The sequence below is a fragment of the Domibacillus sp. 8LH genome, from assembly GCF_038806185.1.
Lineage (GTDB): Bacteria > Bacillota > Bacilli > Bacillales > Domibacillaceae > Domibacillus > Domibacillus indicus_A.
The window spans coordinates 1-57,671 of the sequence record NZ_JAVJNG010000013.1 but is presented as its reverse complement, the minus strand read 5'-3'; the positions used below and the strand labels follow the sequence as shown (position 1 = coordinate 57,671).

Below are 57,671 nucleotides of genomic sequence, written 5' to 3'. Positions count from 1 at the left end.
GTACAGCGAGGGTATTTACTCATTCCGGAAAGATATCCTGACTGCCATGCGCGAGAAGCTCGAATTCAAAGGGATTTACGAGAAAAAGCGCTTTGACCAGAAAGGGCAGTACATTGAAGATGATGATTTTGTAGAAGGAGAGCGCGGCGAGTTTCCAATGCTGATCAAAGAAAATGGCATGAATTTTTGTGTGGATTTAAATGACGGTGCCATGACCGGGATTTTTCTTGATCAGCGTGAAGTAAGAAATGCGATCCGCACAAGATATGCCAAAGATGCGGAAATGCTTAATATGTTTTCCTATACAGGCGCATTTTCTGTTTCTTCTGTGCTTGGAGGCGCTGTAAAAACAACAAGTGTGGATGTCGCCAACCGAAGCAGGCCAAAGACGATCCAGCAATTCGAAGCGAACGGAATCGATGTCTCGGAGCAGGAAATCGTCGTGGACGATGTGTTTCAATATTTTAAATACGCTGCCCGAAAAAAGCGGACCTTTGATCTTGTTGTTGTCGACCCGCCCAGTTTTGCGAAAACAAAAAAACGGACCTTCAGCGCAGCAAAAGATTATACAAAGCTGCTTGAAGAAACGATTCAGTTAACGAAGCATAAAGGTATCATTGTCGCCTCTACAAACAGCAGCGCTGTGGATGTAAAAACATTTAAGAAGTTTATTAAAGAAGCCTGCAAGGAGCAGGGAGCGGCTTATGAGATTGTCGAGCAATACGGGCTGCCAGAAGATTTTCGAACTATAGAGGCTTTTCCTGAAGGCCATTATTTAAAAGTGATGTTTGTAAAAATTAAAAAGAAATAAAAAAACGGCTTCCGGACAAGGAAGCCGTTTTTTATGAGGAAAACCCATTTAACATAGAGAGAGCCCCAGCATTGGATAGCTCAAAACTGGCGCTTCTTCTTTCATTTAACATAAGATAAAGAGGATGATATAAAAAGGAGAGATCAGCATGAACCAAAAGCCGGTCATTTTTGCCCATCGCGGTGCAAGCGGAACATGCCCCGAAAATACAATGGCCGCTTTCCGGGCAGCTGCTCAAAAAGGGGCAGACGGCATTGAACTCGATGTACAAATGACAAGGGATGGAGAGCTTGTCATTATTCATGATGAAACCGTTAATCGGACAACAAACGGCAGAGGAGCCATTGGGCGAATGACGCTGGATGAATTGGCACAGCTTGATGCAGGAAGCTGGTTCAGTCCGTCCTTCGCAGGCGAAAAAATTCCAACACTCGATGAATTTTTTAAGTGGGCGGCAGGCAATAAGCTGCAGATCAATATTGAACTCAAAACCAATAAAGTACCTTACCACGGAATCGAAAAACAAGTGCTGGATTTGATTGGCGCTTACCAGATGCGGGAGAGAATCATTATTTCTTCGTTTAACTTTGACAGCATTAAGCGGGTGGTTGAGATGGACCCGTACATAGCAGTTGCGGGACTTATTTGGAAAATACGCCGTGATGCACTGGCAAGAGCGAAAGAGCTTGGTTTAAGGGCCCTTCATACACAGTCATCCTATGCACTTAGCGGCTATGGAAGGGAAGCCGTTGAAAGCGGCATGCTTCTTCGTCTCTATACAATTAACCATCCGAAAGAGTGGGAGCGGATTCGGAGCAGCGGTGTGCCGGTAGAAGCGCTTATTACCGATTTTCCTGAACGGTTTCGTTAACGCTTTGAGCGGCTGATCGTTGTAAGTTTAATACCGCATCCGCATAAAGTACTGTGCTTTAGCTTTTTCATAGCCATTTGGCAGTCAGGACAAATTTGGGCTTTTTTCAACGAATGTTCACTCCTTTTCAAAGTAAAAGAGGTATCCGCAAACGGGCGGAATACCTCTTTTTTTATTTACTGAGCTGGAACGGCAAGGCCAAGCCCTTCTGCAATGCGTGTGCCGTATTCCGGATCTGCTTTATAGAAATGGGCGATCTGGCGAAGCTTAATGTCTTCACGCTCTACCGGTTTCATCGCACCAACGATGTTGTTAACAAGGCGTGTGCGCTCATCTTCAGACAATAAACGGTACAAGTCGCCTGCTTGTGTGTAATGGTCATCATGGCTGTAGCTATGCTGACCTGCAAAGCCTTGTACCTGAAATGGTGTCAGCTTCGCTTCCGGTGTTTCAGCCGAGCCGCCAAAGCTGTTTGGCTCATAATAAACCGACTTGCCGCCATTGCCGTCGAAGCGCATTTGGCCGTCGCGCTGATAGTTGTGGTACGGGCATTTTGGCGAGTTGATTGGCAGTGTATTATGGTTAGCGCCAACACGGTAGCGGTGTGCATCTGCATAAGCGAACAAGCGGCCTTGAAGCATTTTGTCTGGTGACGGCTCAATACCTGGAACAAGAGTACCTGGTGAGAATGTAGCCTGCTCAACTTCTGCAAAATAGTTTTCTGGATTGCGGTCCAGTGTCATTTTACCAACTTCGATTAATGGATAGTCTTTTTGTGACCATACTTTTGTGACATCGAATGGATCCCATTTGTACGTATTGGCATCTTCGTGTGGCATAATTTGCACATACAATGTCCATGATGGGAAATCACCATTTTCAATAGCGTTAAATAAGTCTTCTGTATGATAATCCGGATTTTCACCAGCTAGTTTTGCGGCAACATCTACATCCAGATTTTTTACACCTTGGTCTGTTTTAAAGTGGTATTTCACCCAGACAGCTTGTCCTTCAGCGTTTACCCATTTAAAGGTGTGGCTGCCGAATCCGTGCATATGACGGAGCGTTGCCGGGATACCACGGTCAGACATTAAAATCGTAACCTGATGAAGTGATTCGGGTGATAAAGACCAGAAATCCCAAACGGCTGTAGGGTTTTTCAAGTGCGTTTGCGGATGGCGTTTTTGTGTATGGATAAAGTCAGGGAATTTAATCGCGTCGCGAATGAAAAACACAGGTGTGTTGTTTCCGACAATATCATAGTTGCCTTCTTCTGTATAAAACTTAACTGCAAAGCCGCGCGGATCACGAACCGTATCCGCTGATCCAAGCTCACCAGCAACAGTTGAGAAGCGGATAAACATCGGCGTACGTTTGCCTGCTTCGGATAAAAAGTCTGCTTTTGTATATTTTGAGATTTCATCATTTGTTACTTCAAAGTAGCCATGTGCACCAGCGCCTTTTGCGTGAACAACGCGCTCAGGTACACGTTCGCGGTTGAAGTGAGCTAGTTTTTCAAGCAAATGAACATCTTGAATTAAAGTAGGACCGCGATCTCCCGCTGTTTGTGAGTTTTGATTATCCCCAACAGGAGCACCCCAGCTGGTTGTTAAACGATTGCTTTTTTCGATCAAAGAAATCACCTCATCAGTTATTGTTTACTATAAGTAAATGATAACACTTCTCAAACGAAAGTCAATATTTATTTATAATAATTATTAATAAAAATCTTATCTAATATGATAATGTATGAAATCAAGATCCTCTATAGAATTGTTTTTTAAAATCATAAAGGTGTGATATCCTTTTTTATCAAAAATCTATCATTGAAAGCGCTGTCTGAAACGGTGTATACTTTTAGCAAATGAAGAAAGAGGGGAATTGAATGACAACCATTCATATTTTTGACCCGGCCATGTGCTGTTCTGGCACATGCGGTCCACGCGTAGACCCTGAGCTCGCCCGTGTGGCCGCTTCAGTTCATATGTGGCAGGAAAAAGGAGCCCATATTAAACGCTTTAACTTAGCGGACCATTCAGAGGCTTTTTTGGAAAATGAAACGGTGCATACACTTATGCAAGAAAAAGGACCGGGAATTTTGCCGATTATTTTTCTGAACGGAGAAGTAGTGAAAGAACGCATGTATCCTACGGATGCTGAATTTGCAGAATGGCTGGGCGCAGAAGCGGGCAGTTTACAGAAGTAAAACGGATAAGCTGAAAAAGGAGACAGCTGAATACTGTCTCCTTTTCTGTGCCTATTTTTCAGGACAGCCGTTATGAAGAAGTCCATTCGCCTCCGTTAACATGAATAGTCTGCCCGGTCATATACCGTGAATCGTCGGAAGCAAGATATACGTAAGCAGGGGCCAGTTCAAACGGCTGCCCTTGGCGGTCCATCAGGTTATTAACGAGAGGAACCTGGTCTGCTGAAAAGCTTGCCGGAATAAGAGGGGTCCATACGCGGCCGGGTGCCACGGCGTTTACGCGGATTCCCTGGCCGATCAGGCTATGGGCTAAAGCCCTTGTAAAGCCGATATTTGCTGCTTTGGTGGACGTATAATCAATCAATTCCTTATGACCCCGATAAGCCGTGACGGAGGAAGTGTTAATAATAGAACTTCCTGCTTTCAAATGGGGAAGAGCGGCCCGCGTTGTATAAAAATGAGAATAAATATTAATTTTAAAGGTGAGATCAAACTGTTCGTCTGTAATGTCGAGCAGGCTGAGCTGCTGAAATTGAATGCCAACGTGATTGCACAGCACATCAAGACCGCCAAGTGTTTTTACGGTGTTTTCCACAATGGCAGCACATTGCTCTTTTTTTCCGAGATCACCCGGCAGCAGTAAGCAAGACTGTCCGAGTTCCTGGATTCTGTTTTTGGTCCGTTCGGCATCTTCGTGCTCATCCAAATAAGCAATCGCCACATTGGCTCCTTCTTTGGCAAAAGCAATGGCCACGGCTGCTCCGATGCCACTGTCTCCTCCTGTGATCAGGGCCGTTTTTCCTTTCAGCTTCCCGCTTCCTTTTTCATTCGGATTTTCTACAATTGGGCGGGGCACCATCCACTTTTCCAACCCAGGCTGCCGCAGCTGCCGCTGTTCTGGAACTGTAAGAGAAACATCTTCATATTGTGTTATTTTTCCGTAATTAGGGTAAAGAGGATACGAATGTGGAGACCCGTTTTGGTTCTTATCTGTTTTATCATTCAAAATGGAAAGACCCCCCTCATTTGAAAATGACCTATCACACTGTATGTAAGATAGGCGTTTGTGGTGAATGTTTCAAAACGAAGAAGTCGGAGTCCATTTAAATGAAAGCTGAATAAAGTAAGGAGAAACGAAACAGAAGGGAGGAAGCTGCACGTGCAGGCTTATGAAGTACATGGCCAGGTCAGGCTGCTGCTTGTTCAACAGTCTAATGAAAAAGAACGAATTATGTACACGGCAGATGGTGGTGTGAGCATTCAAGTACCAAAAATAGGCGCAAGACCCCCATATTACTGCAATCCGCGTTATGGATGGGTATATCCGGTGATTTAAAAGGCTGCTTCTATTTTTTATAGTTTGCTTTGGCAGAGGAATACTAACGGGCGTACCATTTACAGCAAAAAAGGAGGATGGCAGATGGAACAGCAGATGACATATGGCAGTGATTACAAATTTATTCCCGCCACTTCAGTGAAAAGCGGCGAGTCCGTTGAAGTCGTGCCGGGTATTGTCTGCCACACGGTTCAAATCGTCAATATTTGCCTGATTGGAGATCCAAACACCGGAGACTTCGTTTTAGTAGATGCAGGAATGCCCGGCTCTGCCGAAGCCATTATTTCCGTATCAGAAAAGTATTTTGGTGCTGACAGCCGTCCGAAAGCAATCATTTTAACACACGGCCATTTTGATCACGTGGGAGCTGTCATTGAATTGGTAAAGCATTGGCAGGTGCCGGTTTATGCACACGAACTGGAGCTGCCGCATTTAACGGGCCAAGAGCCATACCCGAAGCCGGATGCGACGGTAGAAGGAGGCATGGTAGCGAAGATGTCGCCGCTGTTTCCGCGTGAGCCGATTAACCTGGGGGGGAATGTAGAAAAACTTCCACCTGATGGGAAAGTCCCACATCTGCCGGATTTTCGCTGGATTCATACGCCGGGGCATTCACCGGGCCACATATCGCTGTTCCGCGACAAGGATCGCCTTTTACTGGCGGGTGATGCGTTTGTAACCGTTAAGCAGGATTCTTTTTACAAAGTGGTGACACAAAAGGAAGAGTTAAACGGTCCTCCTCGGTACTTGACGACCGACTGGGAAGCTGCAAAAAATTCTGTAGCAGCGTTGGAGAAACTAAAGCCGGCTGTCACGATAACGGGCCATGGGCGTCCGATAAGCGGCACCGAATTATCGGATGGATTAGCTGTGCTCGTTCAAGAATTCGAGAGAGTGGCAGTTCCCGATTATGGAAAATACGTAGATGAAGAAAAATAACTGTACGTAAAAAATGGTCTCTTTTGGAAAGAGACCATTTTTTTATAGAAAAGCGTCCAAAAGTATGCCGCCCAGTGCGCCGATTATGACGACCATCCAGGCAGGGAGCTTCCAATGTGCCAGCAGGCTGAATAATACGGCAGCTAAAACAAAATCAAGGGGACGATTGATGCTGCTCGTCCAAATGGGCATGTAAAATGCAGCAATCAATAAACCGATAACCGCAGCATTTACACCCATCAGTGCACCTTGAACAGCCGGCTTGCGGCGAAGTTCATCCCAAAAAGGGAGGATACCGAAAACGAGCAAAAATGCCGGCAGGAAGATGGCAGCTGTAGCGAGCAGCCCGCCTTTCCAGCCATCGATCACGGCACCAATATAAGCAGCGAATGTAAAAAGCGGCCCTGGTACAGCTTGAGCAGCTCCATAGCCAGCTAAAAACTGTTCTGCTGTCAGCCAGCCCGCTGGAACAAATTCTCGTTCCAAAAGAGGCAGAACAACATGCCCGCCGCCGAACACAAGTGCACCACTACGGTAAAAGCTGTCAAACAGTGCCAGCCAGTCCAGCCCTGTCGCCTGGCGAAGCAAAGGAAGACAGAAGAGCAGAGCGAAGAAAAGCACGAGACAAGCGATACCAAATGCCCGGGAAATAGGAAAAATAAAAGGACGGGCCGTATTTGAATCATGTTTTGGATAAAGAAAAAAGCCGATTAAAGCAGCCGCTGCAATGATGAGTACCTGGACAAACACAGCCTGCCAGAGCAAAACGACTGCGAGTGCAGCGAGCACAATGGCTTTCCGCTTAAGATCCGGGGCTAATTTTTCCGCCATTCCTAAAATGGCATGAGCCACAACCGCTACAGCCACAAGCTTCAATCCGTGAATCCAGCCGGCTTCTGCTATGTTTCCTCCTTGCAAAAGAAGGGCAAACAAAATGAGGGCTATAACAGAAGGAAGCGTAAAGCCGAGAAAAGCCAGCAAGCCGCCGATCACACCGCCTCGTGCGGCACCAATGCCGATGCCGACCTGGCTGCTTGCTGGACCGGGAATAAATTGACAGAGAGCGACCAAGTCAGCATAGCTCTGTTCATCTATCCATTTTCGTCTGCGTACATATTCTTCGTGAAAATATCCTAAGTGGGCTGTGGGGCCGCCGAAAGAAGTCAGCCCAAGCCGGGTTGATACAACTAAAATTTCCCATAGCGTCTTAGCATTTCTTTTCTTCATTATTTACTCCTTTAATTTCAAAAAAACGTTTTATTTAAGGTAGCACGGCTGTTTCATTCCTTCAAGAAGCAAGAGGAAACCTTTACAAAATATTAAAGATCAGCCGTTTTGCCGGAAAGAAAAACAGGGAAAGAAAGGATAAAAGTAAGAATTTTTCCATTCAATTAAATTTTCAAAAAATTTTTTATTATTGTATTGCAACAAGTTTATTACTCTAATATAATAAATTTTCAGAAAGCGAGGAAAAAAGTATGAATCAATCACTATTTCGAAAAAAGAATATTAGGGATCTGCTTGATGGTCAGCCAAAAAGTGCGCTCAAAAAAGAATTGGGTTCCTTTGATTTAACGATGCTGGGTATTGGTGCCATCATCGGGACGGGAATTTTTGTTCTGACTGGGACAGGTGCCTTAACCGCTGGACCGGGATTAATTATATCCTTTGTGATCGCTGGTCTTGCTTGTTTGTTTGCTGCTCTGTCTTATGCGGAATTTGCGTCAACGGTACCAATCGCAGGTTCTGTTTACACATACACGTATACGACACTTGGTGAATTTATTGCTTTCATCATTGGATGGGATTTGGTTCTTGAGTATTTGTTGGCTGTAAGTGCCGTGTCAGTCGGATGGTCTGGTTATTTTCAATCATTGCTTGCTGGGTTCGGCCTTCATATTCCTACTGCTTTAACAGCAGCTCCGGGCACCATTGAAGGAACGACAACGTATTTTAATCTTCCGGCCTTTTTAATTGTTATGCTTATTACGTTTTTACTTTCAATTGGTGTGAGAGAATCAAAGCGCGTGAACAATATCATGGTTATCATCAAGGTAGCAGTTGTTCTTTTGTTTATCGTAGTAGCTGCCGGGTATGTAAAGCCGGCTAACTGGGATCCGTTTATGCCATTTGGTTTTGATGGTGTGTTTGCCGCTGCGGCACTTGTATTCTTTGCTTTTATCGGATTTGATGCGATCTCATCTGCGGCTGAAGAAACGAAAAATCCGAAAAGAGACCTGCCAATCGGAATTCTTTCATCGCTGTTTATTTGTACAGTGCTTTATGTAGTCGTTTCTGCAATTATGACAGGCGTTGTGCCATTTGCTCAATTCGAAGGAGTGGCGCATCCAATTTCACTGCCGCTTCAAGTCGCTGGACAAAACTGGGTAGCTGGTGTAATTGACCTTGGTGCAATTCTAGGAATGACAACGGTTATGCTCGTTATGTTGTATGGCCAGACACGTGTTATGTTTTCCATGTCACGGGACGGTTTAATGCCGCCTGTTTTGTCAAAAGTCCATAAGAAATACCAAACCCCTTTTGCAGCAACATGGATTTTCGGATTGATTGCCGGCTTGATGGGTGCGCTTATTTCGCTAGATGAACTGGCAAAGCTTGTTAACATCGGTACGTTGTCAGCATTTGTCCTCGTATCGATTGCTGTTATCGTACTTCGATACAAGCAGCCGGACCTGCCGCGTGCATTCCGCTGCCCGGCTGTTCCATTGATTCCGATTTTAGCCATCCTATTCTGCGGATTCTTGATTCTGCAGCTTGGTTCAGCTACATGGATTCGTTTTATTATCTGGCTGCTGATCGGTGTCGTGATTTATTTCGTTTATTCACGGAAGCATTCAAAATTAAATCAATAACAATAAAAAAACCGTCCCGAATTCGGGACGGTTTTTTCTTACTCTGTATAACGAAGAGATTTATTTAATAAGACGTGAGCGACGCAGAATAGGGTAGATGACAATACCTAGAAGGAACAGTCCAATTCCAAGAGTAAAGGTTAACCAGTCCGCTGTTCCTGATTTAATAACCCAAAGAGAGTACACAAGCGCAATTGCAGCAATGATCCCGTGACGGATGCGCGCTTTGTCGCCTGCTTCGTACGTTTCGCCTTTTAAAGTAAGCTTTAACAGATACAGAGATGAAACCAGGTACGGAATCAAGTAAGCAAGCGTAGCGGACGTTGTTAAAAACGTGAATGCTTCGCTGATTGTTCCGGAAATCGTCGAGAAAATAAAAATCTGTGACATCGCATTTGTGATGGCCAATGAGCGAGACGGGCTGCCTTTTTTATTCACTTTCGCAAAGAAAGCCGGGAAGTTGCCTTCTTTCGCTGCAATGTATGGTACCTCAGAGGCGAGCAGAATCCAGCCAATTGTGGAACCGAACAACGAGATCACTGCAAGCAGGGCCATCACGGTTGCTCCTGTATCTCCGATCAAAACAGAAAGAGCATCGACAAATGGCTTATCAGATGATCTTAATACATCCTGCGGCAATACACCCATCGTAATCAGGGTAAGCGCTACATAAATGGCAAGGGCAATGAGCAGGCCAAGAACCGTTGCCCGTCCAACATCACGCTGGGATTTCGCCCGGCCGGACAAGATAACAGCTGACTCGATTCCAACAAATGCCCAAAGCGTAGAAATAGCCGCCATGTTTACTTGACTGAACAAGCCGTGCGTCTGGCCTTCACTGTCTGTAATCGGTGTATACATCTCGCCAAAATTCGATACTTGGAAAGCGAACAGAGCAGCTGTGATAAATAGCAGAAATCCGATCACTTTTGAAGCAGTAGCGACAAAATTTAACTTACCGGCAGTTTGCATGCTTGTGATCAAAATAAAATGTGTTCCCCAAAGCAGTAAGCTGCAAATGATAAATGTAATCGTCTGCCCTACAGAAACTTGCTGAGAGCCAATTGTGAAAAGAAGATGCTCACTTCTCATAACTGGGAAAAACGTTGATAAGTAGCCTGCAAAACTTGTAATGATCGCGACATTGCTGATCCAGTTGGCGACCCAATAGCCCCATACCATCGAAAAGCCGGCAGTGTTTCCATACTTTGGTGATTTAAACAACGACCGCGCGTAGCTTTGCGGGCCGCCTGTTAAGTCAGGCTTGCGAATTGACAATGTGCCAAAAACGAGAGCAATCATTAAAACACCGAAACCAGTCAGAAGCCAGGCAATCGTTACACCAAGCGGGCTCGCGATCTGGGCCAGCGTGCTCGGCAGCATAAAAATACCGGAACCGACCATGTTTCCGACGACAATAGCCGTCAGAAGCCATAATCCCCATTTTTTATCCATTCCATGTTCCTCCTAAATAAAAAACACAAATGCATGGGACATTTGTGTTTTATCGTTATAACCCTCATTTTCTATCTCTTTATAGTTCTCCACAGAATCAATCCGTGACAGTTTTGCACCTATTCGATACAAACCCAGCCTGACGCATAAAATGGATGCGTCAAACTTCGGCGATCATTCCTTTCACATATCTTCACCAGCCCCATTAGACTTCTGATATGCTACTTTTAATAATCGCAACCTCTACCTCATTGAGACAGCCATGAGGATTTTATATTTAATTTTTACAAACTAGAGGATAACAAATAATATTTAGCTATGTCAATATAATATAAAAATTATCTGCTTCACGTTAAAATATTTTTCACATTATTGCTATAATAAAAGGAACAGAACGTACGGAAGGTGCAGAAAACATGACAAACAAAAAACCAACACAATCGAAGCATTTAGCCAGTGCATCACTTGCTGTGATGGGCGGTGGTTTTATTGCAACTATTCCTTTTCAAGAAACAGCCTGGAGTGCTATTTTACATGGCGGATTTGAAGCAGGCCTTGTTGGCGGTCTTGCTGACTGGTTTGCCGTAACGGCGCTGTTTCGTCATCCAATGGGCATTCCTATTCCGCATACAGCTCTTCTGCCAAAAAACCGCAAAAAAATTGTAGCGGCGCTCGTAAATACACTGGAAAACGACTGGCTTTCTAAAGAAAGCATTCAAAGTAAGCTGCAAAATGTGCATGTTATTCAAAAAATGATACCGGTTATCCAAAAAGAAGTCTCGTCAGAAGCGGTAAAAAAAGAAATCAATGGGCTCCTTGATCAAATGGTCCGCTCCATCGATGTGGCAAAAATAGCGCCTCTGATCGAAAAAGAACTGAAAAAGGCATTGCATTCTATTGATACCGGGCACGTGATCGAAATGGCCGTAGAGAAGCTGATTCATCATCAATATGATGAAAAAGCGCTTGATTATATGCTTGATCGCATGGAGCAGTGGCTCAATAAAAATGAAACGAGCCGACAGCTCGGCCGAACAGCTTTAAGAGCCATCGAAGGCTTAGAGCTGGATGGATTTATGCAGTTTGCCCTGAAATCGTTCCAGCAGATGTTAAGCGAAGAAAAGCTGGGAAGCCTTCTGCAAAACCTGCTGCGGAATGCACTCATTAATATAAAGAAGCCGGAGGATATGAACCGGCAGACGCTTTTGTTAAAGGTGAAGGAAGAAATGCAGGGAATTACAGAACGGAAAGAATGGATGGAGGTTATAGAGGCTCGGAAAGAAGCAGCGATTCATGACTGGGAGCTTTCCGGGAAAATCGAGGAGATCTTAGCGTCCATTCAGCAAAAAGCTTCTGCTTTTATCGAAAGCGGTGAATGCATGGAGGACTATATTCTTCCTTTTATAAACCGGACGATTCGAAGCGTGCAGGATAATCCGGATAAAATAAACCAGCTGGAAGCGTGGGCTCAGCATCAAATAGGTGTGCTTGTTGAAGAAAACCATTCAAAAATCGGTAAGCTGGTCGAAGAAAATTTAAACAAGCTTGATAATGAAACACTTGTCCAGATGATGGAAAACCATATTGGCAAAGATCTGCAATGGATTCGAGTGAATGGGGCTGTCTGCGGCTTTTTTATCGGTCTTGTGCTGGCCGGTATTCAGACTCTTGTGTAATCTTTAATTTCTTCTTTACAGATGTTTACGATTCAACGTATGATGAAAAACGGTTGATTTTGACAAATGGGAGGAAGAGGCAGTGGCAGGACAGAAAAAAAAGCTTGAAGCCGAGCTGGGTGAAGCACTTATTAAGCTGCAGCGCGAATTGATTGGGCGGGGACCGCAGGAAACGAAAATCTATATCGTTCAGGATATGGTGATCGCCCGTTTCAAAGGCGTGATGACGGTAGAAGAAAAGCACTTGGCCGGCCACCAGGATGGACGGAAGCTCGTTAAGGAAATGCGCCAGGTGCTGCGGGAAATGTACAGCAGTCAATTCGAGGAAATCGTCGAAAAGCATACAGGCTGTAAAGTGCTCTCAAGCCATAGTGATATGAGTACCAAAACAGGGGAACGCATTGAAATATTTGTGATCGACCGCAATTTGGAAAAAGAAGTGACTGCTGACTAAAATTCTATTGACTTTAAAAAGTGAGCGCAGTAGAATGATGTCATCAACAAGCGCATAATCGGCCTAATCCCCCAGAGGGGAACGGAGGACCCAATTTTTTCGGGGCTAATTCCACGGTTTTTGTGGAAGGGATGAGAGTACTCTTTCGCCATCCTGCCCGTCAGCTAACTTCGTCGGCTAAAGCGAGGGAGGTCTAAAGACCACCTTTATTCAGGGGGCTTTTTTTTGTGGCGTATACTGCTGCGAAAGAGAGCAGCTTGATCAAAAAAGCAGGTCTTTTTATTATGCCTATTTTTAAAAAAACAGCTTGGAAGACAGAACGCAAAGAGGGCAGAAGTGCTTGCTGGGCGTTACGTAGACCAATGATGTTTTTTTCAATTGCAAATCAGGAAAATTCTTTTCTTGTTTTCGCGTGGAAAAAATGTCATTGGTTTTTTTCTGCGTAAAAACAGCAAGAAAGAAGAGAAAATACACACTTCAAAACTGGATGGTGAACAACATGGTGTCTTCTGTAAAACGGTTTTTGATCGGGCGGCCGTTAAAATCAACTGAGCTTGGAGAACAAAAATTAAACAAAACAAAAGCACTTGCCATTTTGTCCTCAGATGCCCTTTCGTCTGTTGCGTATGGCCCGGAACAAATACTGCTTGTTTTAATAACTGTTAGTGCAGCTGCTTTTTGGTATTCGGTTCCAATCGCGTTCGGTGTGCTCATTTTATTAACAGCATTGATCCTGTCTTATCGGCAGATTATTTATGCTTATCCGCAAGGCGGCGGCGCCTATGTGGTGTCGAAAACAAACCTGGGAACCAATCCAGGGCTGATAGCCGGGGGATCACTGCTGGTTGATTATATTTTAACGGTTGCTGTTAGTGTTTCGGCTGGTACGGACGCGATTACGTCCGCTTTTCCAGCTCTGCATGAATACAATGTAATGATCGCTGTTGTATTCGTTGTGCTGTTAACGCTTCTTAATTTGCGGGGGGTAACAGAATCTGCCTCCGTGCTGGCGTATCCGGTTTATTTGTTTGTCCTTGCTTTGTTTATTTTAATTGGTGTGGGGCTGTTTCGAATCGCAACTGGAGAGGTGCCGCCTGATCTGCATACTTCGGCCGGAACCCCGGTTGCAGGCATCAGCTTGTTTATTTTGCTGCGGGCGTTTGCATCGGGAAGTTCTGCTTTAACGGGAGTTGAAGCGATTTCCAATGCGATTCCGAACTTTAAAAGCCCGGCTCCGGTCAATGCAGCCAGAACGCTGACAGCGATGGGGCTTCTGCTGGCTCTATTGTTTTGGGGCATCGTGTATTTGGCTTATTATTATGGCGTCTCGCCGCTGGCGGAAGTAACGGTCGTTTCTCAAATTGCAGAAGAAACATTTGGCCGCACTTTTATGTATTTCTTTATTCAAGGAACGACGGCTTTAATTTTAATTCTCGCCGCGAATACAGGATATTCGGCATTCCCTTTGCTGGCGGTAAATTTGGCACAGGATAAATTTATTCCGAGAATGTTTACCCTTAGAGGAGATCGGCTTGGCTACTCGAATGGCATTATGATCCTGGGTGCTGCTTCTATCCTTTTAATTATTTTATTTGGCGGGCACACGGAAAACTTGATTCCACTTTATGCGGTCGGTGTGTTTATTCCGTTCACACTTTCACAGACGGGAATGATGGTAAAATGGCTTCGTGAAAAGCCGAAAGGATGGGCCGCGAAATTTGTGATTAATACAACCGGAGCTTTGATCAGCTTTGTTGTCACGATCGTGTTCTTCTTAACAAAGTTTGCGCAGGTTTGGCCGGTACTTGTGTTTCTGCCTATTATTATTTACCTCTTTCATCGGATTAAAATGCATTATGAAGCGGTCGGTGACCAGCTGCGTATTACCACATGTGAGCCTGCTGTGCCGATTGAAGGAAATATTATTATTGTGCCGGTTTCTGGTATTACGCATGTAGTTGAAAACTCTTTAAACTATGCGAAGTCTCTTTCGCCTGAGCGGATTATTGCCGTTTACGTTGCGTTTGAAAGAGAAGAAGAGAAGAAATTTGAAGAAAAATGGAATACATGGCAGCCGGATGTACGGCTGGTTACCCTGCATTCGCATTATCGGAGTATTATTCAGCCGCTGACAAAATTTGTGGATACAGTAGAGCATAAGGCGCGCGAGTCGAATTACCAGGTGACGGTTCTTATTCCGCAGTTTATTACGAAAAAAGGATGGCATAACTTTCTTCACAATCAATCCAGCTTGCTTATCCGGGCTTTTCTGCTTTACCGCAGAAATGTCGTTGTCACAACAGTGCCGTATCATTTGAAAAAGTAAAAAACGCCGCACAGAGCTGTGCGGCGTTTTTTTAAAGAAGTCTCTCACCAAGCAGGGAAGCAATAAGCGCCACCGCTGCATCGCCTGTTTTATTTTTCTCATCTAAAATAGGGTTGACCTCTACAAATTCTGCTGATGTAATGATGTCCGCTTCTTCAAGCATTTCCATCGCCAGGTGGCTTTCACGGTAGCTGAGCCCGCCTGCTACAGGCGTTCCCACTCCCGGTGCTTCTGTCGGATCAAGCCCATCAAGATCCAATGAAAGATGAACATAATCGGTGCGTTCACGCAAATACTCAATGGTTTCTTTCATAACGGCTGTCATGCCAAGACGGTCTATTTCGTGCATGGTGTACACTTTAATTCCTTTTTCTTTAATCAGTTCGCGCTCACCATGATCCAAATCCCGTGCCCCAATAATCACCACATTCTCCGGCTTTACTTTCGGGGAATAGCCGCCAATATGGGTGAGGGAGCGGTGCCCGATGCCGAGGCTCGCGGCAAGCGGCATTCCGTGAATGTTGCCGGATGGAGAGGTTTCCGATGTGTTTAAATCGCCGTGCGCATCATACCAGATCAAGCCGAGGTTTTGGTGTTTTTTTGCGATGCCTGCAAGCGTTCCGATTGCCACGCTGTGATCACCGCCGAGTACAAGCGGAAAGCGGCCTTGGCTGACCGTTTCTTCCACTTTTTTTGCCAGCGCTTCACTAGCCTCTGCAACCGCTGTTAAATTTTTTAAGTTGGCTGTTTCTTTTGGAATGGCCCGTTCCTGAATTTCCACTTTAATATCGCCTTCATCGTGGACTGTATATCCAAGCATGCGGATCCGCTCTATCAGTCCCGCATAGCGGATGGCGCTTGGACCCATGTCGACACCCCGGCGTGTTTGCCCTAAATCCATTGGTACCCCTATGATTGACACTTGTTTCTTTTGCATGTAAATGTCCCCTTTGCATCGTAAATGCCCTGCTGTTTTAATAAACATACAAAAAATAAAATGGCTCAAGCACGCATCTTTTGGAGTATTTATACTTGTTTATTCATTTTTTGAAGAGAGGCCGACTTTCTTTAAACGGTATTGAAGGCTTTGCCTGCTTAGGCCCAGCTGTTTAGCGGTCCTGGAAATACTCCATTGGTTCTTATGCAGGAAATGCTCAATGTAGTATTTTTCAAAGGCATCCAGCTGATCTTTCAAATGAGTGGTTCCTTCTTCGTCGCCATTAAGGAATGAGGCAAGCTTTGATACGGGTGCAGACTGGTCGCTTGTCATTGATTTATGGCGGAAGTGATAAGGGAGATGATCATATTCGATCCATTCCTCGTCTAAAAGCAAATTCATGGATGCTTCGATCACATGCTCAAGCTCCCGCACGTTTCCAGGCCAATGATACGCATTGAGAGCATCCAGCACTTCCGGCTTTACACCGAGTACTTTCATATCAAACAGTGCATTGTATTTCGTGATAAATTGTTCGATTAACAGTGGAATGTCATCCAGGCGCTCGCGAAGCGGAGGAATAAAAATGGTCACTACTCCAAGCCGGTAATATAAGTCTTTGCGCAAGTGATCGTTTGCGATTGCATCGATAGGGTCTTCATTGATCGTGGCGATAATCCGGACGTTAATTGGAATATCTTTCGTGCCGCCGATCCGTCTGACCCTTTTTTCCTGAAGAACACGCAGCAGCTTCGCCTGCAGGTGAATATTCATCGAGTTGATCTCATCAAGAAGAAGCGTGCCGCCTTCTGCCTGCTCGAACAAGCCGGCGCTGTCAATGGCTCCGGTAAAAGCCCCTTTTGTAGTACCAAATAGCAGCCCTTCAATTAAGTTGTCTGGCAGCGCCGCGCAGTTTTGTGAGATAAACGGTGCTGAAGCCCGGGCACTCCCGTTATGGATGCTTTGTGCAAACAGTTCTTTTCCTGTGCCGGTTTCGCCAACGACAAGCACATAGGAAGAAGTACGGGTAGCCCGCTTGGACAGTTCGATCACTTCCTGTATGACATCGCTCTTGCCGATAATGCTGTCAAATGTAAAGCGAGTATCCTCCTTTCGGGTACTGCTGCGCATGAGGCGTTCAATTTTCGTAACATCCTTAGCCATTTCAACGGCACCGCGGATTTCATCCTTTTCCCGGAACGGAAATGTATGATTAATAGTTGTAATTTCCGTTCCTTTATTGTTAAAGTATGTTTGTTTTACATTGACGGTTTCTTCTCCCTGCTGCAGTGCCCGGACGAGCGTACTGTTTTGGTTTTCGGGAAACATAAATACGTCCAGTACATTTTTGTGCAGCACATCCTGCGTGTCCATTGCTTCGATTTCACGCATTTTTCGGTTATAAATAATGGTTTTCCCTTCTTCGTCAATCGCATGAATCCCCACGTCGACTTGATCCATAATATATTCATATAAGGCATTCATAAAATGCAGCTGATCTTCTTTCATCCCGGAGTCCTCCGTTTCAGGTGTGTTGCTCTCATTCACTATAGAGCAAAAAAAATAGACTGAAAAGGCAAATTTTTTCGTCGCATGCAAAATAATTTTGCGTATTGAAAGAGCTTCAAGGAAACAAAAGCTGATCTTCCGCTCGTTAAAAAAATGGCATGCTTCTTGCATAGTATAAAGCGAGACAGTTATTTTTCTGGAGGGATCATCATGGTAATCGCATACAAGCACGAACCATTTACTGATTTTAGTGTGGAAGAAAACAAGCAGGCGTTTCAAGAGGCGCTTGAGTTTGTAAATACAAAGCTCAATGAAGAATACCCGCTTGTCATTAATGGAAAGCGTATACAGACAGAAACGAAAACAACATCCATCAACCCGGCACGCAAGGAAGAAGTGATCGGAACGGTTTCAATGGCAGGAAAACAGGAAGCCGAGCAGGCGATGCAGGCAGCGCTCACTGCTTTCCAAACGTGGCAGTATACAGATCCGTCAGCACGCGCTCAGATTTTATTCCGCGCAGCTGCGATTATCCGGCGCAGAAAGCATGAATTTTCGGCATGGCTTGTAAAAGAAGCAGGAAAACCGTGGAAAGAAGCAGATGCAGATACAGCGGAAGCGATTGATTTTCTGGAGTACTATGCACGCCAAATGAACGAGCTGAAAAAGGGATCACCCGTTCAAAGCCGGCCGAGTGAGCACAATGAGTTCGGTTACATTCCACTTGGGGTCGGCATTGTAATTTCACCGTTTAATTTTCCGCTGGCCATCATGGCCGGCACAACAGTTGCAGCGATTGTAACGGGCAACACTGTTCTGTTAAAACCGGCAGAAACCACACCGGTTATTGCGGCAAAATTTGTAGAGGTGATGGAGGAAGCAGGTCTTCCGCCGGGCGTTCTTAATTATATCCCGGGCAGCGGTGCCGAAATTGGTGACTTTTTAACGGAGCATCCGAAAACACGCTTCGTTTCGTTTACCGGCTCTCGTGCCGTTGGCTGCCGTATTTACGAACGGGCATCAAAAGTGCAGGAAGGACAAATTTGGCTGAAGCGGGTCATTGCAGAAATGGGCGGCAAAGATACGATGCTTGTTGACAGCAGTGCCGATTTGGATCTTGCTGCAACATCTATTGTTTATTCAGCTTTTGGATTTTCCGGCCAAAAGTGTTCCGCTGGATCGCGCGCGGTCATCCACGAAGATGTATATGATGAAGTGCTCGGAAAAGCAGCGGCCTTAACGAAAACCTTAACGCTGGGCAGCCCGGAATCTGCTGATACGTATATGGGCCCGGTGATTGACGAACGGGCATTCCAAAAAATTATGAACTACATTGAAATTGGTAAAGGAGAAGGCCGGCTTGTAACCGGAGGAAACGGAAATGACGAAACTGGCTACTTTATTGAGCCGACGATTATTGCCGATGTAGGGGAACGGGACCGCCTCATGCAGGAAGAAATTTTTGGCCCGGTCGTCGCATTTTGCAAGGCAAGAGATTTCGATCACATGCTGGAGATTGCAAATAACACAGATTACGGCTTAACCGGAGCACTTATCTCTAACAATCGTAAACATATTAGCAGAGCCCGCAAAGAATTCCACGTCGGAAACCTTTACTTTAACCGCGGCTGCACAGGTGCTATTGTCGGCTACCAGCCATTTGGCGGCTTTAACATGTCAGGAACCGATTCAAAAGCAGGAAGCCCGGATTACTTGATTCTTCACATGCAGGGAAAAACGATTTCAGAATTTTTTTAAACTCAAAAAGGGGGAGAAGAAAATGACATCTGCAACAAACTCATCGAAAAAAATCATTGAACAAACGGAGCAATTTGGGGCGCATAACTATCATCCGCTGCCAATCGTCGTGTCGGAAGCAGAAGGGGTATGGGTAAAAGATCCGGAAGGCAACCGTTACATGGATATGCTGAGCGCTTATTCCGCTGTTAACCAGGGGCATCGTCATCCGAAAATTATTCAGGCACTAAAAGACCAGGCAGACCGGGTTACACTTACTTCACGTGCTTTTCACAATGACCAGCTTGGTCCGTGGTATGAAAAAATTTGTGAATTAACGGGTAAAAATATGGCCCTGCCAATGAATACTGGAGCGGAAGCGGTAGAAACAGCAGTGAAAGCAGCACGCCGCTGGGCATATGACGTAAAAGGTGTGGCAGAAAACCAGGCTGAAATCATCGCCTGTGTCGGCAACTTTCACGGGCGGACAATGACGGCTGTATCGCTTTCTTCAGAAGCAGAATATAAACGCGGTTTTGGACCGATGCTGCCCGGAATCAAGCTGATCCCATATGGCGATATTGACGCGCTTGAAGCAGCCATTACACCGAACACAGCCGCCTTTTTAATTGAACCGATTCAAGGTGAAGCTGGGATTGTCATTCCACCGGAAGGCTTCTTAAAAGCAGCTTCAACGCTTTGTAAAGAACAAAACGTGCTGTTTATTGCGGATGAAATTCAAGCCGGCCTTGCCCGCAGCGGTAAATTGTTTGCCTGCCAGTGGGAAGATGTTGTTCCAGACATGCTGATTCTTGGAAAAGCATTGGGCGGCGGAGTATTCCCGATTTCCTGCGTTGTGGCAGACAAAGACGTATTAGGGGTGTTTAACCCTGGATCGCATGGTTCTACGTTTGGAGGCAACCCGCTTGCGTGTGCGGTGTCGCTCGCTTCACTCCAAGTGATTGAGGAAGAAAAGCTTGTAGAGCGTTCATTGGAACTTGGTACGTACTTTAAGGAAAAGCTATCAGCGATTACACATCCGGCAATTAAAGAAGTGCGCGGACGCGGATTGTTTATCGGCGTTGAGCTGACAGAGCCAGCTCGTCCATACTGCGAGCGTTTAAAACAGGAAGGTCTTTTATGCAAGGAAACACATGAAACGGTGATCCGTTTTGCTCCGCCGTTGATTATCTCTAAAGAAGATCTCGATTGGGCTATCGAAAAAATTCAAAAGATTTTTGCTTAAAAAGAAGCCGGCGGATTCATCCGCCGGCTTCTTTTTTTCTTCCGGACAATAAATTTTTCTGCCATGCGCAAAATTTATTGTCTATTTTTATTTTTCCGAAGTCCGATCCCTTTGGAATAGCGGCCGCTGCTTTTGGCATAATCCTTGCATTCTTTTTCATAAGATCAAACAGAAAGGTGGCCGCGATGCCCATGCTGAAAAACGAAATAAAAGGAAAGCCGCTTGTTCAAAAATCAGCAGCGATTCCAAATGAAGAAAAGCAAAAACAAGTAAGCAGCTTGTTTCAATCTACCCAAACGATTATAAAAAAAGCACTCGATACACTTGGATACCCTGAAAGTGTCTTCGGATTATTAAAGGAGCCTATGCGGATGCTGACAGTTCGGATTCCAGTCCGAATGGATGATGGGCATGTAAAGGTGTTTACCGGCTTTCGCTCCCAGCATAGTGACGCAGTCGGCCCGACCAAAGGCGGCGTTCGGTTTCACCCAAACGTGACGGAAGAAGAAGTAAAAGCGCTGTCGATTTGGATGACACTTAAATGCGGGATTGCCAGTCTTCCTTACGGCGGTGGAAAAGGCGGCATTATTTGCGATCCGCAGCGAATGTCAGCTGGTGAGCTTGAACGGCTCAGCCGCGGCTATGTACGCGCAATCAGCCAGATTGTCGGGCCGACCAAAGATATCCCGGCTCCAGATGTGTATACAAACGCGCAAATTATGGCCTGGATGATGGATGAGTACAGCCATATACGGGAATTTGATTCTCCTGGCTTTATTACCGGAAAACCAATTGTACTTGGCGGATCTCACGGCCGGGAAACGGCAACTGCACAGGGAGTCGTCATGTGCTTAAGAGAAGCGGTCAGAAAAAAAGGAATGAAAATTGAAGGCGCCCGTATTGTCATTCAAGGATTCGGTAATGCCGGCAGCTTCCTGGCCAAGTTTTTGCATGATGAAGGCGCTCGTATTATCGGTATCTCGGATGTGCTTGGCGGTATTCATGATCCAAATGGGCTTGATATTCCGTACTTGCTGGACCGCCGCGACAGCTTCGGCATGGTGACAAACCTGTTCGAAGACACGATCTCGAACCAGGAACTGCTGGAGCTTGACTGTGACATTTTAATTCCAGCTGCAATTTCCAACCAAATCACGGAAGAAAATGCAGAGCGCATCAAGGCAGGAATTATTGTAGAAGCAGCGAACGGCCCGACAACGATTGGAGCAACGAAACAATTAACCGAGCGCGGCGTTTTGCTTGTTCCGGACATTTTGGCAAGCTCAGGCGGCGTAACGGTTTCGTATTTTGAATGGGTGCAAAATAATGGAGGCTATTACTGGTCAGAAGAAGAGGTTATGCAAAAATTGCAAAAGAGAATGGTCAATTCGTTTAACCTCATTTATGAAACGGCGCAAATACATGGGGTTGATATGCGGCTTGCTGCTTACATTGTCGGCATTAAACGTGCGGCGGAAGCGGCGACATTCAGAGGATGGGTGTAAATAAAGAGTCTGGCAGTCTTTCTTCCATGAGAATTGAAAAAAGTAAAAGAATGTCCCAAAATGAAGGGACATTCTTTTATTTGGAAAGGGATTGATCGGTATGAAAAAGCGTCTATGGGATTCACCAGAAAAACTTCGTGCCCTGCTGGATGAGCTTGTCAGCTGGAAAAGCATCACCCTGTCTGAGGATGAGCGGCAGTTTCCAATGAAGCTGCAATCGAAGCTGCTCGGACTCCATTATTTTCAGCAGCATCCTGAGCACCTGTCCCTTCATCCAGCCGATTTGCGGCGAAAGTTTTTAACGGCGCTTTACAAACACCCAAAAGCTGTGCGCACCATTTGTTTGATCAGCCATTTTGATACTGTCAGTACAGAAGAATATGGCGAGCTGGAGCCGCTGGCGACGCAGCCGGAAGAATTGACCGCCTACTGGCTGGAGCGGCCGAATGATCTGCCGCCGGACGTGCTGGCTGATTTGCAATCAGGTGAGTATTTATTCGGACGCGGGACGATGGATATGAAAATGGGGCTGGCTTTGCATATGCAGCTTATTGAGAAAGCAAGTGTGGAACAATGGCCCGTCAATCTGCTGCTGTTAACCGTGCCGGATGAAGAAGTAAACTCAGCTGGAATGCGCGCCGCTGTGCCGAAGCTGTTGGAACTTCAAGAGGAATTTGATCTTGAATATGAACTATTTTTAAATAGCGAGCCTGTTTTTTCTCAGGAACCGGGTGATAGGGCGCGTAAGGTCTATACGGGTACGATTGGCAAAATTATGCCGGGTGCCCTTTTTTATGGACGTGAAACACATGCGGGCGAGCCATTTAATGGATTAACGTCCCCTTACATCGCGTCATTTTTAACACGAAAAATGGAATGGAACCCCCTGTTTCAAGAAACGGAGCTTGGTGAAACAACACCGCTTCCCGTCACCCTGCAGCAAAAAGATCTTCGTCTTGAATATTCAACGCAGACGCCATACCGTTCATCTGCTCTTTACAACGTATTTTTAATGAAGCAGACAGCACAACATATAATAGAAGGATTTGAACAAATTGCTAAAGAAGCAGCCGGAGAATGTAATGCTGCCTATGAACAAATCTGCCAAATGCACGGTGTGAAGCCGGTAGGGAAGGTCCGTGTCATCCGCTTCGAAGAGCTGCTGCGCTACTCAATTGATAAGCTTGGAGAAGAAGCAATAGAAGAAATCAAAGCGGATGTGTACACTCGGGAAGAATGGGACGATCGGGAAAAGTCATTTCGGATCGCGGATAAACTGATTATCCAGTCACAGGAGCTGGCACCGGCAATTATTCTGCTGTTCGCGCCTCCTTTTTATCCCGCTGTTCATTCTTCCGGTGAGGCGCTTGTAGAAGAAGCCGTCGAGTTTCTAACAACATTGGCCCAAAAAGAGTTTGGGCTGCCGATTGAACGGGTCCATTACTTTAACGGCATTTGTGATTTAAGTTATGTGAATGGAAACGGTGAGGGAGAAGGCTGGCAGGCGTTTGAAAAAAATACACCTGTATGGCAGGACGGCTATTCCATTCCATTTGCCGATATGGCTAAGCTCAAAGCGCCGGTTTTAAACATCGGGCCGTTCGGCAAAGATGCCCACAAACGGACAGAACGGCTTCATATGAAACATGCTTTTGAGCAGCTTCCGGTTCTTTTAGAAAAATGGATTAAACACTGAAAGCCTTGAACCTATTCAAGGCTTTTTTCTTCGAAAGTCTGGACAGGGCAGGCAATTTTATGATAACTTTTAATTGAAACTGATTATCAATTGCAACCGTCCGATATAGATGATAAAGGAAAAACGTAAACGAGGTGGAGGAAATGAGCAAGCTGCGTGCGGAACGAGTAAACATTGGCTATGGGGCTGCGACAATCGTCGAGGATTTAACCGTCGATATTCCAGCGGGAAAAGTAACAACGATTATTGGGCCAAACGGCTGCGGGAAATCCACATTGCTCAAAACAATGGCACGTCTTTTAAATCAAAACAGCGGTTCGGTGTATTTAAATGGTGCGGACATTCACCGTCTGTCCACAAAAGAAATCGCCAAACAAATGGCTATTTTGCCGCAAACGCCGGAAGCCCCAGCTGGACTGACTGTCTATGAGCTGATTTCATACGGCCGCTTCCCGCATCAAAAAGGCTTTGGCACACTAAACGCACACGATAAAGAAGTGATCCAGTGGGCGATGGATGTAACCGGTACGGCGGACTTCCGCGACCGGGAAATTGACGCGCTTTCAGGCGGACAGCGCCAGCGTGTCTGGATCGCGATGGCGCTGGCACAGGAAACAGATTTGATTTTACTCGATGAACCAACGACTTACTTAGACTTGGCCCACCAGCTGGAAGTGCTGGAGCTTTTACAGGAATTAAATGAACGGGAAGGCCGGACCATTGTGATGGTGCTCCATGATTTAAACCACGCGGCACGATTCGCCGATTACCTCGTCGCGATGAGAAAAGGCAGTATCATATGCGAGGGAGCGCCAGAAACGGTTATGACAAAAGAAAATCTGCGTTCTGTTTTTCAAATCGATGCAGAAATTGTCCGCGATCCACGTTCCGGCAAGCCGGTTTGTTTAACCTATGACTTGGTAAAAGCACCAGAACTTGCGCTGGCAGGAAGCCGATAAAGGAATCCAATAAAGCAGGTGACTGTGTGATTAAGTATTTTTTTTCGTATTACCGCCCATATAAAAAACTGTTTTTCTTAGACTTTTTTTGTGCGGTATTTGCGGGTCTGTTAGAGCTCGCATTTCCGCTCGTTGTGAATTATTTTATTGATACACTTCTGCCTGGAGGGAACTGGAATTTAATTGTAGCCGCAAGTATTGGCTTGCTGCTTATTTATATTGTAAATGCCGGTCTTCATTACGTGGTTACATACTGGGGGCATATGCTCGGCATTAATATTGAAACAGATATGCGCAGCAAACTGTTTGTCCATGTGCAAAAGCTGTCATTCCGTTTTTTTGATAACACAAAAACAGGCCATCTTATTTCACGGATGACAAGTGATTTAATGGAGATTGGTGAAATGGCGCATCATGGGCCGGAGGATTTGTTTATTGCACTGATGACGCTGACCGGGGCGTTTGGCATTATGCTGACAATCAACTGGAAGCTGGCTGTGTTAACATTTATTATCGTGCCGGCTGTGCTGTGGCTCGCTGTTTTCTTCAATAAAAAAATGACCAGGGCTTTTCACCAGCTCTTTGGTGATATTGCTGATTTCAATGCCCGTATTGAAGACAGCATGGGCGGCATTCGTGTCGTGCAGGCTTTTGCGAACGAAACACATGAAAAGAAGCAATTTGAAGAAAACAATGGAAGATTCCGGATGACAAAGCTCGTTTCCTATAAAATTATGGCGCAGAATATGTCGATCAGCTACATGCTTATGCGCATAATTACACTGTTTGTACTTATTTGCGGAACGTATTTTGTGATGCAGGGTGAGCTTACCTACGGTGAATTTGTCGGATTTATTCTCCTATCTAATATTTTCTTCCGTCCGATTGAAAAAATTAATGCCATTATTGAAAGCTATCCGAAAGGAATTGCTGGTTTTAAACGCTATGTGGAATTGCTCCAGACGGCTCCCGATGTAGCGGATGCACCAGATGCCATAGACGTAGACGCAGTGCATGGCGACATCAGCTACCATAACGTGACGTTCGGGTACGAAGGGAAAAAGCCGGTTCTCCAAAATATCAGCTTGTCGATTAAAGCCGGAGAAACAGTGGCGTTTGTCGGTCCGTCCGGTGCTGGTAAAACGACTATGTGCAGCTTGCTGCCGCGTTTTTATGATGCGCAGGAAGGATTTATTTCAATTGATGGGCTCGACACGAGAAAAATGTCGCTTGCGTCGCTGCGTCGTCAAATTGGGATCGTGCAGCAGGATGTATTCCTGTTTTCTGGCACGATTCGTGAAAATATTTTATATGGCGATCTTGGTGCGTCTGAAGAAGCTATCCTGTCCACTTTAAAACGGGCGCGTCTTGATGAATTTGTTTCTTCTTTGCCAGATGGACTCGATACGGTCATTGGCGAACGCGGCGTAAAGCTGTCGGGCGGCCAAAAGCAGCGTCTTGCCATTGCGCGGATTTTCCTGAAAAACCCGCCGATTTTAATATTGGATGAAGCAACGTCTGCTCTTGATACGGAAACAGAGCTTGCCATTCAGCAGGCGCTCTCGGAGCTGTCTGTCGGGCGGACAACGCTTGTGATTGCCCATCGGCTCGCTACAATCAAGCATGCCGACCGGATTATTGTTGTTACGCCATCAGGCATTGAAGAACAAGGCAGCCATTATGAGCTGCTCGAGCAAAACGGCCATTATCGGCGTTTGCATGAAGCGCAGTTCGGCCACGTATAAGCTTATTAAAACCTTTCACTGCTTGGAGCAGTGAAAGGTTTTTTGTTTAAATGAGAGCAGTGAAGCGAAAAAATGGCTCAATTAAAAAAGGAGCATTATAATGGCTCTAACGATAAAGATAGGAGCTGAGTGAAAATGGTGAAGCAAGTGATCTTGAATGATACGCCGATTCAGGTGGAGAATTTTCACGAAGAAACGGTTGTAAATAAAAAGACGGGTGCAAAAGTGCCGAAAATCAGCTTTCAATTTCCCGTCACAAGCGAAGAGTATCATGATATAACGGTTCTTTTATATGAAAATAATTTTCAAGTGAAGGTGCCCGAAAAAGGAATGGAGTTTCCAGCCATGATTCACACGTATTCTACCTCGGTAACGAATTTATATGAGGCGGGCGCAACAGGGACATTCAGTCTGGAACTGATCGGCCGATGACAACGGAAAAGCAGCTCGTCGGTGAAAAAGCGGCAGAGTTTGTAGAAGACGGCATGATCATTGGTCTCGGAACAGGCAGTACAGTACGGTATACCATTGAGAAAATAGGCGGGCTCGTTCAACAGGGTTTGTCCATTCAAGGCGTGGCTACGTCGATTCGAACGGAACAATTAGCGAAAGAATGTGGAATTCCGCTTCTCAGCCTGGAGGAAGTGGACGAGCTCGATCTGGCTATCGATGGCGCTGACGAAGCCGATCCTGCTTTTCATTTAATCAAAGGCGGAGGAGGAGCGCTTCTGCGGGAAAAAATCATTGCCTCTTCCGCACGGAGATTTGTAGTAGTGGCGGATCCTTCTAAAATGGTTGAACAACTCGGGCGGTTTCCTCTTCCGGTTGAGGTGGAGACATTCGGATACAAGATGACAGAAAAAAAAATCCGTTCTTTAGGAGGGGCATCTGCATTACGGGTAAAAGAAGGAAAGCCGTATATCACCGATAATGGGCATTATATTTTTGACTGCGATTTTGGTCTTATTGCGTCGCCTGAAGAATTGGAGCGGGAATTGAATCTCACCCCTGGTGTTGTAGAAAACGGATTGTTTATCGACATGGCGGATACGATCATTACTGTAAATGAAAAACAGGAGATACAGGTTAAAAAACGAACAAAACAGGAGTGATAGGATGTATTCAGTAAGCGGCATTCAAGTGTTGGCAAAGGGCAGCTTAAAAGAGAAACGAATTGAGCTGGAAGAACATAACGAAACTTATTGCCAGACGGTCAGCTTTAAAGATCGAGAAGGTGAGCATGTCGGTGACTTGGATATTTATTTTGTGGTAAAAGGCTTTGGAAAAGAAGAGGGCAGCGAAGAAATCGATGTTCATTTTACGGTTCCATTTTTCAGTGCCTATGGCCCCGAAGGCGAGCGGTTTATGGAGGAAGCAGAAGCCATGCAGTTTATTTTTGTTCATTTTGCCAGTGAAGTTCAAGATGTTGTCGATGAAGTACTCGATACGTTATATGAACGATATGAAAACGAAGAAAAAGACCGCTTTTAAATTAAAAGCGGTCTTTGTTTTGCGGTGGTAAAGGGTTTCCCGCTTGTTTGACAAGGATTTTAAGTGTAACTAAAATAAGAACAAATGGTGGTGAAAAAAATGATCAACAGCCGTCTCGCAGTCGCAATTCATATTATGATTCTCATTGCATCCAATCCCCGTGAAACGGTTTCATCAGAATGGATGGCAGGGAGTGTCAATACAAACCCCGTTGTGGTTCGGCGGATTATGGGCATGCTTCGCAAAGCCGGTCTTTTAACCTCACGTGCCGGTAAAACAGGCGCAGCTCTGACGAAGGATCCGTCAGACATTACCCTTCTGGATATTTTTCGAGCCGTTGAGCCGAAAGAAGAATTGTTTGCCATCCATGAAAAACCGAACCCGGAGTGTGCGGTCGGAAAAAATATTCAGTCGGCGCTCGACGTCACGTTTGGGCGGGCTCAGGCTGCGATGGAGCAGGAGTTAAGCAGCCAGACTCTTAAAGATGTTATGAACCATCTCTTATAACAGGGATGGTTTTCTTTTTGAGAAAAAGTAAAAAAGTTTCTAAAAGTAATTGACGTTTTTAAAAAAAGTTGATATGATTATCTCGAATTCAAGATAAATAACCAAAACGTTAGTGGAATATATCGAACTTTTTTTAAACTATATATCTCGAATTCAAGATAATAAAAGAGGAGGAAGAAAGAATGTTAGATGCAGGATTGTTAATTATTCGTTTAGTCATTGGGCTTGCGTTTGTCGGACACGGCGCGCAGAAACTATTTGGCTCATTTGGAGGCTATGGCTTAAAAGGAACGGGAGGCTGGTTTGACTCCATCGGCATGAAGCCTGGTTACGCGATGGCGCTGATCGCAGGGCTTTCAGAATTCGTCGGCGGTGCCCTGTTTGCGCTCGGTTTGCTCACACCGCTTGCTGGTGTATTAATTGCTTTGACAATGGTTGTTGCGATTGTAAAAGTACATGGTCCAAACGGTTTTTGGAGTACACAAAACGGCTATGAGTACAATTTAGTGCTGCTGGCTGTTGCCATCGGTATTGCCCTAACAGGCCCAGGACGCTATGCGCTGGACGCGCTGCTTGGTTAAAAAAACAAAATAGGAAGAGGGCAGCAGGGATGGGTCCCATTACAGCGGAAGTAAAAGCTGCCGCTTCTCTAATGGAAAAAAAGGGTATAAAGAAAAGACCGTCTGTTCAACAAGGCGGTCTTTTTGTTTTTGAAGTGGTAAAGTGAACCAAAGCGCGATACGATAAAAGCAGGTCTTTGATTAAAAGGAGGAAGGAAAATGGCAGACGAACAAAAACAGCAGTTGTTCAAAGATGCAATGGGCAATTACCCGACCGGTGTCACAGTGATGACAACGGTGGACTCAAATGGCAAACCGGCCGGCCTGACTGTGAATTCATTCGCTTCTGTATCACTTGATCCCCTTTTGATTTTATGGTCGATTGACCATAAAGCTGCAACCCTGCCAGCTTTTATGAAAAACGGCACGTTCGCCGTGCACATTTTAGCGGGCAATCAAAAAGACATTTGTATGACGTTTGCGACCAAAGGAGCCGACCGTTTCAGCACATGTAAATGGAACTTTTCACATGAACACCATTTGCCGGTTATCGAAGGCGCATTTGCTGTTTTTCAATGCCAAACCGTTCAAACGGTGGAGGCGGGCGATCATACGATTTTGATTGGAGAAGTAGACACCATTCAAATTGATGCGGAAAAAGACCCTATGCTGTATCATCGCCGCCATTTTGCTTCGATTCCGGCCACTTTTTACGCTTCAAAGTAGTTTTTTTTAGATAGAAAGGGAAAGCACAGGCGAATTTGCTCGCCTGTGCTTTCAGTGTGTAGACAAAGTCTTTCGCTTTTAAAAAAGAGCCGATAAGGGAAGCCTGCCGGACTTCGCGCCCCTTAGGGCAGTGCGGGAGCCTCCTCGGCTGCGCCTGCCACTGTACTTCCCGCAGGAGTCTTCGTCCAGCAGGCTTCACTAAGTGCTATTGAAGATCAATAAGCAAGGACCGAATAGAAACTTCTCTTTTTGAAACAGAAAGATAGGACCTTATCAGCTCTATACAATCTTGTCGCAAGCCACTTGGCGGCGGGAGGGCGGCGCAGACTCCTATGGGACTAGCGGGCTCAGCGCCTGCCCCATGGAAAGCGGAGCTGCCCGGACGCTGCCGATCATCCCATTCATGTGCACGGTCATCCATATAATTTTTCGACAGTCTCAAAGCACAGACGAATTGATTCGCCTGTGCTTTTTATTTTTATGAATTAAATTTTATAGGAATGAAAATAGGATACACTCATATATTTACTTTTGTGGTTCATTTTTCATTTCAAGGGGGAAAAGCATTGGTTATGAACGGATCAAGGGTAAGATGGGCAGCGGCAGTTCTGGCAATTTTGTCTCTGGCAATAGCTTTTGTGTTTGGTTCAGCCTCAAGTGCATCTGCAACAATCAATTATGGAGAAGAAGCAGCGGCTGTGGCCAAAAGGTATGTAGGGAGCCCGTACAAGTACGGAGGAACAACGCCAAAAGGATTCGATGCAAGCGGGTTTACACAGTATGTTTATAAAAACGCCGCAACGAAAATGACAATTCCGCGCACAAGCGCTGACCAATATAAAATTGGAACCCCGGTAAGCCGAAGCCAGCTCAAACCCGGCGATTTAGTTTTTTATGCAACCGGCATAAAAGGAAAGGTATCATTTGCTGCCATTTATTATAAAAACGGCGCTTTTATTGGCGCTACCTCCAAAGGAGTAAAAGTAGTGAAAATGAGCGATATGTATTGGAAGGAACGGTATATAGGCGCTAAAAGAATTGTCAAATAACAAGCAGCATAGATAAACAAATAGAATAATCGACCCTATGTTAAGAAAAACTGCGACAGCCTGGCCTGATATCGCTTATGATTCCGGCAGCCAGAGAAGGACAGTGAATAGAACCGGACTGTCTGCTGGCAGTCCGGTTTGGTTACTTTTGGATATTTGAAAGCCTGTACAGTTCACGGGCGAGTGATTCAAGAATATACACAACCGGCACCTGCGTCGTAATATTGGAGTGTGCAAACCGCTCCTCTGAAACATAGTAGGAAAGGTTAATATCAGACATTTTGGCAATGGTGCAATGTTTATTATTTGTAATGCTGATAATGGTGCTGCCCGCTTCACGCATTTGGTGGGTATGACGGACGGTATAGTCGTTTTCACCGGATACAGAAAGAACAATCGTCGTACTGTTTTGAAGAAAGTTTGTGTGAATCGGGTAGTGCGGGTCTTTTATGTAAAGGGACAGCTTGCCAAGGCTTGAAAAGTAGCGGGCACCGTACTCAGCTAAAATACCTGAGCTGCCGATTCCAATAAAGATAATGCTGTCAGAAAGGGACATTGTGCGGGCTGCTTCGAGCATTTGATCTTCAATCGGCCCGTTCAGCGACCGTTCAAAAAAATCTGTAACAGAATGGTGCATGCTTTTGGGCTCAAATGGCTCCTGTTCTTTTAAATAAAGCTTTAACCGAACTTTAAACTCTGTAAAACCATCACAGCCTGCTTTTCGGCAAAAACGCAGAATGGTCGCTGTTGAGACATGTGTTTCCGCTGCCAGCTCCCGAATACGCATATAAATGACTTTGCTCCCATTTTTAGATACATATTGATAGACGGCGGTTTCAAGCTCATTAAACGATGAAATCATTTCATTTGTAAACAAGTGAAGCCCCCCTTACGAACAAAAAGCCGCTTCGGTCGACCGAAGCGGCTTTTGATTAATCTTCGCCGATAATTTTTACTTCTGTTTCAAGTTCTACACCAAATTTTTCGCGTACACGGTCCTGCGCGTAACGGATTAAGTTTAAATAGTCCGTAGAAGAAGCGCCGTCCACGTTTACAATAAAGCCGGCATGCTTTTTAGAAATTTCCGCGCCGCCGATCCGGGTTCCCTGCAAGCCGCTGTCTTGAATCAGTTTGCCGGCGAAATAACCGGCCGGGCGCTTAAATACACTTCCGCAGGATGGATATTCAAGCGGCTGTTTTGATTCGCGGAGCGCAGTAAAGGTGTCCATCGCTTCTTTAATTTCCTCAAAACGGCCTGGTTTTAATTCAAACACTGCTTCTAGAATAATGTAGTCCTTTTCTGTGAAAATGCTTTTGCGGTAGCCGAAGTGAAAATCATCTTCTCCAAGCGTGATCAAGTCACCGTCATGAGAAAGAACCGTTGCTTTTCTCAGCACTGTTGACGTCTCGCCTCCATAAGCGCCGGCATTCATGACAAGAGCCCCGCCTACTGAACCCGGAATGCCGCAGGCGAACTCAAGACCGGTTAAATGATGATCGAGTGCCGTGCGGGAAACATCAATGATTTTTGCCCCGCTTCCTACCGTAATCGTCGTGCCGTCTACATGAATTTGGTCAAAGTATTCAAGGGCAATGACGATACCGCGCAAGCCTTTATCCCGGACAAGCACGTTTGAGCCGTTTCCTAGAATCGTCAGTGGAAGCGCATGTTCTTTTGCGTAATATATAACGGTTTGTAGATCGTCTATATGTTTAGGCTTAATGAAAACATCGGCTACCCCGCCTGTTTTCGTATATGTGTGCTTATGCAATGGAAACAGTGGATACACAGACTGTTCATCCACTTTCTTCTTTAAGTCGTTTGCAATTTGCAGCGCGTCGATAGCTGCTCACCTTCCTTTTCTCATAATCCTCTCTATTATAAAGGATATGAGGGAATTCGTTAATGATCTTTCACGATTTGAGAAATGTTCCCCATTTTTCAGGGTATTGTATGTAAGTATAGACAAATGGGTGCCTGCCTTAAACGGTTGAAGAGGAGGGAATCGACACAATGACAAAAACAAAAAGCGCTGCTTTTGTTCAGCAGCATTTGGCGAATGAACGCACTTATTTGGCATGGACAAGAACGGCCATTGCCATTATAGGAATTGGTTTTTTAATCAGCAACCTTCACTTTAGTTTTTTGTCCCGGCATTCGACACGTGCAGATCTCCTGGCAGACATAGTCGGATTTGCTGCTATTCTATCAGGACTGCTGGTCCTTGCTTTTTCTACACGCAGTTATTTTATTAAAGCCAGGGCGATAGACAACGAAATGTTTAAGCCTGAAAAAGCGAGTATTTTGCTCCTGACAGGTATCATTGTCACTTTAATTTTGCTGTTCGGAGTGTATATATCATTTGTTTTTTCTTAAAAGAACTGCTGCTCCCCAGTTCTTTTTTTATGAGTTTTTGCAGGAAAAATAAGGATAAATTATTACAAAAAGATCGAAATTTGTAATTTTACCGTAAAACATCGTAATGTTTATTTTTGCTAGAATAAGATTTATGAGGAATTAAGTAGAGAAAAAAGAATGGGAAATTAGGAGGTACATAGTGAACAGTTGCAAGAAAGCAATTCTTTCATTTTTAGCGGTCATCTTGTTTTTTAGCGTGTCCCCATTGGCATCTGTTAAAGCAGAAGCCGCGTCCATTGGTGAATCAGTTGTTGCTTTTGGGAAAACGTTCATGGGTGTAGAGTACGTATTTGGCGGCACAACGCCAAAAGGATTCGACTGCTCCGGTTTCGTTCAATATATTTATAAACATGCTGCTGACATTTCTTTGCCGCGCACAACAGGTGAACAGTACAATGTAGGCACAGCAGTAGCCAAAAGCGATCTTCAGGTTGGCGATCTTGTTTTTTACGCTAACACATATAAAAAAGGCATCTCCCATGTTGGGGTATACACAGGCAACAGCCAAGTATTGAATGCCACATCAAGCAAAGGCATCGCGCTTGTTCCGCTAGATGGCGATTCATACTGGTCGCCGAGATATGCAGGCGCTAAACGCGTAATTAAAGAAGAACAAGCACCGGAATGGTTTACAGATGTAGAAAAAACAGACCTTGCGTACAATGCGATTAAATCATTGACGGAACAGGGAGTTATTAATGGATTTACAACCGATACATTCGCGCCGGACGAAAAAATAACGCGCGGACAAGCCGCAGCCATTATCAACCGTGTACTTGGTTTGAAACCAGAAAAAATGAGCTACTTTACAGATGTGCCGAAAACAAACCGGTTTGCTGTAGATATAGCAGCGGTTCATGAAGCGGGCATTATGAATGGCTACGGAGATAAAACATTCGGCTTAGAAGAAGAAATGACAAGAAACGAAATGGCATCTTTGATCCAGCGTGCTTTTAACTTAAAAGTGTCTGAAACGGCGGCAGCAAATGTTGTGTATACAGACATTAAGGTAGGCCATTGGGCATACGAAGGCATCCTTTCTATGGCTTCTATTGATAAAACCGGCTTTTTTAAAGGCGACAAGTTTTATGGAACACACAATGCAACCCGTGAAGCATTTACAGTGGCCATCTACAATGCGATGAACGCAAAATAAAAAGCACCGCCCAAACGGGCGGTGCTTTTTATTTTGTATCTGAATGAACTTCATTAAGCATGTTTTCTATTTGCTGCAGGGAAGGCAGGGAAGAGATGGCTCCTTTGCCGGTGGTCGTAATGGCACCGGCTGCATTGGCAAAACGGACGATTTCTTCTCCGCGCTGTTCAAGAAGAGAAGAAACGTTTTCTAAATTGGCACCGGTCTGAAGAAGCTGAAATAAAAAGCCGCCAATAAAAGCATCCCCGGCACCAGTCGTATCCTGTACCTGTACAGCAAAGCCGTCTGCTTGGATTTCTGTTCCGTTTACAAACAGTGAGGCACCTGCTGCACCGCGTGTATACACGACCGCTTTTACATCTCCTGTAAACAGGGAAGCAATAGCCGCTTTTTCTTCTGAAATACCTGTAATAAATTCAAGCTCTTCATCTGAAATTTTGATCAGATGCGCTTTTGGTATGAACGCTAAAATGGTTTCGCGGCACACATTCGGATCCTCCCAAAGCGGAAGCCGCACATTTGGATCAAAGCTGATGAAAGCACCGCGCTGTTTAGCCCGGTCGATTGCTTTAATATGCGCATGCTTCATTGGACTTTCAACTAAATCAACGGAACAAAAGTGCAGAATGTCACCGGGGTGAAACAAGGATTCGTCCACTTCGTCTGCTGTCATCAGCAAATCTGCACAAGGCTTCCGGTAAAAAGAAAAGTCCCGTTCACCATCTTCACGGAGGGAGACGAACGCAAGAGCCGTATTGGCTTCACTCGTGCGGATAATGTGCTTGGTTTCCACACCTGCTTCAATCAGCTTCTCCAATAAAAAATCACCGAATGCATCGGAGCCAAGCTTCGTCAGCATGGCGGAGTGCCCGCCGAGTTTTGAAACGGCAGCGGCCACATTGGCCGGGGCTCCGCCGGGTGCGCGTTCAAAGGATACGACATCTTTAAGAGCCAGCCCTTTTTGCTGTGGGATAAAATCAATTAATACTTCTCCAATTGAAAATAATGTACTCATTTTACTCTCCTATCGTCCATTTTACCGCCTGGCATGTCGCGCGGCCGCCTTTTGCAAAAAAGCGGATGCCTGCCGAGTCCTTGCTTGGAAAAATACGGCTTGTAAAAACTTCGGCTCCATCGTTTACAAAGAGCTCAAGGGAAGAGGAATCCACAAATAAACGAAACGTCACTTTGTCCCCCGCTAACGAGCAGCTGCGCACAGTTCCATATGGCGAATCTGTAAGCGCACCAGAATATGTTCTATCCAAGTGGACCTTTTGCTTGAGGGCGTCGTACGTAATAACGGTTTTTTCTTCTTCGCTTACGCGAATTTCAATTCCGCATGAATCTGCATCCTCCAGCTCAAACGAACAAATCATTTCAAAAGCTGTACCGCTGAAGCTGTCAAAAGTCTGTACTTCATCACAAAGATCAGCTGAAGCTTCCATTTGAACACCGCGCAGGCGCTCAAGCTCCCGGACTGGTCTTTGCATAAGCCGCCCGTTTTCAATCGTGATTTCCCGGGGCAGGGTCAGGCAGTGCGCCCAGCCATGTGAATCCGTTGGATAAGACATTTCAGGAAGTCCCATCCAGCCGACTAAAATACGCCGTCCGTCCGGCGCTTCCATTGTTTGCGGTGCATAAAAATCAAAGCCGCGGTCCAGTTCGAAAAAGGCGCCATGATCTATGCTTTGTGTTTCAACATCAAGATTCCCGAGAACATAGCCGGATTGATAAATATTATGATAGCAATCGCCTTTCGGCGCAATGCCCTGCGGTGAAAAAACAAGGACACCTTGTCCATCAATCGTAAAGTAATCGGGGCATTCCCACATATAACCAAAGCGGGGAAGGGCGGTTTTAATTTCGCCTTCGAATGTCCATGTTTCCATATCTGGGGAGCTGTAGAGCACGACACAGCCCGTCAGGTTTGTCCGCTGGGCACCGATAACGGCATAAAAAAGCCCATTTTCTTTCCATACTTTTGGATCGCGGAAATGATCGGTATAGCCGGGCGGCACTTCATGAATCACTGGTTTTTGCTTTTTTTGAATAATGCCCTGCTTGTCCATAATGGCAATATTCTGCTTCGGATGCCGCACCCATTGCTCATCACGAGTATTGCCGGTATACATTAAGTACAATTGGTCATTGTGCACGATACCGCTGCCAGAGTAAGCACCATGGCTGTCAAGGTCACTATCTGGCCGAATCGCGATACCGGCATTCTCCCAATGAACGAGATCTTTTGATTTTGTGTGATACCAATATTTAATGCCGTGAACAGGGCCAAGCGGGAACCACTGGTAAAATAAATGATATTCACCATTATAAAAAGAAAAGCCGTTCGGATCATTTAACAATCCTGTTTCGGGCTGAATATGATAAGTTTGCCGCCACGGGGAACCACCCACCTGTTTTTTTAAAGCAGCCAACTCTGATTTAGATATGTCTTCAAGTCGTGTATAACGTTGTTCTGTTGTCCATTGCAATCTGATCACCTCATACTTATTAAAATGAAAAGGAGGTGGAGAAATCTTCTCCACCTAAATGTTATGCTGCTTTTTGCACAGCCTGCTTTTTCTCATCACGCTTCCCAAGGATCATCGTTACAGCAAAAGCAACTACAATCGAAATAACCATCCCAATCACATATTGAACAAGTCCTTCATGCTGAATGGAAATGATGCCTGGAAGACCGGCTGCGCCAAGCGCAATCGCTTTTACTTTAAAGAATGTCACATACGCCGTTGCCACAGAAGAACCGATCAACGCACCAATAAACGGATAGCGAAGCTTTAAATTTACTCCGAACAGGGCAGGTTCTGTAATGCCAAGCAGGGCTGAAACACCTGCAGCAGAAGCCGTTCCTTTTAATTTCTTGTTTTTTGTTCTCATAAATACGGCAAGTGTAGCCGCTCCTTGAGCGACGTTTGACATGGTCGCTACAACGAAGATAAAGGAGCCGCCTGTTTTTGCTATATCCGCAAGAAGTTGTGTTTCAACGGCAATAAAGCTGTGGTGCATACCGGTAATGACAATAGGTGCGTAAAGCAGGCCGAACAGGGCGCCTCCTACAAAACCGGTCGTATCATAAAGCCAGATCATACCGTCAGACAGCAGGTTGCCGGCTGTACGAGTAAGCGGGCCTACAAGTGTAAACGTTAAAATACCTGTAATGAAAATTGTTAAAAGCGGCGTCAGTAAGTTATCAAAGATCGATGGAACAATTTTACGAAGGGATAGTTCCACTTTAGCCAGAATAAAGGAAGCAGCGAGAACGGGAAGAACCGTACCCTGGTAACCGATTTTTTCAATTTCAAATCCGAAAATAGACCAGACAGGAATTTCGTTTTTAGCTAGAGCATCTGCAATATTGTAAGCATTCAATAAATCCGGGTGAACCATCAGCATACCGAGCGTGGCGCCAAGATAAGGGTTGCCGCCGAAGCGCTGGGTTGCAGAAAAACCAATTAAAATAGGGAGAAACACAAAGGCAGCATTGGCAAATGTATTAATAAGAGCTGCTAAATCAGCCATATTTGGATAAGCTTCAATCAGTGACTTGCCATCTACAAACAGTCCCTGCGCTGTGAGCAGGTTGTTGATTCCCATCAACAGACCGCCGGCAACAATGGCTGGAATAATCGGTACAAAAATATCAGACAGCATTTTTACAAACCGCTGGAGAGGGTTCATTTTCTTGGCGCCGGCGCTTTTCACATCAGCTGTTGACATGCCGCCCGTACCAGTCAGCTTGGCAAACTCTGCATATACCTTGTTAACCGTACCAGAACCAAAAATAATTTGGTATTGACCGCCGGTAGAAAAAGTCCCTTTGACGCTGTCCATCGCGTCAAGCTTTTCCTGATCGACAATCGATTCATCATGCAGAGCGAGCCGAAGGCGTGTAGCACAGTGGGCAGCGGCTGCAATGTTTTCCTTTCCGCCAAGCGCTTCAAGCGTTTCGAGTGCAATTTGGGGGTAATTCATTGGAGTTCCTCCTTTGTAGGTAAAGTATAACCGATACGTGTAAGATTATTTGGAACCGGTTCCTAAAAACATTAAATAAAAAGAGGAACCGGTTCCAAGAACGAGTAAATAGGAGAACCGGAATTGGAACCGGTTCCTATTTGATTATAAAAGATGATCTGTACGGATGTCAACACTTTCTCGTAAAACAAGTTCAAATCGCGAATAGGTCAATTTTGGAATGTCTTCACCTTTGATCAGCTTGGTGATATGGTCCGCTGCCATCTGGCCGGCTTCTTTAAAATGAATGTGGACGGTTGTTAAAGAAGGATGCATCATAGCGGTTACTTCATAGCCTCCAAAGCCCGTAATGGAAATATCTTTTGGAACATACTTTTTTTTTCGGTAGGCTGCTTTCATGGCCCCGAAAGCAATATTGTCGGTGGCACAAATAAGCGCTGAAGGCGAAAATTCATCAAAAAGCTGTTCTGCTTTTTCGGCAGCGTCCGTCATATTAAAAGTCGTTTCAAAAAAGCGGGCTTCTACTTCTTCCGCATGTTCGCGCAGCGCCTGGGCAACTCCTTTTTTTCGCTTGACTCCGACTGCTACGTCATATTCGCCGACCCCAAGAAAAGCAATTTTTTTATGTCCGCGCTGGGCAATATATTTACCAATGGCGTAGCCTGCTGTTTCATCATCATGGATCAGGCTGTATACCTCTTCGTGCTGCTGGCCGACAAGAAGAACCGGGATATCGATGGTGCGAAACGCTTGTAAATGTGCATCTGTTACTTGGGTAGCGAGCAGAATAATGCCCGCCGCTTTTTGTTTGGCGAGTGTATAAATGTTTTCAATTTCCCGCTGGAGATCTTGTCCCGTATTGGAAACAAGCATATGATAATTTAATTCGCGAAGCCGTTCATCAATCCCCATCAGCGTACGGGAAGTAGCGTAGGAATCGAGCCGGGGAACGATTGTGCCGATCATATTTGTTTGTTTCGCTTTTAAGCTCTGGGCAAAAGCGTTCGGTGTATAGCCTGTTTCATTGATGACCTGTTCAATTTTCCTTTTTGTTTCTTCACTGACCGAACCGCCGTTTAAGAACCGTGACACAGTGCTTTTTGCGACACCGGCGATTTTGGCAATATCTGCGATGGTTTTCATCAAATTCCACTCCGTTTCTATCTTCTACTATACATGATTGAAGAGAAGGGAGAAAACGAAATAAAGAAAGAGAATTTTATGAAAGGGAAGCGGTTCACACCGTTTGGGTGAACTACAGAAAAAAATCGACTATGATGAAATGTAAGCGCTATAAAATGGCGAGGAAAGGTTTAAGGAAGTTGAGAAGTTTCATTTTAAAGCACACAAAATTGCCTGGCGTTTGTTACCAAAAGAAAAAAAGCCGTTCGCCATGACTTCCGGGTGGTTAATAACCAAAATACCCCGCTTTCGCGTTTTAAAAGTTCATGGCTTGCTGCGAGGGAGCTGACAGGCGATATATCAGGAAAAGCTGAACGGATGTATGCGGATATTTCGGCTCCCATACATATAAAAGATGACTTTTAAAGTGCTGTCGGGCATTTAAAGGAGGCGGAATCAATGAAACAAGCAATTGAAAAAGCACATCGCGCTGTTCGTCAGGACGAAAAGCGGGCAGCACACAGTCCGTACCGGCTCGGTTATCATATTATGGCGCCGGCCCGCTGGATAAATGATCCAAACGGCCTTATTCAATGGCGGGGTGACTATCACGTGTTTTATCAGCATCACCCGTATGACGTAAAGCCAGGCTCCATCCATTGGGGGCATATGAAAAGCCGTGACCTTGTTCATTGGGAGCATTTGCCGATTGCGCTTGCACCAGATGAGGAATATGACAGAAGCGGCTGTTTTTCCGGCAGTGCAGTCGATCATGACGGTATATTAACGCTCATTTATACCGGGCATGCAGAAGATGAAGACGGAATAAAAGAGGTCCAGTGTATCGCAACGAGCACAGATGGCATTCATTTCGAGAAGCATCCACAAAACCCGGTTATTTCGGCTCCTCCCCGGGGAGCCGCGGCTGATTTTCGTGACCCGAAAGCGTGGAAGTATAAAGAGAAATGGTATATGGTTGTCGGCAGTCAAAAGGACAAGCTTGGCTGTGTACACTTGTATGAGTCGGCGGATCTTTTTTCATGGAAGGATCGCGGAGCCATTATAAAAAGCGATGGTAAGCTTGGATTTATGCTTGAATGTCCTGATTTTTTTGAGCTTGAGGGCAGGCATGTGCTTCTCGTTTCACCGCAAGGCATTGAAGCTTCTGGCGACCGTTATCAAAACCTTTACCAGACCGGAACGCTGATCGGCGATTTGGATTACGAAACGGCTGCATTCACGCACAGTGAATTTACTGAGCTTGATCAAGGCTTTGATTTTTATGCGGCACAGTCATTTGAGGATGACCAGGGACGGCGGATTGTATTCGGCTGGATGAATATGTGGGAGGCGGTTATGCCGGAACAGGCACATGGCTGGGCAGGGGCGCTGACGATTCCGCGCCAGCTTTCCTTTAATCAATCAGGACGGCTTGTGATGCAGCCTGTAGAAGAATTGAAAAAACTGCGCCGGGAAAAAACGATTGCCGGTCCAATGCCTCTTTCCGGGACACAGCTGTTCCATATATCCGGAGAACGTCTGGAAATCAAAGCGGAATTTGAAGCGCGAAGTGCCACGTCGTTTGGCTTGCATGTAAGATGTTCAGAAGACAGCCGGGAAAAAACGACGATCCGCTTTGATGCAGCTGATCAAGCCATTACTTTTGACCGGCATTCATCTGGTGAAGGGGAAGGCGGTATCCGCAAAGCAAAAATTGGAGCATCAGCTGTTGTGAAACTGCATATATTTGTCGATCGTTCTTCGGTTGAAGTGTTTGTGAATGACGGAGAAGCAGTTATGACCGGACGTATTTATCCGAATGAAAAAAGTACGAAGGTTCAATTATTTGCCGACGGCGGCGAAGCGAGGCTGGTTTCGTTCGCGGCATGGAAACTGAAAGATGTGTGGAAACAGGAATAAATGTTTTTAAACCACCTAGAAAATAGGTGGTTTTTTTATTGACATAAAACAGACGTTTTATTAATATGTCTATAAATAAATAAACATAAAAAGGGATTGTTTGCTATGGATACTTCAGCAATGTTTTGGAATGCGTCGATTCAGGAATTGAAAAAAGGCTACGTAGAAGAAACTGATTTTTTTACCTGCCTGCTGTGCGGAAAAAGAATTGAGAAAGGGATCATTTATCCGGTTGAAGACAAGCTTTATGACGCGGAGCGGTATACGCAGGCTCACATTAACCAAGAACACGTCTCTGTTTTTGACTATATCATGAAAATGGATAAAAAGCTGACGGGGCTGACCGAACATCAAAATAAGCTCCTGCGCCTTTTTTACGAGGGAAAAAACAATAAAGAAATACAAGCGGAAATGGGGATCGGAAGCATTTCCACCATCCGAAACCATCGTTTTGTACTAAAAGAAAAAGAACGCCAGGCTAAAATGTTTTTGGCAGTGATGGAGCTGTTAAATGAAAGGGATGCCCATGCTCCTGTTGTCGTGCCTCCCCACAAACAGGCAAGAATGGTTGACAGCCGTTATAACGTAACAGAAGAGGAACAGGAAAAGGTGATTCAAAAGTTTATGCCAGAGGGCGTTCTGCTCGCATTTCCGCCAAAAGAAAAACAGCGGCTCATTATCATGCGGGAAATGGCGAAAAAGTTCAAAGCAGGCCAGGTGTATAGCGAAAAAGAAACAAACGAGATCCTGTTCGCTGTTTTCAATGATTACGTCAAAATACGAAGATACTTAATTGAATATGGCTTTTTAAACCGCAAGCCGGACGGAAGCGAATATTGGGTGAATGAATAAGGGGAGGCATTGAAAATGGAGCGAAAAAGAGAACTGAAACAGCAGTTTAAAGAAACGAAGATAGAAGCAGGCGTGTATGAAATAAAAAATACGATCAATCAAAAGATCTTTATTGGCAGCACCCGGAATTTTAAAACGTTGAATGGGCGGAAGTTCGAGCTGGAAGCAGGTTCAAGCACAAACAAGGATTTACAGAAAGAATGGAACGAATTTGGAAAAGAAGCTTTTCAATTTACGATTCTTGAGCAGCTGAAAAAGCCGGAGACCGGGTTTTTCGACGAAAAGCGGGCGCTTCAAAAGCTGGAGGGAAAATGGCTTGCTGAAAAACAGCCGTATGGAGAAAAGGGTTATAACGGGCTCTAATAAAAACGGAAATATGGTGGAGATCGATTCCGTTAAATAAGTAAATACCAAAAAAAACGGCCTGCTCAAATGCGAGCAGGCCGGCTTTTTTGGTGGGAACACACTTTTAAAAGCATGCATATTATTGGTAAGAAGAGGTGGTGAACATGAAAGTTTTACACAATCCGGTGGAAACCGAAAAAAAGGAATGGAAGAAGGAACGTAAACGGCAAAAAGCAAAAACGGCCCTAACTGTTTTTTCTCCACTTTTTCTTCTGCTGATCTGGGAATTTTTATCCCGAAGCGGCTTAATCGATGCACGGTTTTTTCCGCCGCCGACCGCTATTGCAGCTACGTTTGTTGATATGCTTGTAAGCGGTGAACTGTTCGGGCATATTCGGATTTCGTTGTTTCGTATTTTTGCGGGCTTTTTGCTTGGAGCCATTCCTGGTATTATCCTCGGTCTGTTCATGGGCTTGTATGCACCAATCAGGCATTTTCTTTCTCCTCTAATTATGGCGCTTATGCCCATCCCCACACTTGCGCTGCTGCCAATTATTTTAATTTTGTTTGGCATTGGTGAAACGTCGAAAGTTGTGACGATTGCAGGGAGTGTCTTTTTTCCGGTGGTGATCAATACAGCGGCCGGTGTTCTTTCCATTGATTCCATGTACTTGGACGTAGCTAAAAACTATGGCGCAAGCCGTAAAGATTTCTTCTTTAAAATTGCCCTGCCTGGTTCACTTCCCTTTATGCTTGAAGGAATTCAAATGGGGCAGGCGATTGCTCTGTTAACCATTGTAGCGGCTGAGATGATGGGGGCGCGGTCGGGAATTGGCTACTTAATTTGGACATCGTATAATGCGTTTCTGCTCAAAGACATGTTTGTCGGGCTTATTTTAATTTCATTTTTTGGCTATCTTTTTTCCCTGCTGCTGCGTGCATTGCAGCGAAAGTTACTTCCGTGGAGGTGATCAAATGAGTGATAAGCCGAAAATAGCCATTCGCGACCTGACCAAGGTGTTCTATAAAAAGCAGGGCAGTACAACCGCTATTGAAAGGATTTCCGTTGATATTGCAGAAGGGGAATTTGTTTGTTTGGTCGGACCGAGCGGATGCGGAAAAACCACACTGCTCCGTATTGTTGCCGGTCTCGAAAAACAAAGTGCCGGCCGTTTTGACATTCAAAAAAGTGGTGCAGACCGTCCGAGCCAGTCGATGGTGTTTCAGGAGAAGGGGCTTCTGCCATGGCTGACAGTAGAAGAAAACGTCGCCTTCGGTTTGAATATGCGTCACTTGCCAAAAGCCTATGTAAAAGAAAAAACACAATATTTTTTGGCGAAAGTGGGACTGGAGAAATTCGCGAAAATGTATCCGAAAGAGCTTTCGGGCGGAATGAAGCAGCGGGTCAGCATCGCCAGGGCTTTTGCGAACGACCCTGAGATTCTGCTCATGGATGAACCGTTCGGGGCACTGGATGAACAGAACCGGTTTATTTTGCAGGAGGAACTGCTGTCGATTTGGTCCGAGACGAAGAAAACGGTTCTTTTTATTACGCACAGTATCGATGAAGCTCTTTATTTAAGCGACCGGGTTCTTTTGATGAGCGCGCAGCCCGGCCGTATTGCCGCTGATGTCCGCATTGATCTGCCAAGACCAAGAAAGCTTGAGGATATCCGGTCCAATCCGGACATGACCGCTGCTTTTTCGAAAATCTGGAAGCATCTGCAGGAAGAAGTACAGGGATCAAGAGAATGAAAGGAGCATCAGAATGAAAAAGTGGCTTGGATTGTTAAGTGTTATGTTCCTTTTAGCGGGCTGTGGAGAAGAAAAACCAGCTAGTGTAGGAAATGAAGTAAGTAAGAATAATCCATCCGGTGATCTGGCTCCTTTGGAAGAAAAAACAAAAGTCATTATAGCGGAAGACGGTTCGGCATCCGGTGCTGGATTTTACATTGCCAATGAAAAAGGATATTTTGAGGACTACAACATTGAAGTGGAGTTTGCGACGTTTGCTAACAGTGACGATATGCTTCCCGCCCTTGCATCCGGTGAAGTAGATATTGCCGGAGGGGTTTCTTCCGCCTCATTCTTTAATGCCATTGCCCAAGGAATTGATGTAAAAATTATCGCTGACAAAGGGCACAACGAAAAAGGGAAATCGTATTTTACTTTCGTGATTGGCGCAGACAAGAAGGATAAAATTAAAGATTACAGCGATTTAAAAGGAAAAAAAGTAGCGGTATCCACCGAGCATGCGGTTGATGATTATATCTTCCGGAAAATGCTCGAACACGCCGGCTTAAAGGAGAGCGACGTAAAGTTTGTTTTGATGCCGGACTTCGGCAATATGCTGGCAGCTATCGAAAATGGCTCCGTTGATGCAGCGCTTCAAATTGAACCGCTCATTACACAGGGCGTATCGGAAGGCATTCATGTCCGCTTCGGTGATGCAACGGACTTTGCCCCGAAAGCGCAAATCGCCATGGTGCTTGGCTCGCCGCAGTTTATTAACGAACAAAAGGATGTTTCTTTGCGCTTTATGGCTGCCTATTTAAAAGGAGTCCGTGACTATAACGATGCCTTTAAGAAAGGAGAAGGCAAGGAAGAAATCATTGACATTATGACGAAGTATACTTCTTTGAAGGATGCAGCAGTGTGGGAAGAAGTGTACGTAACAGGCCTTGATCCAGATGGAGAAATGTTCGTAGACGATATCCGCCAGCAATATGATATGTACAAGAAAAATGGGGCCATTCGCGGCGAGTTTGATTTTGATAAAGCGATTGATACGACCGTTACAGAAAAAGCGGTTGAGATCATTGGCGTTTATAAATAAAAGACCAGGCATAAATATCTGGTCCAAGGCTGTCGACAAAGTCGTCGGTCTTTTTTTATGAAAGTTTTCACCGCCGAAAACGGGCAGGAGACTTTTCGGGAAACATCGCTTCCCCATTTGTTTCGAAAAAGCAGTAAAGAGGCATCTTCACATGCGCTTTTACCACTTTGTTGGTAGGGCAAGTGTATCTTTAAGCTGTGCAATTTTGTCCAACCGCACAGGCGGCGGACGTGCGAAGACTCCTACGGGACAAGTGGGCTCAGCGCCTGCCCCATGGAAAGCGAAGCTGTGCGCCCGCCGCCTTATCAGCTCTTATTCTAACCATCCGCACTCGTTGTATGAATAAGAAGCAATGCACAAAACGCGCAGACAGTCGAGCAGGTGGACGGGTCGGCAGGGAAAATGGCTGAGCTGATTAAAGAAGTGCGCTTTGATTCAGAGCAAAGCTCCCTCGTTGTTGATACACTTCGGCGGGCCATTGACAAATTTACACTGTCAAAAGGATGAAGGTGTTTCGCGCGTTGCGAGACGCCTTTATCCTTTTGTCTGGCTGCGCGGAAAGAAAAAGAGTATGGTAAAATAAAAGAATCAAACGAAGCCGTTAAAAGCGCACAGTAATCTATCCGTAAAGATGGGAAAAGCGTCAGGGAGGAAGCGGGAAAATGGAAAACCGGTTTGCAAAGCAGCAAAAATTTTATCCGATCGGCACAAAAGGCCAGGAAGGGCTGGCGCAGTCAACGGTCGCGATTATTGGGTGCGGGGCGCTCGGTTCTGCCGCGGCAGATACACTGGCGCGCGCTGGTGTTGGCCGGCTGCTGCTTGTCGATCGTGATTATGTTGAAGTGTCTAACCTGCACAGGCAGCCGCTTTACACAGAAGCGGATGCACGCGATATGATGCCAAAAGTGGAAGCGGCGAAAAAGCGTCTGGCGGCCGTCAACAGCGAGGTTGCTGTGGAAACGTGGATGGATCATGCAGATGCAGCGCTCATTGAAGGGCTGGCACAGCGAAGCGATCTATTGATTGACGGGACCGACAACTTTGAAACACGTCTTGTTATCAACGATGCAAGTGTCAAGCATGGCATTCCTTGGATCTATGGAGCCTGCGTCGGTGCAACAAGTGTCGTTATGCCATTTATCCCTGGAGAAGGCCCTTGCTTTCGATGCCTGCTGCCGGTACTTCCCTCTTCTGCTGAAACATGCGACACAGCCGGTGTGATTGCGCCGGCTGTATATATAACTGCAGCTTTTCAGTGTGCTGAAGCACTAAAGTGGTTGACGGGGAACGCTGACTCTATACGGCGTGATATGCTGCGAATTGACGCATGGACAAATGAAAAGCACGCATTCGGTGTGAAGAAAATGAAGCGGCCGGACTGCCCGTCGTGCGGAGCGAAACGCACGTATCCGGCTTTGAGCCAGGCAGATGAAACAAAGTCGGCTTTATTGTGCGGCCGTGACACCATTCAGCTGACACCTGGTGCCGGCCGGACGCTGACACTTGAAGACGGAGAGAAAATAGCCCGGAAACAGCAGTTGAAACATAAGCGGACGCCTTATTTTTTGCAGATTATGTTTAGTGAACATCGAATTGTTTTGTTTGAAAACGGTCGTTTGTTTTTTCATGGAATGCAGGACGCTAAGCAGGCTTTAAAAATTTATAACCAGCTTTTCAGTTAAGGGGGAGCGGAAGAAATGTCAGTTGATTTTGGGAAAGAAACGTCATGTTCAGCCGGTGTTCTGACTGTGAGCGACACACGAACCGTTGAATCGGATAAAAGCGGTGCTCACATCCAGGCTCTCCTGGAAGAAAACGGACATCAAACAACGCGGTATGCCATTGTGCCGGATGAACAGGAAGCAGTGGGCGAGATGATTGGAAAGTGGCTCGAAGATGATCAGATTGATTTGATCATTGTAACAGGCGGAACTGGCATTGCCCCCCGGGATATTACTATTGAGACGGTAAAGCCGCTGCTTAAAAAGGAAATTCCGGGATTTGGAGAGTTTTTTCGTTATTTAAGTTTCACAGAAGATATTGGCACAAAAGCGATGTTATCCAGAGCGTTAGCGGGAACAGCTAAAGACGGAAAACTGCTTTTTGCTCTGCCGGGCTCGCGCGGGGCGGTTGATCTAGCGATGCGGAAGTTGATTTTGCCGGAAGCGGCACATTTGCTTCATGAAGCTAGAAAATAAAAAGGGCATAAAAAGTGTAGAGCTTTTCATTCGGTGGTAGAGGAAAGGAAAAGCGGCCGCTTAACTGCGGCCGCGCTCATAGTCTCCGTTTTTGCCGCCTGACTTTTTCTGCAAATACGTTGGGCCGATCACCATTTCTTTCCCGGATGCTTTACACATATCATAAATAGTGAGCGCAGCGGCTGAAGCGGCAGTCAATGCCTCCATCTCAACCCCGGTTACACCCTTTGTTTTTGCTTCTGCCTCAATTAATACAACAAAGCGGCCGGCTGCTTCGTCTACTTTCCAATGGAACGTGATATTAACGCCGGTTAAAGGAATAGGGTGGCACATGGGAATAATTGAAGAGGTTTGTTTAGCGGCCATGATGCCGGCTACTTGGGCAACCGCGAAGACATCCCCTTTTTTATTTGTACCTTGCGTGATCTGCTCATAAATAGATTGGTTTACTTCGATAGAGGAATGAGCGACAGCAAGACGGACCGTTTCCGCTTTCTCGGAAACATCCACCATTTTAGCGCGTCCCTGCTCATTAAAATGCGTGAATTCAGACATACAAACATCCTTTCAAGTAATAGATAATCTCAGTATAGCATGGGGAAAAGAAAGCGAGGAAAAGAGAATGGTTGAAAAGCGACAGCCGATTGCAGTAAAAGAGGCGATTGAGAGAGTGATGAAACGGGTGACACATTTAACAGAAGAAACGGTACCGCTCCATGAAGCATACGGGCGGATTTTAGCGGAGCCGGTTCGAGCCAGTCACGATGTGCCCCCGTTTGATCGTTCTCCGTATGACGGATTTGCCGTCCGCTCTGCCGACACAAAAGGCGCCTCTGGCGAGTCGCGTGTTGAGTTTCGCGTCATTGATCATATTGGCGCAGGAGCTGTGTCGCCGCATACAGTCGGCGCGGGAGAAGCAGTTCGTATCATGACCGGGGCACCGCTGCCAGACGGAGCGGACGCTGTTGTGATGCTGGAACAGACAGTGATCACAGAAGATACGTTCACCATTCGCAAGCCATTTGAACCGCTTGAAAACGTGTCGTTAAGAGGAGAAGACGCACAGGAAGGAGAGATCATCGTCGAAGCCGGCACTTTTATCCAGCCCGGCGTTATTGCTGTCCTGGCAACATTCGGATACGCACAGGTACGTGTAGCGAAAAAGCCGGTCGTCGGGCTGCTGGCAACAGGCACCGAGCTTGTTGACGTCCATGAGCCGCTTGCGCCGGGGAAAATCCGTAACTCAAATGGTCCTATGATTGCCGCTCAGCTGGCGCGAATGGGCATAGAGTGCCGGCTGCTTGGTTCGCTTCCCGATGATGAGGATGCCTGCTTTGATATGGTGAAAGCGGCAATTAATGAATGTGATGCCGTTATCACAACGGGTGGAGTATCGGTAGGTGATTTTGACTTCCTGCCGGCCGTATACGCCCGTCTCGGAGCTGAGGTATTATTTAATAAAGTACAGATGCGTCCTGGCAGTGTTACAACGGTTGCTCATGCGCGGGATACTTTTTTATTTGGCTTGTCTGGAAACCCATCCGCCTGCTTTGTCGGCTTTGAGCTTTTTGTGCGTCCCGCTCTTCTTTCCATGATGGGGAGCGGCCGGCCGTATTTACCTTATGAGAAGGCGGTACTGGCGGCAGATTTTAAAAAGCCAAATCCGTTTAACCGGTTCATTCGGGCCGTTTATACATCCGCGCCATCAGGCGCGGTGGTCAGCCCGGCGGGATTTAATAAATCGAACTCGGTCACATCGATTGCAAGAGGAAACGCGTTTATCGTATTGCCAGGCGGCACGCGCGGATTCCAAAAAGGTGATGAAGTAGATGTACTGATCATTGGATCAGAGGAAGGAGCAGCAGTATGGGAGCTGAATTAAAACCATTTCATGTAACAGGGGAGCCGCTTGACGGAGCGCCGTATATGGATTACGTCACGCACCCGGGAGCAGGTGCGGTTACACTGTTTGCTGGTACAGTTCGTGAGTGGACAAATGGAAAGCGGACAATGTACTTAAAATATGAAGCATACGTGCCAATGGCTGAAAAAAAGCTGGCGCAAATCGGTGATGAAATTATGGGGAAATGGCCGGGTTCACGCGTAGCGATTGTTCATCGGATTGGCGAGCTTGCTATTTCTGACATTGCGGTGATTATCGCTGTCTCCTCTCCGCATCGAAGAGCCGCTTATGAAGCGAATGAATACGCGATTGAGCAAATCAAAAAAGTGGTCCCAATCTGGAAAAAAGAAATATGGGAAGATGGAGAAGAATGGATCGGCGATCAAGCTTATAAACCGGAAGGAGGCAAAGCATGATTTATCTGCATTATTTTGCGGGCTTAAAAGAAGCGGCCGGAAAAGCCGAAGAAGAGCTTGCATGGGAGAGCGGCACTGCAGCAGATGTGCTGCAGTGGGCCAAAACATCATATCCAGAGTTTGATTTTTCCGCTGTGCAAATAGCGGTTAATGAAGAATATGTACTCGAAGGTGAGCCTGTTCACCCAGGTGATCACGTAGCTTTTATTCCACCGGTAAGCGGGGGATAACCAAAACTATGAAAAAGGACTGAGCGCTTTGAACATAACCGATACACTTCAGCGTCCATTGCGTGATTTGCGGATTTCCGTAACTGACCGGTGCAACTTTCGCTGTACGTATTGCATGCCGAAGGAGATTTTTGGTGATGATTACGCGTTTATGCCGAAAAGCGAGCTTCTCTCTTTTGAAGAAATCACACGGCTGGCAGCGCTGTTTATAGGATTTGGCGTTAAGAAAGTGCGGCTGACAGGCGGAGAACCGCTGCTGCGTCGTGATCTGCCGGAGTTAATCCGCATGCTGTCAACGCTTGACGGACTAGAAGACATCGGTCTTACGACAAACGGACTTTTGCTGAAGCAGCATGGTAAATCGTTGTTCGATGCAGGGCTTCGGAGGCTGAACATCAGTCTGGATGCGTTATCAAAAGAAACGTTCGGGAAGATGAATGGCCGGGGAGTTTCACCGGATGTTATTCTTCAAAATATTGACTACGCGCAGTCACTTGGATTTACAGTGAAGGTTAATATGGTCGTGCAAAAAGGTGTGAACGATCATGAAGTCGCTCCGATGGCGGCTTATTTTAAGAAGCGGGACATCACTCTCCGGTTTATTGAATTTATGGATGTAGGCACAGACAACGGCTGGAGTTTTAAACAAGTCGTCACAAAAGGAGAGCTTCTTGACCGCCTTCGCGAAACAGAAGAACTCATTCCAGCTGAAGCGGCTTATTTTGGTGAAGTGGCCGGACGGTACCGTTATAAAGATGCAAAAGCAGAAGTTGGGTTTATTCCTTCTGTTTCTGAGTCGTTTTGTTCTTCCTGCACACGCGCCCGGCTTTCATCGGATGGAAAGTTTTATACGTGCTTGTTTGCGACAAGTGGATTTGATATAAGAGAACTGCTGCGCTCCGGTGCTTCAGACGAAGAGCTGGCTCAGGCTATTCGAGGTGTATGGGAAAAGCGGACAGACCGCTATTCTGATGAACGAACAGAGCAAACGGCGAAAAGCCGTAAAAAAATTGGCATGTCTTATATTGGCGGATAAAAGCAGCGCTGGCTCCTTTGATCAGGGGGGCGGCGCTTTTGTTTTATCGGCTTGTCCCGTATACTTACTTTTCTAAAAGCGCTTTCTTAATCAAGGGAGGATCATGATGAACTATCGCGAACTGGGCAATACGGGATTGAAGGTAAGCGAAATCAGCTTTGGTACGTGGGCAATCGGCGGCTCTTGGGGAAAAACGACAGATGAAGAATCATTAAAAGCTCTGGATTACGCAATGGAACAGGGTGTGAATTTTTTTGATACAGCCGATGTTTACGGAGACGGCCATAGTGAACGGCCGCTGGCCAAAGCCGCCAAAGGAAGAGAAGATGAGGTTTATGTGGCAACGAAGTTTTGCCGCCAAGGCGATATTCATGCGCCGGAAACTTATTCTTATGAACAAGTCAGTACGTATTGCGAAGCAAGTTTAAGAAGACTGGCGCGTGAGAGAATTGATTTGTATCAAATTCACTGTCCGGCTACAAAGATTTTGGAGGAAGGCGAGGTCTTTCATGTTTTGGACCGCCTTCAAAGAGAAGGAAAAGTGCGGCACTACGGAGTCAGTGTAGAAAGCGTCGAAGAGGGCCTTCTTTGCCTTGAACACCCAAACGTCAAAAGCCTGCAGGTGATTTTTAACCTTTTTCGCCAAAAGCCCGCGGAAGAACTGTTTCAAAGAGCGAAGAAACAGGGCGTTGGTATTATCGTCCGCCTTCCGCTTGCGAGCGGTCTGCTGACGGGCAAGTTCAAGCAAAGCGATACGTTTGAAGAGGACGATCACCGCCATTTTAACAATGATGGACATGCATTTAATGTTGGTGAAACCTTTGCGGGGCTTGGCTTTCAAAAAGGCGTTCAGCTTTCAAATGAATTAAAGTGGATTGCAGAGGGAAGAGGATCAATGGCAGAAGCCTCTCTTCGCTGGATACTCGATTATCCGGAAGTACCGTGCATCATTCCCGGATTTAGAAACACGCGGCAAGTCGAGCAAAACCTGCGGGCGCTCCACACACCTTCTTTCACACAGGAAGAGCAGGAGCGGATCAAAACGTTTTATGATGAAAAAGTAAAACAGCATATTCGTGGTGTTTATTAATGGATGCCTGCTCTCCAACGGTGGAGGAGCAGGCCCTTTTTTTGATATGATACGATTAATACATATAAGGATAGGAGCGATTAGATGTACGAGGAGTATACTGCGTTTGCGATTGAGCTTGGAAAGGAAGCGGGTGCTTTTTTACGGCCGAATGCCGGAAAAGCGGGCGGACAGACAATCAAAGCAGCAAAGGATTTCGTTACGGAAATGGATATCAAAGTTGAAGCGCTTATTATCGAACGAATTCAACAGAAGTATCCAGAACATCGCATTTTCAGTGAAGAAGCTGGAGTGATTGAGGCGGACAGTGACTACGAATGGGTAATTGATCCGATTGATGGAACGATTAACTACAGCATTGGCGTACCGCAGTATGGTGTCTCCATTGCGCTTACATACAAAGGGGAACCGATTGTCGGAGTCATTGATCTGCCAGGGCTGGGTGAAACGTATTGGGCATCAAAAGGCGGTGGTGCTTTTAAGGATGGTGAACCGATTCGTGTAAGGAATGTGCCTTTGGCGGAATCCTTTGTTTCACATAGTGATTTTGCGAAAGACGGTAACAAAGAAGCGAATGTGCAGCGGCTCGATCTGCTTTCGAAGATTGTAAACGATGTATACCGCGTCCGCATTATTGGCACGGCAGCTGTTACGCTCGCATACATTGCAGCCGGAAAATGGGATGCTGCACTTTATATGAACCCGGCTTTTTATGATATTGCGGCAGGTCAGCTTCTTGTAACAGAAGCAGGAGGTGTAATGGCAGCAGCCGGTCCGTATACGATGTTTGGACAGAAACAGGCGGCTGACAAACTCGTTTCTTTACTTGAGGAAGCAAAATGAAGCTGATTGCTATAGATATGGATGGAACACTTCTCAACAGCCAAAATAAGATTCCGCATGAAAATATAGAAGCGATACGCAAAGCGCAGAAAAAAGGAATAGAGGTTGTCATCTCAACTGGACGCTCATACCCGGATGCTTCAAAGCTTATGAAGGAGGCTGGACTGGTCACCTGGATTATCGGCGCGAACGGAGCGACAATACATGACCCGTCCGGAACCTGTGTCCAGGCTGTTTCCTTAAGCAGGGAACAGGCAGAAGAGATCCTCGCTTATTTTGAAGCGCGCAGCTTTTACTACGAGGTATTTTCGGAACAAAGCATTTTTTCACCGAACAATGGCCATGAATTGGTGAAAGTTGAAATGGATCGTATTCTAACCGCCAACCCGCATGCGGACCGTGAAGAAATGAAAGAAGCGGCCGAGCGGCAGTTTAGTCAGGAACCTTTTCATTTTGTAACGTCTTATAAAGAGATACTGCAGGAAACGAATCAGTATTTTAATTTGCTCGCTTTTTCTTATGATGAAGAAAAACTGCAGGAAGCATGGGACCGTTATGCGGGCCGGCGTGATCTTGCTCTGACGGCTTCAGCGAGTCATGTGTTCGATATTATGCATCCGGATGTTTCAAAAGGAAATGCTGTTCGGAAGCTGGCTGATCAATTTGGTGTGAAAACAGAAGAAACGATGGCGATCGGCGACAACTTCAATGATATATCGATGTTTGAAGCCGCCGGCCGGAGCGTGGCAATGGGCAATGCGCCGGAAGGAGTAAAAGAAAAAGCGGGGGCTGTCACACTCGCCAACGACGAATTTGGCGTCGCTTATGCGATTCGCCACCTCTTGTAAAATCCTTCTTTCTTTATACGTATTTTGGGATTATAATGAAACGCATATTTCTAAAATTAAGGATAAGTGAGTGATAAACAATGGAGCCGAAAAAATGCAGAGAATCTCGTGTCGTGCGGACAAGCCGGGTGTTTCCAAACGATGTAAACAATCATAATACATTATTTGGGGGACGTCTGATGAGTGATGTGGACCAGGTTGCGTCCATTTCAGCTGCGCGCCACAGCCGGAAGGAATGTGTAACGGCTTCAACCGATTCTGTCGACTTTTTACATCCGATCCGCCCGAGCGATTCGGTTTGCTTTGAATCGTTTGTGACGTGGACAGGCAGTTCTTCGATGGAAGTCTTTGTTAAAATTATTGCGGAAGATTTAAAAACCGGTGCGAGAAAAATCGCGGCTACTGCTTTTTTGACGTTTGTCGCTCTGGACGACAACCGGCGTCCGGCCCCTGTTCCAGGTGTGATCCCTGTTACGAATGAAGAAAAAAAGCTGAATGAAACGGCACCAATGCGGGCACAAAAGCGAAAAGAGCGGAAAAAGGACAGTAAAGAATTAGCGGCTTATTTAACGACAGACAAATTAGAGTCGTAAGTCGTCTCGTTTGATCACACTTCCTTTTTTTGAAATAATGAGCAGGAAATGATTTGGAAAGAGGTGCTCATATACAATGAAAGTGCTGGTAGTTGGAGCAAACGGACAAATCGGGCAAAAATTAGTCGGGCTTCTGCAGGGTAGTGAGAAGCACGAAGCGCGGGCTATGGTACGCAAGGAAGAACAAGCGGAAGCGCTAAGGGAAAAAGGAATAGAAGCGGTTGTTGCCAATCTGGAAGGCAGTATAGATGAGCTGACAGATGCGGCGTATGGCTGTGATGCGATTGTTTTTACCGCTGGATCCGGCGGTCACACCGGTCTTGATAAAACGCTTTTGATTGACTTAGACGGAGCAGCAAAAATGGTGGAAGCAGCCGAAAAAATCGGAGTAAAACGATTTGTGATGGTGAGTGCGCTGCAAGCGAACAATCGCGAAAACTGGAATAAAGCGATTCTTCCTTACTATGTAGCGAAGCACTATGCAGACCGTGCAGTTGAACAAAGCTCACTGACTTACACGATTGTGCGCCCTGGCGGCTTGTTGAATGAGCCAGGCACAGGCAGAGTTGAGGCGGGCGAACAGCTTGAGCGCGGTTCCATTCCGCGTGAAGACGTAGCGTCGGTCGTTTTTCATGCACTTGACGAGGCACATACGTTTAATCGTTCCTTTGATCTGATCTCTGGAGAAAAGTCGATCAGCAGTGCGTTAAAACAAATTTAAAAACAGCTCTCCCTGTGAAACAGGAGAGCTGTTTTTTTAATGAATGGCTTTAAGATCAATTCGTTCAATAAATTCAACAAACGCTCTGACAATATTTAATTCAAGCGATTCCTCATGAAAAAACATCCAGCCTTTCCGCTTGATCAGCCCGCCGTTTAGCTGCCTTAAAGGGATTTTATGGAGATTTTCGATGTCTTCTAAAATCATGCTTGGCAAAATGGCATAGCCGAGACCGTTTGCCACCATGTTTTTGCACGTGCCGGCTTTGTCAACGTCAATGCTGATTAAAGGTGGCTTCGCATAATTCTCTGCCCACCAGTTATCGACGACCATTTTCAGTCCTTGATCAGTCCTATAATCAATTCTCGGATGGTCAGGCAGGTTCTCCAGGTCAATTTCATGCTTCGATGCCACACAGATGGTTTCTTCAAACAGGAGGCGCTTTTGGTCTTTCCAGCCGTAATCGCCTTTGACGAATCCAACGTGTACATCCTGGTTGTGTATTAAATGGGTAATATGGCTGCTCCATTCTGTCACAACTTTAAACTCGACATTTGGATATTCTTCTTTAAACATTTTTAAAAGGCCCGGCAGCTTATAATCCGTAAAAAAAGTTGAGACACCAAGACGAAGTGTGCCGGACATCGTATTTTCCATATTTAATACGTTTTCTTTGATTTTCTGCATGCGGTGAATCATATCGTCTGCACACTTTGCTAAATAATCTCCCTGCGGTGTAAACTGTACACCGCGCCTTCCACGTGTGACAATCTGCACGCCAAACTCTTTTTCCATTTGTTTCAGCCGGTTTGTCAGAGCAGGCTGGGAAATATAAAGCGACCGCGCGGCGCTTGTAATATTTTTATGTGCATGCAGCGTTTGTAATATAAGCCAGTCGCGTTCATCCATTTGACCGTCTCCTTACAGATATAATCAATATTTATCGTTAAGTATAGAAAAACGATATTTTATTTATTTCTCTTTTTTCATTATAGTAAATAGTAGAACAAGAAGAAAGAAGGAGTCACCATGAAAGAAACAAAATGGCTGTTTATTGCCATAAGTGCTATTGGAGGGCTGCTGCTTTCCATGACTGGCCTGTCGATTGGCTGGATGCTCGGCACACTTTTAGCCGCTATGCTTATTTCTTTCACTAAGCCAAACGTTTTAGGAAAGAAAGGCGTTCCGAAATACTGGCTTTATGCTGGTCAATGTATTTTAGGCATTGAGCTTGGTCAAAAAATCAATCTTTCCGTTCTTACTGTTTTTCAAAAGGATTGGGCGGTTATTATCATTATGCTCCTGCTTTCGATTGTATTTTCGCTCCTGTCAGGTGTGGTTTTGTGGAAATTCAGCAAAACAGATATGCTGACAAGCTTTTTCAGTACAGCTCCTGGCGGTTTGTCAGCTATGCCAGGAATTGCCGAAGAAGTAGGGGCTAATACAGCGGTTGTCAGCATTTTGCAGACGATGCGTGTGTTTTTGGTTATCTTTATTATCCCTATCGTTGTTTCGGTCCTCGTATTTCACCCATCTGCCGCTTCTGCTGCCCAAACAGCTCCTTCTGTATTTGAATGGACCAGCTTTGGCTGGACAGCGGTCCTCGCTGTAACAGCGTATGCGGGCTACCATGTCGGAAAAAAATTAAAATTTCCTGCTCCCTGGCTGCTGGGAGGCATGCTGTCAACAGCAATTGTACAGGCAGGTACATCTTCTGCGGTCGGATACGATATGCAGGCTTACTGGCCGCATGAAATTATGATCCTTTCGCAAATTGTGATTGCTGCTTCCATTGGATCAAGGTTTCGAAAAGAAATGTTTTACGGGTTAAAGCAGACCATTGCTATCGCGTTTATTAGTACGGTTCTGTTTATTAGCGCTATGTTTGTTTGTGCGTATATCGTGTCAAAAGCAACGGGCCTCGCGTTTATGACAGCTGCTTTGGCATTTGCGCCAGGTGGCGTAGCGGAAATGGCAACTACCGCAGTCGTTCTCAATGCTGATGCGACTTTTGTTGTAGCTGTTCAAGTTTTGCGTATTGTTGCGGTGATCCTCGTGCTGCCGCCAGTATTCCGAATGCTGCACGCGTGGGAGACAAGAAAAGAAACTCATTCTCATGCATCCGTTTAGTACAATTAACTTTTCACTCTGTTTTTCTTCTTTAATAGAAGAGAAGAAAAACAGGGTTATTTTTTTAGTCTTTTTAAAAAAAGGTTTGACTTTTAAAAAGTAAAAGTGTTATATTTGATACCGTCGCTTGAACAGTAAGTCAAAACATGAAAATCTTAAACGGTTTTGGTTAATATCTTCTCAAAAAGATTGACTAGATTTGAGAGATATGATAAAGTGATGTATCTTCGTTAATAACTTCTCAGTATGAAATAAATAAACTTTAAAAAAGTTGTTGACATTGAAAAGTGATTAATGATATGATGTTATAGCTGTCGTAGAGGTAGCGAAAACGAATTGAACATTGAAAACTGAACAAAATCAATAAAAACGTCAACGTTTTAATTTTTATCTTCCATTAAAAACACCC

General features: G+C 45.5%; 58 protein-coding genes and 2 riboswitches (1 of these 60 running past the window's edge). Of the genes, 44 read left to right on the top strand and 14 right to left on the bottom strand.

The genetic code is table 11. The features are described 5' to 3' along the window. Both RG959_RS15025 and RG959_RS15020 read left to right on the top strand, forming a co-directional pair. Nucleotides 1-811: the 3' portion of a class I SAM-dependent rRNA methyltransferase gene (locus RG959_RS15025; RefSeq protein ID WP_342797799.1), read on the top strand. It extends 389 nt beyond the left edge of the window; only the last 811 of its 1,200 coding nucleotides appear in the window; the start codon falls outside the window, past its left edge; it ends in the stop codon at nt 809-811. 148 nt (nt 812-959) lie between these two features. Beyond that, entirely contained in the window at nt 960-1,682 is a 723-nt protein-coding gene (locus RG959_RS15020) for a glycerophosphodiester phosphodiesterase (RefSeq protein WP_342797798.1), read from the top strand. 176 nt (nt 1,683-1,858) lie between these two features. Here the strand turns inward: RG959_RS15020 and katA are convergent, their stop codons facing one another. Then, nucleotides 1,859-3,313 (bottom strand): catalase KatA, encoded by a 1,455-nt coding sequence (gene katA / locus RG959_RS15015; RefSeq protein WP_342797850.1) that lies wholly within the window; start codon nt 3,311-3,313, stop codon nt 1,859-1,861. Between the two features lie 254 nt (nt 3,314-3,567). On the opposite strand from katA, the gene arsD reads away from it, so the two are divergent. Next, the gene (gene arsD / locus RG959_RS15010; protein WP_315693372.1) at nt 3,568-3,888 is read left to right on the top strand and encodes an arsenite efflux transporter metallochaperone ArsD; all 321 of its coding nucleotides are present in this window, start codon (nt 3,568-3,570) and stop codon (nt 3,886-3,888) included. Between the two features lie 70 nt (nt 3,889-3,958). On the opposite strand, the gene RG959_RS15005 is transcribed toward arsD, so the two are convergent. Next, nucleotides 3,959-4,894 carry an SDR family oxidoreductase gene (locus tag RG959_RS15005; RefSeq protein ID WP_315693371.1) on the bottom strand — a complete coding sequence of 312 codons (936 nt, stop codon included), beginning with the start codon at nt 4,892-4,894 and terminating at the stop codon, nt 3,959-3,961. Between the two features lie 153 nt (nt 4,895-5,047). Here RG959_RS15005 and RG959_RS15000 point away from each other — a divergent pair, with 153 nt between their 5' ends. After that, nucleotides 5,048-5,224 (top strand): hypothetical protein, encoded by a 177-nt coding sequence (locus RG959_RS15000; RefSeq protein WP_251273755.1) that lies wholly within the window; start codon nt 5,048-5,050, stop codon nt 5,222-5,224. An 84-nt stretch (nt 5,225-5,308) separates the two neighbouring features. Continuing rightward, a complete protein-coding gene (locus RG959_RS14995) occupies nt 5,309-6,163 on the top strand; it encodes an MBL fold metallo-hydrolase (protein WP_342797797.1) in 855 nt (284 codons plus the stop codon). A gap of 42 nt (nt 6,164-6,205) precedes the next feature. Here RG959_RS14995 and chrA read toward each other — a convergent pair whose 3' ends face one another. Continuing rightward, on the bottom strand, nt 6,206-7,390 hold the full coding sequence (gene chrA, locus RG959_RS14990; protein WP_342797796.1) for a chromate efflux transporter: 1,185 nt from the start codon (nt 7,388-7,390) through the stop codon (nt 6,206-6,208). A gap of 251 nt (nt 7,391-7,641) precedes the next feature. On the opposite strand from chrA, the gene bcaP reads away from it, so the two are divergent. Beyond that, on the top strand, nt 7,642-9,036 hold the full coding sequence (bcaP, locus tag RG959_RS14985) for a branched-chain amino acid transporter BcaP (protein WP_342797795.1): 1,395 nt from the start codon (nt 7,642-7,644) through the stop codon (nt 9,034-9,036). A 60-nt stretch (nt 9,037-9,096) separates the two neighbouring features. Here the strand turns inward: bcaP and RG959_RS14980 are convergent, their stop codons facing one another. Next, nucleotides 9,097-10,491, bottom strand: a complete 1,395-nt coding sequence (locus tag RG959_RS14980; RefSeq protein ID WP_342797794.1) for an amino acid permease — start codon at nt 10,489-10,491, stop codon at nt 9,097-9,099. A gap of 74 nt (nt 10,492-10,565) precedes the next feature. Beyond that, nucleotides 10,566-10,745, bottom strand: a riboswitch (Lysine riboswitch). A gap of 162 nt (nt 10,746-10,907) precedes the next feature. On the opposite strand from RG959_RS14980, the gene RG959_RS14975 reads away from it, so the two are divergent. The 4 genes from RG959_RS14975 (at nt 10,908) to RG959_RS14960 (ending at nt 14,947) form a co-directional block, all read left to right on the top strand. Then, entirely contained in the window at nt 10,908-12,167 is a 1,260-nt protein-coding gene (locus RG959_RS14975) for a DUF445 domain-containing protein (protein ID WP_342797793.1), read from the top strand. A gap of 82 nt (nt 12,168-12,249) precedes the next feature. Further along, nucleotides 12,250-12,621, top strand: coding sequence for a Na-translocating system protein MpsC family protein (locus tag RG959_RS14970; protein WP_342797792.1), 372 nt, complete (start codon nt 12,250-12,252; stop codon nt 12,619-12,621). Between the two features lie 50 nt (nt 12,622-12,671). After that, a riboswitch (cyclic di-AMP (ydaO/yuaA leader) is annotated at nt 12,672-12,815 on the top strand. A gap of 33 nt (nt 12,816-12,848) precedes the next feature. After that, nucleotides 12,849-13,067 carry a hypothetical protein gene (locus RG959_RS14965; RefSeq protein ID WP_342797791.1) on the top strand — a complete coding sequence of 73 codons (219 nt, stop codon included), beginning with the start codon at nt 12,849-12,851 and terminating at the stop codon, nt 13,065-13,067. Between the two features lie 53 nt (nt 13,068-13,120). Next, nucleotides 13,121-14,947: an APC family permease gene (locus tag RG959_RS14960; protein ID WP_342797790.1), complete on the top strand. Its 1,827-nt coding sequence runs from the start codon at nt 13,121-13,123 to the stop codon at nt 14,945-14,947. 31 nt (nt 14,948-14,978) lie between these two features. Here the strand turns inward: RG959_RS14960 and rocF are convergent, their stop codons facing one another. Continuing rightward, on the bottom strand, nt 14,979-15,884 hold the full coding sequence (gene rocF, locus RG959_RS14955; RefSeq protein WP_342797789.1) for an arginase: 906 nt from the start codon (nt 15,882-15,884) through the stop codon (nt 14,979-14,981). A 99-nt stretch (nt 15,885-15,983) separates the two neighbouring features. Next, nucleotides 15,984-17,393 carry a sigma-54 interaction domain-containing protein gene (locus RG959_RS14950; RefSeq protein ID WP_342797788.1) on the bottom strand — a complete coding sequence of 470 codons (1,410 nt, stop codon included), beginning with the start codon at nt 17,391-17,393 and terminating at the stop codon, nt 15,984-15,986. Nucleotides 17,394-17,603: 210 nt separating this feature from the next. Between RG959_RS14950 and pruA the strand changes: the two genes are divergently transcribed. From pruA to RG959_RS14885, 13 genes are all read left to right on the top strand, one after another. Beyond that, the gene (gene pruA, locus RG959_RS14945; protein ID WP_342797787.1) at nt 17,604-19,151 is read left to right on the top strand and encodes an L-glutamate gamma-semialdehyde dehydrogenase; all 1,548 of its coding nucleotides are present in this window, start codon (nt 17,604-17,606) and stop codon (nt 19,149-19,151) included. A 22-nt stretch (nt 19,152-19,173) separates the two neighbouring features. Next, nucleotides 19,174-20,376 (top strand): ornithine--oxo-acid transaminase, encoded by a 1,203-nt coding sequence (locus RG959_RS14940; RefSeq protein ID WP_309090933.1) that lies wholly within the window; start codon nt 19,174-19,176, stop codon nt 20,374-20,376. A 185-nt stretch (nt 20,377-20,561) separates the two neighbouring features. Next, nucleotides 20,562-21,881, top strand: a complete 1,320-nt coding sequence (locus tag RG959_RS14935) for a Glu/Leu/Phe/Val family dehydrogenase (protein ID WP_483298894.1) — start codon at nt 20,562-20,564, stop codon at nt 21,879-21,881. A gap of 100 nt (nt 21,882-21,981) precedes the next feature. Then, nucleotides 21,982-23,577, top strand: coding sequence for a M20/M25/M40 family metallo-hydrolase (locus RG959_RS14930; RefSeq protein WP_342797786.1), 1,596 nt, complete (start codon nt 21,982-21,984; stop codon nt 23,575-23,577). Between the two features lie 143 nt (nt 23,578-23,720). Then, a complete protein-coding gene (locus RG959_RS14925) occupies nt 23,721-24,536 on the top strand; it encodes an ABC transporter ATP-binding protein (protein ID WP_242234772.1) in 816 nt (271 codons plus the stop codon). Nucleotides 24,537-24,562: 26 nt separating this feature from the next. Continuing rightward, nucleotides 24,563-26,281, top strand: coding sequence for an ABC transporter ATP-binding protein (locus RG959_RS14920; RefSeq protein WP_342797785.1), 1,719 nt, complete (start codon nt 24,563-24,565; stop codon nt 26,279-26,281). A 135-nt stretch (nt 26,282-26,416) separates the two neighbouring features. Continuing rightward, the gene (locus RG959_RS14915; protein WP_309090925.1) at nt 26,417-26,713 is read left to right on the top strand and encodes a DUF3219 family protein; all 297 of its coding nucleotides are present in this window, start codon (nt 26,417-26,419) and stop codon (nt 26,711-26,713) included. After that, nucleotides 26,710-27,393, top strand: a complete 684-nt coding sequence (rpiA, locus tag RG959_RS14910; RefSeq protein ID WP_342797784.1) for a ribose-5-phosphate isomerase RpiA — start codon at nt 26,710-26,712, stop codon at nt 27,391-27,393. Before RG959_RS14915 ends, rpiA begins: the two co-directional genes overlap by 4 nt. 4 nt (nt 27,394-27,397) lie before the next feature. Beyond that, nucleotides 27,398-27,772, top strand: coding sequence for a hypothetical protein (locus RG959_RS14905; protein WP_342797783.1), 375 nt, complete (start codon nt 27,398-27,400; stop codon nt 27,770-27,772). 99 nt (nt 27,773-27,871) lie between these two features. Then, on the top strand, nt 27,872-28,279 hold the full coding sequence (locus RG959_RS14900; protein ID WP_342797782.1) for an Rrf2 family transcriptional regulator: 408 nt from the start codon (nt 27,872-27,874) through the stop codon (nt 28,277-28,279). A 182-nt stretch (nt 28,280-28,461) separates the two neighbouring features. After that, nucleotides 28,462-28,860 (top strand): DoxX family protein, encoded by a 399-nt coding sequence (locus RG959_RS14895; protein WP_251273737.1) that lies wholly within the window; start codon nt 28,462-28,464, stop codon nt 28,858-28,860. A 198-nt stretch (nt 28,861-29,058) separates the two neighbouring features. Next, the gene (locus tag RG959_RS14890; RefSeq protein WP_342797781.1) at nt 29,059-29,565 is read left to right on the top strand and encodes a flavin reductase family protein; all 507 of its coding nucleotides are present in this window, start codon (nt 29,059-29,061) and stop codon (nt 29,563-29,565) included. A 572-nt stretch (nt 29,566-30,137) separates the two neighbouring features. After that, nucleotides 30,138-30,614 (top strand): C40 family peptidase, encoded by a 477-nt coding sequence (locus RG959_RS14885; RefSeq protein ID WP_342797780.1) that lies wholly within the window; start codon nt 30,138-30,140, stop codon nt 30,612-30,614. A 142-nt stretch (nt 30,615-30,756) separates the two neighbouring features. On the opposite strand, the gene RG959_RS14880 is transcribed toward RG959_RS14885, so the two are convergent. Beyond that, on the bottom strand, nt 30,757-31,491 hold the full coding sequence (locus RG959_RS14880; RefSeq protein ID WP_342797779.1) for a MurR/RpiR family transcriptional regulator: 735 nt from the start codon (nt 31,489-31,491) through the stop codon (nt 30,757-30,759). A 55-nt stretch (nt 31,492-31,546) separates the two neighbouring features. Further along, nucleotides 31,547-32,443, bottom strand: a complete 897-nt coding sequence (gene murB, locus RG959_RS14875; protein WP_483298895.1) for a UDP-N-acetylmuramate dehydrogenase — start codon at nt 32,441-32,443, stop codon at nt 31,547-31,549. A 185-nt stretch (nt 32,444-32,628) separates the two neighbouring features. Between murB and RG959_RS14870 the strand changes: the two genes are divergently transcribed. Beyond that, complete coding sequence (locus RG959_RS14870) at nt 32,629-32,991, top strand: YidH family protein (RefSeq protein ID WP_342797777.1); 363 nt, start codon at nt 32,629-32,631, stop codon at nt 32,989-32,991. A gap of 181 nt (nt 32,992-33,172) precedes the next feature. After that, nucleotides 33,173-34,189, top strand: a complete 1,017-nt coding sequence (locus RG959_RS14865; protein WP_342797776.1) for a C40 family peptidase — start codon at nt 33,173-33,175, stop codon at nt 34,187-34,189. A 28-nt stretch (nt 34,190-34,217) separates the two neighbouring features. Here the strand turns inward: RG959_RS14865 and RG959_RS14860 are convergent, their stop codons facing one another. The 4 genes from RG959_RS14860 to RG959_RS14845 form a co-directional block, all read right to left on the bottom strand. Then, entirely contained in the window at nt 34,218-35,204 is a 987-nt protein-coding gene (locus tag RG959_RS14860; RefSeq protein WP_342797775.1) for a carbohydrate kinase family protein, read from the bottom strand. 1 nt (nt 35,205) lies between these two features. Further along, nucleotides 35,206-36,678, bottom strand: coding sequence for a glycoside hydrolase family 32 protein (locus tag RG959_RS14855; RefSeq protein WP_342797774.1), 1,473 nt, complete (start codon nt 36,676-36,678; stop codon nt 35,206-35,208). Between the two features lie 61 nt (nt 36,679-36,739). Then, nucleotides 36,740-38,179: a sucrose-specific PTS transporter subunit IIBC gene (locus tag RG959_RS14850; protein WP_342797773.1), complete on the bottom strand. Its 1,440-nt coding sequence runs from the start codon at nt 38,177-38,179 to the stop codon at nt 36,740-36,742. Between the two features lie 144 nt (nt 38,180-38,323). Continuing rightward, nucleotides 38,324-39,322, bottom strand: a complete 999-nt coding sequence (locus RG959_RS14845; protein WP_342797772.1) for a LacI family DNA-binding transcriptional regulator — start codon at nt 39,320-39,322, stop codon at nt 38,324-38,326. Nucleotides 39,323-39,760: 438 nt separating this feature from the next. On the opposite strand from RG959_RS14845, the gene RG959_RS14840 reads away from it, so the two are divergent. The 9 genes from RG959_RS14840 (at nt 39,761) to RG959_RS14800 (ending at nt 47,452) form a co-directional block, all read left to right on the top strand. Beyond that, entirely contained in the window at nt 39,761-41,221 is a 1,461-nt protein-coding gene (locus tag RG959_RS14840; protein ID WP_342797771.1) for a glycoside hydrolase family 32 protein, read from the top strand. 105 nt (nt 41,222-41,326) lie between these two features. Further along, on the top strand, nt 41,327-42,073 hold the full coding sequence (locus RG959_RS14835) for a DUF2087 domain-containing protein (RefSeq protein ID WP_342797770.1): 747 nt from the start codon (nt 41,327-41,329) through the stop codon (nt 42,071-42,073). Nucleotides 42,074-42,088: 15 nt separating this feature from the next. Continuing rightward, complete coding sequence (locus RG959_RS14830; protein ID WP_342797769.1) at nt 42,089-42,436, top strand: GIY-YIG nuclease family protein; 348 nt, start codon at nt 42,089-42,091, stop codon at nt 42,434-42,436. A gap of 146 nt (nt 42,437-42,582) precedes the next feature. Continuing rightward, the gene (locus RG959_RS14825; protein ID WP_342797768.1) at nt 42,583-43,389 is read left to right on the top strand and encodes an ABC transporter permease; all 807 of its coding nucleotides are present in this window, start codon (nt 42,583-42,585) and stop codon (nt 43,387-43,389) included. A gap of 4 nt (nt 43,390-43,393) precedes the next feature. Next, entirely contained in the window at nt 43,394-44,173 is a 780-nt protein-coding gene (locus RG959_RS14820; RefSeq protein ID WP_342797767.1) for an ABC transporter ATP-binding protein, read from the top strand. A gap of 13 nt (nt 44,174-44,186) precedes the next feature. After that, nucleotides 44,187-45,254 (top strand): ABC transporter substrate-binding protein, encoded by a 1,068-nt coding sequence (locus tag RG959_RS14815; RefSeq protein ID WP_342797766.1) that lies wholly within the window; start codon nt 44,187-44,189, stop codon nt 45,252-45,254. 151 nt (nt 45,255-45,405) lie between these two features. Then, entirely contained in the window at nt 45,406-45,600 is a 195-nt protein-coding gene (locus RG959_RS14810) for a hypothetical protein (RefSeq protein WP_342797765.1), read from the top strand. A gap of 316 nt (nt 45,601-45,916) precedes the next feature. Then, nucleotides 45,917-46,936 (top strand): ThiF family adenylyltransferase, encoded by a 1,020-nt coding sequence (locus RG959_RS14805; protein WP_342797764.1) that lies wholly within the window; start codon nt 45,917-45,919, stop codon nt 46,934-46,936. A 15-nt stretch (nt 46,937-46,951) separates the two neighbouring features. Further along, on the top strand, nt 46,952-47,452 hold the full coding sequence (locus tag RG959_RS14800; RefSeq protein ID WP_342797763.1) for a MogA/MoaB family molybdenum cofactor biosynthesis protein: 501 nt from the start codon (nt 46,952-46,954) through the stop codon (nt 47,450-47,452). Between the two features lie 60 nt (nt 47,453-47,512). On the opposite strand, the gene moaC is transcribed toward RG959_RS14800, so the two are convergent. After that, entirely contained in the window at nt 47,513-48,007 is a 495-nt protein-coding gene (moaC, locus tag RG959_RS14795; RefSeq protein WP_342797762.1) for a cyclic pyranopterin monophosphate synthase MoaC, read from the bottom strand. 67 nt (nt 48,008-48,074) lie between these two features. Between moaC and RG959_RS14790 the strand changes: the two genes are divergently transcribed. From RG959_RS14790 to RG959_RS14750, 9 genes are all read left to right on the top strand, one after another. Further along, nucleotides 48,075-49,334, top strand: a complete 1,260-nt coding sequence (locus RG959_RS14790; protein WP_342797761.1) for a molybdopterin molybdotransferase MoeA — start codon at nt 48,075-48,077, stop codon at nt 49,332-49,334. Beyond that, nucleotides 49,319-49,771 carry a molybdenum cofactor biosynthesis protein MoaE gene (locus RG959_RS14785; protein WP_342797760.1) on the top strand — a complete coding sequence of 151 codons (453 nt, stop codon included), beginning with the start codon at nt 49,319-49,321 and terminating at the stop codon, nt 49,769-49,771. The genes RG959_RS14790 and RG959_RS14785 overlap by 16 nt, the downstream gene beginning before the upstream one ends. Beyond that, nucleotides 49,768-50,001 carry a molybdopterin converting factor subunit 1 gene (moaD, locus tag RG959_RS14780; RefSeq protein ID WP_342797759.1) on the top strand — a complete coding sequence of 78 codons (234 nt, stop codon included), beginning with the start codon at nt 49,768-49,770 and terminating at the stop codon, nt 49,999-50,001. Before RG959_RS14785 ends, moaD begins: the two co-directional genes overlap by 4 nt. A 19-nt stretch (nt 50,002-50,020) precedes the next feature. Next, nucleotides 50,021-51,037 (top strand): GTP 3',8-cyclase MoaA, encoded by a 1,017-nt coding sequence (gene moaA / locus RG959_RS14775; protein WP_342797848.1) that lies wholly within the window; start codon nt 50,021-50,023, stop codon nt 51,035-51,037. Nucleotides 51,038-51,143: 106 nt separating this feature from the next. Beyond that, entirely contained in the window at nt 51,144-52,127 is a 984-nt protein-coding gene (locus RG959_RS14770; protein ID WP_342797758.1) for an aldo/keto reductase, read from the top strand. An 84-nt stretch (nt 52,128-52,211) separates the two neighbouring features. Continuing rightward, nucleotides 52,212-52,970 (top strand): inositol monophosphatase family protein, encoded by a 759-nt coding sequence (locus RG959_RS14765; RefSeq protein WP_342797757.1) that lies wholly within the window; start codon nt 52,212-52,214, stop codon nt 52,968-52,970. After that, on the top strand, nt 52,967-53,818 hold the full coding sequence (locus RG959_RS14760) for a Cof-type HAD-IIB family hydrolase (protein ID WP_342797756.1): 852 nt from the start codon (nt 52,967-52,969) through the stop codon (nt 53,816-53,818). The genes RG959_RS14765 and RG959_RS14760 overlap by 4 nt, the downstream gene beginning before the upstream one ends. An 80-nt stretch (nt 53,819-53,898) precedes the next feature. Continuing rightward, complete coding sequence (locus RG959_RS14755; protein ID WP_242234713.1) at nt 53,899-54,411, top strand: acyl-CoA thioesterase; 513 nt, start codon at nt 53,899-53,901, stop codon at nt 54,409-54,411. A gap of 76 nt (nt 54,412-54,487) precedes the next feature. Further along, nucleotides 54,488-55,132, top strand: a complete 645-nt coding sequence (locus tag RG959_RS14750) for an SDR family oxidoreductase (RefSeq protein ID WP_342797755.1) — start codon at nt 54,488-54,490, stop codon at nt 55,130-55,132. 36 nt (nt 55,133-55,168) lie between these two features. Here RG959_RS14750 and RG959_RS14745 read toward each other — a convergent pair whose 3' ends face one another. Further along, nucleotides 55,169-56,041 carry a LysR family transcriptional regulator gene (locus RG959_RS14745; protein WP_342797754.1) on the bottom strand — a complete coding sequence of 291 codons (873 nt, stop codon included), beginning with the start codon at nt 56,039-56,041 and terminating at the stop codon, nt 55,169-55,171. A 120-nt stretch (nt 56,042-56,161) separates the two neighbouring features. On the opposite strand from RG959_RS14745, the gene RG959_RS14740 reads away from it, so the two are divergent. Next, nucleotides 56,162-57,262: an AbrB family transcriptional regulator gene (locus RG959_RS14740; RefSeq protein WP_342797753.1), complete on the top strand. Its 1,101-nt coding sequence runs from the start codon at nt 56,162-56,164 to the stop codon at nt 57,260-57,262. Nucleotides 57,263-57,671 lie beyond the last annotated feature (409 nt).

Bases quoted from the DNA above. Each gene is read 5' to 3' on its own strand.
- RG959_RS15020 (WP_342797798.1), top strand. From the start codon at position 960: ATGAACCAAAAGCCGGTCATTTTTGCCCATCGCGGTGCAAGCGGAACA.
- arsD (WP_315693372.1), top strand. From the start codon at position 3,568: ATGACAACCATTCATATTTTTGACCCGGCCATGTGCTGTTCTGGCACA.
- RG959_RS14995 (WP_342797797.1), top strand. From the start codon at position 5,309: ATGGAACAGCAGATGACATATGGCAGTGATTACAAATTTATTCCCGCC.
- chrA (WP_342797796.1), bottom strand. From the start codon at position 7,390: ATGAAGAAAAGAAATGCTAAGACGCTATGGGAAATTTTAGTTGTATCA.
- bcaP (WP_342797795.1), top strand. From the start codon at position 7,642: ATGAATCAATCACTATTTCGAAAAAAGAATATTAGGGATCTGCTTGAT.
- RG959_RS14980 (WP_342797794.1), bottom strand. From the start codon at position 10,491: ATGGATAAAAAATGGGGATTATGGCTTCTGACGGCTATTGTCGTCGGA.
- RG959_RS14975 (WP_342797793.1), top strand. From the start codon at position 10,908: ATGACAAACAAAAAACCAACACAATCGAAGCATTTAGCCAGTGCATCA.
- RG959_RS14960 (WP_342797790.1), top strand. From the start codon at position 13,121: ATGGTGTCTTCTGTAAAACGGTTTTTGATCGGGCGGCCGTTAAAATCA.
- rocF (WP_342797789.1), bottom strand. From the start codon at position 15,884: ATGCAAAAGAAACAAGTGTCAATCATAGGGGTACCAATGGATTTAGGG.
- RG959_RS14950 (WP_342797788.1), bottom strand. From the start codon at position 17,393: ATGAAAGAAGATCAGCTGCATTTTATGAATGCCTTATATGAATATATT.
- pruA (WP_342797787.1), top strand. From the start codon at position 17,604: ATGGTAATCGCATACAAGCACGAACCATTTACTGATTTTAGTGTGGAA.
- RG959_RS14940 (WP_309090933.1), top strand. From the start codon at position 19,174: ATGACATCTGCAACAAACTCATCGAAAAAAATCATTGAACAAACGGAG.
- RG959_RS14935 (WP_483298894.1), top strand. From the start codon at position 20,562: ATGCCCATGCTGAAAAACGAAATAAAAGGAAAGCCGCTTGTTCAAAAA.
- RG959_RS14930 (WP_342797786.1), top strand. From the start codon at position 21,982: ATGAAAAAGCGTCTATGGGATTCACCAGAAAAACTTCGTGCCCTGCTG.
- RG959_RS14925 (WP_242234772.1), top strand. From the start codon at position 23,721: ATGAGCAAGCTGCGTGCGGAACGAGTAAACATTGGCTATGGGGCTGCG.
- RG959_RS14915 (WP_309090925.1), top strand. From the start codon at position 26,417: ATGGTGAAGCAAGTGATCTTGAATGATACGCCGATTCAGGTGGAGAAT.
- rpiA (WP_342797784.1), top strand. From the start codon at position 26,710: ATGACAACGGAAAAGCAGCTCGTCGGTGAAAAAGCGGCAGAGTTTGTA.
- RG959_RS14905 (WP_342797783.1), top strand. From the start codon at position 27,398: ATGTATTCAGTAAGCGGCATTCAAGTGTTGGCAAAGGGCAGCTTAAAA.
- RG959_RS14900 (WP_342797782.1), top strand. From the start codon at position 27,872: ATGATCAACAGCCGTCTCGCAGTCGCAATTCATATTATGATTCTCATT.
- RG959_RS14895 (WP_251273737.1), top strand. From the start codon at position 28,462: ATGTTAGATGCAGGATTGTTAATTATTCGTTTAGTCATTGGGCTTGCG.
- RG959_RS14890 (WP_342797781.1), top strand. From the start codon at position 29,059: ATGGCAGACGAACAAAAACAGCAGTTGTTCAAAGATGCAATGGGCAAT.
- RG959_RS14885 (WP_342797780.1), top strand. From the start codon at position 30,138: ATGAACGGATCAAGGGTAAGATGGGCAGCGGCAGTTCTGGCAATTTTG.
- RG959_RS14870 (WP_342797777.1), top strand. From the start codon at position 32,629: ATGACAAAAACAAAAAGCGCTGCTTTTGTTCAGCAGCATTTGGCGAAT.
- RG959_RS14860 (WP_342797775.1), bottom strand. From the start codon at position 35,204: ATGAGTACATTATTTTCAATTGGAGAAGTATTAATTGATTTTATCCCA.
- RG959_RS14850 (WP_342797773.1), bottom strand. From the start codon at position 38,179: ATGAATTACCCCCAAATTGCACTCGAAACGCTTGAAGCGCTTGGCGGA.
- RG959_RS14845 (WP_342797772.1), bottom strand. From the start codon at position 39,322: ATGAAAACCATCGCAGATATTGCCAAAATCGCCGGTGTCGCAAAAAGC.
- RG959_RS14840 (WP_342797771.1), top strand. From the start codon at position 39,761: ATGAAACAAGCAATTGAAAAAGCACATCGCGCTGTTCGTCAGGACGAA.
- RG959_RS14835 (WP_342797770.1), top strand. From the start codon at position 41,327: ATGGATACTTCAGCAATGTTTTGGAATGCGTCGATTCAGGAATTGAAA.
- RG959_RS14830 (WP_342797769.1), top strand. From the start codon at position 42,089: ATGGAGCGAAAAAGAGAACTGAAACAGCAGTTTAAAGAAACGAAGATA.
- RG959_RS14825 (WP_342797768.1), top strand. From the start codon at position 42,583: ATGAAAGTTTTACACAATCCGGTGGAAACCGAAAAAAAGGAATGGAAG.
- RG959_RS14820 (WP_342797767.1), top strand. From the start codon at position 43,394: ATGAGTGATAAGCCGAAAATAGCCATTCGCGACCTGACCAAGGTGTTC.
- RG959_RS14815 (WP_342797766.1), top strand. From the start codon at position 44,187: ATGAAAAAGTGGCTTGGATTGTTAAGTGTTATGTTCCTTTTAGCGGGC.
- RG959_RS14810 (WP_342797765.1), top strand. From the start codon at position 45,406: ATGCGCTTTTACCACTTTGTTGGTAGGGCAAGTGTATCTTTAAGCTGT.
- RG959_RS14805 (WP_342797764.1), top strand. From the start codon at position 45,917: ATGGAAAACCGGTTTGCAAAGCAGCAAAAATTTTATCCGATCGGCACA.
- RG959_RS14800 (WP_342797763.1), top strand. From the start codon at position 46,952: ATGTCAGTTGATTTTGGGAAAGAAACGTCATGTTCAGCCGGTGTTCTG.
- moaC (WP_342797762.1), bottom strand. From the start codon at position 48,007: ATGTCTGAATTCACGCATTTTAATGAGCAGGGACGCGCTAAAATGGTG.
- RG959_RS14790 (WP_342797761.1), top strand. From the start codon at position 48,075: ATGGTTGAAAAGCGACAGCCGATTGCAGTAAAAGAGGCGATTGAGAGA.
- RG959_RS14785 (WP_342797760.1), top strand. From the start codon at position 49,319: ATGGGAGCTGAATTAAAACCATTTCATGTAACAGGGGAGCCGCTTGAC.
- moaD (WP_342797759.1), top strand. From the start codon at position 49,768: ATGATTTATCTGCATTATTTTGCGGGCTTAAAAGAAGCGGCCGGAAAA.
- RG959_RS14770 (WP_342797758.1), top strand. From the start codon at position 51,144: ATGAACTATCGCGAACTGGGCAATACGGGATTGAAGGTAAGCGAAATC.
- RG959_RS14765 (WP_342797757.1), top strand. From the start codon at position 52,212: ATGTACGAGGAGTATACTGCGTTTGCGATTGAGCTTGGAAAGGAAGCG.
- RG959_RS14760 (WP_342797756.1), top strand. From the start codon at position 52,967: ATGAAGCTGATTGCTATAGATATGGATGGAACACTTCTCAACAGCCAA.
- RG959_RS14755 (WP_242234713.1), top strand. From the start codon at position 53,899: ATGGAGCCGAAAAAATGCAGAGAATCTCGTGTCGTGCGGACAAGCCGG.
- RG959_RS14750 (WP_342797755.1), top strand. From the start codon at position 54,488: ATGAAAGTGCTGGTAGTTGGAGCAAACGGACAAATCGGGCAAAAATTA.
- RG959_RS14745 (WP_342797754.1), bottom strand. From the start codon at position 56,041: ATGGATGAACGCGACTGGCTTATATTACAAACGCTGCATGCACATAAA.
- RG959_RS14740 (WP_342797753.1), top strand. From the start codon at position 56,162: ATGAAAGAAACAAAATGGCTGTTTATTGCCATAAGTGCTATTGGAGGG.